Source organism: Martinezella rhizogenes, assembly GCF_000799715.1.
Classification (GTDB): domain Bacteria; phylum Pseudomonadota; class Alphaproteobacteria; order Rhizobiales; family Rhizobiaceae; genus Rhizobium; species Rhizobium rhizogenes_C.
This window is the reverse complement of sequence record NZ_JUHG01000002.1, coordinates 173,015-224,867: the sequence shown is the minus strand read 5'-3', so window position 1 is coordinate 224,867 and position 51,853 is coordinate 173,015. Positions and strand designations below refer to the sequence as shown.

Annotated in this window: 47 protein-coding genes and 2 tRNA genes (1 of these 49 only partly in view); 34 read left to right on the top strand and 15 right to left on the bottom strand. The window is 57.7% G+C overall.

What is annotated here, in order from left to right; genetic code table 11:
• Window positions 1–9 precede the first annotated feature (9 nt).
• From EX00_RS02255 to EX00_RS30910, 9 genes are all read left to right on the top strand, one after another.
• Window positions 10–99 (top strand) — tRNA-Ser (locus tag EX00_RS02255).
• A 969-nt stretch (window positions 100–1,068) separates the two neighbouring features.
• Window positions 1,069–3,630, top strand: a complete 2,562-nt coding sequence (locus tag EX00_RS30700) for an FkbM family methyltransferase (protein ID WP_052210633.1) — start codon at window positions 1,069–1,071, stop codon at window positions 3,628–3,630.
• 38 nt (window positions 3,631–3,668) lie between these two features.
• Complete coding sequence (locus tag EX00_RS02245; protein ID WP_047453687.1) at window positions 3,669–3,968, top strand: hypothetical protein; 300 nt, start codon at window positions 3,669–3,671, stop codon at window positions 3,966–3,968.
• Between the two features lie 2 nt (window positions 3,969–3,970).
• Window positions 3,971–4,966, top strand: a complete 996-nt coding sequence (locus EX00_RS02240; protein ID WP_047453685.1) for a glycosyltransferase family 9 protein — start codon at window positions 3,971–3,973, stop codon at window positions 4,964–4,966.
• Window positions 4,967–5,220: 254 nt separating this feature from the next.
• A complete protein-coding gene (locus EX00_RS02235) occupies window positions 5,221–6,042 on the top strand; it encodes an ABC transporter permease (RefSeq protein ID WP_234708951.1) in 822 nt (273 codons plus the stop codon).
• A 37-nt stretch (window positions 6,043–6,079) separates the two neighbouring features.
• Window positions 6,080–6,832, top strand: coding sequence for an ABC transporter ATP-binding protein (locus EX00_RS02230; protein ID WP_047453683.1), 753 nt, complete (start codon window positions 6,080–6,082; stop codon window positions 6,830–6,832).
• 227 nt (window positions 6,833–7,059) lie between these two features.
• Window positions 7,060–8,034 carry an ADP-glyceromanno-heptose 6-epimerase gene (gene rfaD / locus EX00_RS02225; RefSeq protein WP_047453682.1) on the top strand — a complete coding sequence of 325 codons (975 nt, stop codon included), beginning with the start codon at window positions 7,060–7,062 and terminating at the stop codon, window positions 8,032–8,034.
• A 1-nt stretch (window position 8,035) separates the two neighbouring features.
• Window positions 8,036–9,487 (top strand): D-glycero-beta-D-manno-heptose 1-phosphate adenylyltransferase, encoded by a 1,452-nt coding sequence (gene rfaE2, locus EX00_RS02220; RefSeq protein WP_047453680.1) that lies wholly within the window; start codon window positions 8,036–8,038, stop codon window positions 9,485–9,487.
• Window positions 9,462–11,150, top strand: coding sequence for an HAD-IIIA family hydrolase (locus EX00_RS30910; protein WP_162184539.1), 1,689 nt, complete (start codon window positions 9,462–9,464; stop codon window positions 11,148–11,150). The genes rfaE2 and EX00_RS30910 overlap by 26 nt, the downstream gene beginning before the upstream one ends.
• A 118-nt stretch (window positions 11,151–11,268) precedes the next feature.
• Here EX00_RS30910 and EX00_RS02205 read toward each other — a convergent pair whose 3' ends face one another.
• Entirely contained in the window at window positions 11,269–11,667 is a 399-nt protein-coding gene (locus EX00_RS02205; RefSeq protein ID WP_047453678.1) for a cupin domain-containing protein, read from the bottom strand.
• 108 nt (window positions 11,668–11,775) lie between these two features.
• On the bottom strand, window positions 11,776–12,696 hold the full coding sequence (locus tag EX00_RS02200; protein WP_047453676.1) for a DUF1003 domain-containing protein: 921 nt from the start codon (window positions 12,694–12,696) through the stop codon (window positions 11,776–11,778).
• 500 nt (window positions 12,697–13,196) lie between these two features.
• Between EX00_RS02200 and EX00_RS02195 the strand changes: the two genes are divergently transcribed.
• Entirely contained in the window at window positions 13,197–14,153 is a 957-nt protein-coding gene (locus EX00_RS02195) for a phytanoyl-CoA dioxygenase family protein (protein ID WP_047453675.1), read from the top strand.
• A 101-nt stretch (window positions 14,154–14,254) separates the two neighbouring features.
• Here the strand turns inward: EX00_RS02195 and EX00_RS02190 are convergent, their stop codons facing one another.
• The 5 genes from EX00_RS02190 to EX00_RS02170 form a co-directional block, all read right to left on the bottom strand.
• A complete protein-coding gene (locus EX00_RS02190; protein WP_047453673.1) occupies window positions 14,255–14,749 on the bottom strand; it encodes a DoxX family protein in 495 nt (164 codons plus the stop codon).
• Between the two features lie 21 nt (window positions 14,750–14,770).
• Entirely contained in the window at window positions 14,771–15,526 is a 756-nt protein-coding gene (locus EX00_RS02185; protein WP_047453671.1) for an HvfC/BufC N-terminal domain-containing protein, read from the bottom strand.
• Between the two features lie 9 nt (window positions 15,527–15,535).
• Window positions 15,536–16,390 carry an MNIO family bufferin maturase gene (gene bufB, locus EX00_RS02180; RefSeq protein WP_047453669.1) on the bottom strand — a complete coding sequence of 285 codons (855 nt, stop codon included), beginning with the start codon at window positions 16,388–16,390 and terminating at the stop codon, window positions 15,536–15,538.
• A 75-nt stretch (window positions 16,391–16,465) separates the two neighbouring features.
• Window positions 16,466–16,750 carry a BufA1 family periplasmic bufferin-type metallophore gene (locus EX00_RS02175; protein WP_047453666.1) on the bottom strand — a complete coding sequence of 95 codons (285 nt, stop codon included), beginning with the start codon at window positions 16,748–16,750 and terminating at the stop codon, window positions 16,466–16,468.
• A 43-nt stretch (window positions 16,751–16,793) separates the two neighbouring features.
• Complete coding sequence (locus EX00_RS02170; RefSeq protein ID WP_047453664.1) at window positions 16,794–17,069, bottom strand: BufA1 family periplasmic bufferin-type metallophore; 276 nt, start codon at window positions 17,067–17,069, stop codon at window positions 16,794–16,796.
• 390 nt (window positions 17,070–17,459) lie between these two features.
• Here EX00_RS02170 and EX00_RS02165 point away from each other — a divergent pair, with 390 nt between their 5' ends.
• The 3 genes from EX00_RS02165 to EX00_RS02155 all read left to right on the top strand — a co-directional run bounded on the left by EX00_RS02165 (window position 17,460) and on the right by EX00_RS02155 (window position 18,882).
• Window positions 17,460–18,026: a sigma-70 family RNA polymerase sigma factor gene (locus EX00_RS02165; protein ID WP_047453662.1), complete on the top strand. Its 567-nt coding sequence runs from the start codon at window positions 17,460–17,462 to the stop codon at window positions 18,024–18,026.
• Complete coding sequence (locus EX00_RS02160) at window positions 18,013–18,648, top strand: NrsF family protein (RefSeq protein ID WP_047453660.1); 636 nt, start codon at window positions 18,013–18,015, stop codon at window positions 18,646–18,648. Before EX00_RS02165 ends, EX00_RS02160 begins: the two co-directional genes overlap by 14 nt.
• Before the next feature lie 160 nt (window positions 18,649–18,808).
• Window positions 18,809–18,882, top strand: a tRNA-Gln gene (locus EX00_RS02155).
• Window positions 18,883–19,247: 365 nt separating this feature from the next.
• Here the strand turns inward: EX00_RS02155 and EX00_RS30695 are convergent.
• Window positions 19,248–21,524 carry a class I SAM-dependent methyltransferase gene (locus tag EX00_RS30695; protein ID WP_080761188.1) on the bottom strand — a complete coding sequence of 759 codons (2,277 nt, stop codon included), beginning with the start codon at window positions 21,522–21,524 and terminating at the stop codon, window positions 19,248–19,250.
• Between the two features lie 706 nt (window positions 21,525–22,230).
• Between EX00_RS30695 and EX00_RS02145 the strand changes: the two genes are divergently transcribed.
• The gene (locus EX00_RS02145) at window positions 22,231–23,364 is read left to right on the top strand and encodes a class I SAM-dependent methyltransferase (RefSeq protein ID WP_080761187.1); all 1,134 of its coding nucleotides are present in this window, start codon (window positions 22,231–22,233) and stop codon (window positions 23,362–23,364) included.
• A 241-nt stretch (window positions 23,365–23,605) separates the two neighbouring features.
• Here EX00_RS02145 and EX00_RS02140 read toward each other — a convergent pair whose 3' ends face one another.
• On the bottom strand, window positions 23,606–24,592 hold the full coding sequence (locus EX00_RS02140) for a class I SAM-dependent methyltransferase (RefSeq protein ID WP_047453656.1): 987 nt from the start codon (window positions 24,590–24,592) through the stop codon (window positions 23,606–23,608).
• A 470-nt stretch (window positions 24,593–25,062) separates the two neighbouring features.
• Here EX00_RS02140 and rfbB point away from each other — a divergent pair, with 470 nt between their 5' ends.
• From rfbB to rfbC, 4 genes are all read left to right on the top strand, one after another.
• Window positions 25,063–26,130: a dTDP-glucose 4,6-dehydratase gene (gene rfbB, locus EX00_RS02135; protein ID WP_047453654.1), complete on the top strand. Its 1,068-nt coding sequence runs from the start codon at window positions 25,063–25,065 to the stop codon at window positions 26,128–26,130.
• A complete protein-coding gene (gene rfbD, locus EX00_RS02130) occupies window positions 26,127–27,026 on the top strand; it encodes a dTDP-4-dehydrorhamnose reductase (RefSeq protein WP_047453652.1) in 900 nt (299 codons plus the stop codon). Before rfbB ends, rfbD begins: the two co-directional genes overlap by 4 nt.
• A gap of 84 nt (window positions 27,027–27,110) precedes the next feature.
• Complete coding sequence (rfbA, locus tag EX00_RS02125) at window positions 27,111–27,998, top strand: glucose-1-phosphate thymidylyltransferase RfbA (protein ID WP_047453650.1); 888 nt, start codon at window positions 27,111–27,113, stop codon at window positions 27,996–27,998.
• A 68-nt stretch (window positions 27,999–28,066) separates the two neighbouring features.
• Window positions 28,067–28,615 carry a dTDP-4-dehydrorhamnose 3,5-epimerase gene (gene rfbC, locus EX00_RS02120; RefSeq protein WP_047453649.1) on the top strand — a complete coding sequence of 183 codons (549 nt, stop codon included), beginning with the start codon at window positions 28,067–28,069 and terminating at the stop codon, window positions 28,613–28,615.
• A 14-nt stretch (window positions 28,616–28,629) separates the two neighbouring features.
• Here rfbC and EX00_RS02115 read toward each other — a convergent pair whose 3' ends face one another.
• The gene (locus EX00_RS02115) at window positions 28,630–29,031 is read right to left on the bottom strand and encodes a phosphomannose isomerase type II C-terminal cupin domain (protein WP_234708950.1); all 402 of its coding nucleotides are present in this window, start codon (window positions 29,029–29,031) and stop codon (window positions 28,630–28,632) included.
• Between the two features lie 265 nt (window positions 29,032–29,296).
• On the opposite strand from EX00_RS02115, the gene EX00_RS02110 reads away from it, so the two are divergent.
• The 6 genes from EX00_RS02110 to EX00_RS02080 all read left to right on the top strand — a co-directional run bounded on the left by EX00_RS02110 (window position 29,297) and on the right by EX00_RS02080 (window position 37,276).
• The gene (locus EX00_RS02110; protein WP_047453645.1) at window positions 29,297–30,415 is read left to right on the top strand and encodes a glycosyltransferase family 4 protein; all 1,119 of its coding nucleotides are present in this window, start codon (window positions 29,297–29,299) and stop codon (window positions 30,413–30,415) included.
• Between the two features lie 400 nt (window positions 30,416–30,815).
• The gene (gene gmd / locus EX00_RS02105; protein ID WP_047453644.1) at window positions 30,816–31,790 is read left to right on the top strand and encodes a GDP-mannose 4,6-dehydratase; all 975 of its coding nucleotides are present in this window, start codon (window positions 30,816–30,818) and stop codon (window positions 31,788–31,790) included.
• 27 nt (window positions 31,791–31,817) lie between these two features.
• Window positions 31,818–32,783, top strand: coding sequence for a GDP-mannose 4,6-dehydratase (locus tag EX00_RS02100; protein ID WP_047453643.1), 966 nt, complete (start codon window positions 31,818–31,820; stop codon window positions 32,781–32,783).
• Window positions 32,784–32,874: 91 nt separating this feature from the next.
• Entirely contained in the window at window positions 32,875–33,162 is a 288-nt protein-coding gene (locus tag EX00_RS02095; RefSeq protein WP_155294003.1) for a hypothetical protein, read from the top strand.
• Between the two features lie 79 nt (window positions 33,163–33,241).
• Window positions 33,242–36,112 carry a glycosyltransferase family 4 protein gene (locus EX00_RS02085; RefSeq protein ID WP_210165812.1) on the top strand — a complete coding sequence of 957 codons (2,871 nt, stop codon included), beginning with the start codon at window positions 33,242–33,244 and terminating at the stop codon, window positions 36,110–36,112.
• A 42-nt stretch (window positions 36,113–36,154) separates the two neighbouring features.
• Complete coding sequence (locus EX00_RS02080; RefSeq protein ID WP_047453639.1) at window positions 36,155–37,276, top strand: glycosyltransferase family 4 protein; 1,122 nt, start codon at window positions 36,155–36,157, stop codon at window positions 37,274–37,276.
• A gap of 20 nt (window positions 37,277–37,296) precedes the next feature.
• Here EX00_RS02080 and EX00_RS02075 read toward each other — a convergent pair whose 3' ends face one another.
• Both EX00_RS02075 and EX00_RS02070 read right to left on the bottom strand, forming a co-directional pair.
• Complete coding sequence (locus tag EX00_RS02075; protein ID WP_234708949.1) at window positions 37,297–38,694, bottom strand: O-antigen ligase family protein; 1,398 nt, start codon at window positions 38,692–38,694, stop codon at window positions 37,297–37,299.
• 138 nt (window positions 38,695–38,832) lie between these two features.
• Complete coding sequence (locus EX00_RS02070) at window positions 38,833–39,408, bottom strand: sugar transferase (RefSeq protein WP_047453717.1); 576 nt, start codon at window positions 39,406–39,408, stop codon at window positions 38,833–38,835.
• A 206-nt stretch (window positions 39,409–39,614) separates the two neighbouring features.
• Here EX00_RS02070 and EX00_RS02065 point away from each other — a divergent pair, with 206 nt between their 5' ends.
• Complete coding sequence (locus EX00_RS02065; RefSeq protein WP_047453637.1) at window positions 39,615–40,547, top strand: NAD-dependent epimerase/dehydratase family protein; 933 nt, start codon at window positions 39,615–39,617, stop codon at window positions 40,545–40,547.
• Between the two features lie 7 nt (window positions 40,548–40,554).
• On the opposite strand, the gene EX00_RS02060 is transcribed toward EX00_RS02065, so the two are convergent.
• Window positions 40,555–41,841 carry a nucleotide sugar dehydrogenase gene (locus EX00_RS02060; RefSeq protein WP_047453636.1) on the bottom strand — a complete coding sequence of 429 codons (1,287 nt, stop codon included), beginning with the start codon at window positions 41,839–41,841 and terminating at the stop codon, window positions 40,555–40,557.
• Between the two features lie 237 nt (window positions 41,842–42,078).
• Between EX00_RS02060 and EX00_RS02055 the strand changes: the two genes are divergently transcribed.
• From EX00_RS02055 to EX00_RS02035, 5 genes are all read left to right on the top strand, one after another.
• Window positions 42,079–42,645, top strand: a complete 567-nt coding sequence (locus tag EX00_RS02055; RefSeq protein WP_047453635.1) for a cytochrome b — start codon at window positions 42,079–42,081, stop codon at window positions 42,643–42,645.
• A gap of 88 nt (window positions 42,646–42,733) precedes the next feature.
• Window positions 42,734–42,922 (top strand): hypothetical protein, encoded by a 189-nt coding sequence (locus EX00_RS02050; RefSeq protein WP_047453634.1) that lies wholly within the window; start codon window positions 42,734–42,736, stop codon window positions 42,920–42,922.
• A gap of 70 nt (window positions 42,923–42,992) precedes the next feature.
• Window positions 42,993–43,682 carry a YoaK family protein gene (locus EX00_RS02045; RefSeq protein WP_047453632.1) on the top strand — a complete coding sequence of 230 codons (690 nt, stop codon included), beginning with the start codon at window positions 42,993–42,995 and terminating at the stop codon, window positions 43,680–43,682.
• Between the two features lie 147 nt (window positions 43,683–43,829).
• Window positions 43,830–44,813, top strand: a complete 984-nt coding sequence (galE, locus tag EX00_RS02040) for a UDP-glucose 4-epimerase GalE (RefSeq protein WP_047453630.1) — start codon at window positions 43,830–43,832, stop codon at window positions 44,811–44,813.
• On the top strand, window positions 44,791–46,347 hold the full coding sequence (locus tag EX00_RS02035) for an alkaline phosphatase family protein (protein ID WP_047453629.1): 1,557 nt from the start codon (window positions 44,791–44,793) through the stop codon (window positions 46,345–46,347). Before galE ends, EX00_RS02035 begins: the two co-directional genes overlap by 23 nt.
• Window positions 46,348–46,368: 21 nt before the next feature.
• Here the strand turns inward: EX00_RS02035 and EX00_RS02030 are convergent, their stop codons facing one another.
• Entirely contained in the window at window positions 46,369–46,875 is a 507-nt protein-coding gene (locus tag EX00_RS02030; protein WP_047453627.1) for a DUF1993 domain-containing protein, read from the bottom strand.
• A 389-nt stretch (window positions 46,876–47,264) separates the two neighbouring features.
• Between EX00_RS02030 and EX00_RS02025 the strand changes: the two genes are divergently transcribed.
• From EX00_RS02025 to EX00_RS02015, 3 genes are all read left to right on the top strand, one after another.
• Entirely contained in the window at window positions 47,265–48,194 is a 930-nt protein-coding gene (locus tag EX00_RS02025; RefSeq protein ID WP_047453625.1) for a sugar ABC transporter substrate-binding protein, read from the top strand.
• A 76-nt stretch (window positions 48,195–48,270) separates the two neighbouring features.
• A complete protein-coding gene (locus EX00_RS02020) occupies window positions 48,271–49,812 on the top strand; it encodes a sugar ABC transporter ATP-binding protein (RefSeq protein ID WP_047453624.1) in 1,542 nt (513 codons plus the stop codon).
• A gap of 32 nt (window positions 49,813–49,844) precedes the next feature.
• Window positions 49,845–50,870 carry an ABC transporter permease gene (locus tag EX00_RS02015; RefSeq protein WP_047453622.1) on the top strand — a complete coding sequence of 342 codons (1,026 nt, stop codon included), beginning with the start codon at window positions 49,845–49,847 and terminating at the stop codon, window positions 50,868–50,870.
• Window positions 50,871–50,929: 59 nt separating this feature from the next.
• Here EX00_RS02015 and EX00_RS02010 read toward each other — a convergent pair whose 3' ends face one another.
• Window positions 50,930–51,568, bottom strand: coding sequence for a LysE family translocator (locus tag EX00_RS02010; protein ID WP_047453620.1), 639 nt, complete (start codon window positions 51,566–51,568; stop codon window positions 50,930–50,932).
• Window positions 51,569–51,806: 238 nt separating this feature from the next.
• On the opposite strand from EX00_RS02010, the gene EX00_RS02005 reads away from it, so the two are divergent.
• Window positions 51,807–51,853, top strand: partial view of a dipeptidase gene (locus EX00_RS02005; protein ID WP_047453618.1) — the 5' end (the start) only. Its footprint extends 1,021 nt past the window's final position; the window shows 47 of its 1,068 coding nt (coding positions 1–47); the start codon lies at window positions 51,807–51,809; the stop codon falls past the right edge of the window.

Sequence of the window (51,853 nt, the reverse complement as noted above, 5' to 3'; positions counted from 1 at the left end):
AGCATAACCGGAGAGGTGGCAGAGTGGTCGAATGCACCGCACTCGAAATGCGGCATGCCTGCAAGGGCATCGTGGGTTCAAATCCCACCCTCTCCGCCATAAACATGTGTATTATCATATATTTACGATGTTTATGCTTGCGATAGGTGTCGCGGGTTTTGGCTGGCTGCGATCACAATCGATCACAGGGCCACGCTGAAGGCGCTGCCCGACGCATCTGCTTACTGGAATTCAACTCAGATCGTGGACTACCCCGCAGTTGCAACCATGTAGGCAGATTTAACATGTCGGGACGGCTGTGTTAATCCGTCCTACCAGCTTCCCGATCTGACATCGCCTCGTGGCTTGGAAACCATCGAGATATTCAGGGCTGCGGCAACCAACAGGCCGACTTGTTTCCAGAGGGGCCGGAGTCTCCGGCGGCAAAAGAAGTCGCGCCACCAGGGAAAGACGCTAAACTTGATCGAAAATTTGAATGGCGCTCCGGAGCCGATTCTGCGCGACACATGCGAAATCAACATTTAGCTGTGGTGTCCGATAATTGTCTGAATGTTGATTCGGCAGCTATAAAGCTCGGACTCAGTTGATAGGAAAATATCATGCAGCGTTCTGACTTTGTTGCCCCAGAAACCGGCACCTTGATACCGACAATTCAGAATCAGTATGCATTCGTGCCTGCTGCTTTGCCCCCTAATTGTTGACGAAATCGACGTCAGCAGCCCAGCCAGCATCGCCGCCGAACTGTTCTTCGCCTCGCAGAACGGGAGGACGCCGGCCATGATGCATGGGAGATCGATCGATCTTTCTGCCGCCGCCAATCTCGGTCATTCGTCGGCTGGGCAGTGTGACCCGCGCTGAACAGCGCAGGTCAGATACCGAACTCTTGTGGCTTCGTCGGCCTATCCTGGCCTGAAGACTCCAACGAAAAGGGAGGATAGTGGCTATCCGCGCCGGTTATTTTTCCAGAGTTGACAGTGAGCAACTGTCGTGAACATACAGGGAGCAACTGTCATGAGTATTGATATACCATAGGCAGCCTATGGGTTTTTCTAGGTTAGCATTCGATCAATGGCTTTTGTTTCCTACGCACAGAACTTTGAAGACGTGATCCTTTGGCGCTGCTTTGGGGCGCTCGACAATGGCTTCTACGTCGATGTGGGCGCTTATGATCCGCAGGAACATTCGGTCACGAAGGCGTTCTACGATCGCGGATGGCATGGGGTGAACATCGAGCCGATCGGCACGTTATTTCGCCGACTGGAGCAGGCAAGGCCCAGGGATGTCAATCTCCAGATCGCAGCCGGAAATACAAATAGCACCATAAAAATGTACGAGATAGCCAACACGGGTCTTTCTACGACGGAAGAGGATATTGCAGCGACACACCAACAAGTCGGACATCAGGTCTCGGAAGTGCGGGTCGAGTTGCGAACACTCGCCGATATTTTCAAGTCTCACGCGCCGCAGGAAGTACATTTCCTCAAGATAGACGTAGAGGGCGGGGCCAGGGCCGTCATCGAAGGGCTTGATTTCTCGGTTAATCGTCCCTGGGTCATCGTAGTTGAAGCCACGTTGCCGATGTCGCAGGAGCCGGACTTCAATGCCTGGGACGGACTTATATTGGATGGTAACTACGACTTTGTCTATTTCGATGGGCTGAACAGGTTCTACCTGGCCAAGGAGCATCCAGAACTCGCCCCTTGTTTCAAGACGCCTCCCAATGTGTTTGACGAGTTTGAATCCAGCGACAGCCATACTGCGAAACTGATGCTGTCCCAGGTTGAACGGGAGATCGACCCCGAAAGCAGCTCCTTTAAGAAGGCCTTGGCCAAGCAGCGACAGCTCTCCCCCGCAGAGCGCGAACAAGCTGCTCGGATTGCGGTTTATGGTGACAGGCTGCAACGCCATGTCGCCGAGCGAGCCGCGCAGCATCAAGAGGATCAAGAAAAAATTGCGGACCTATCCGAACAGCTTGATTTTCACATGACGCGAACGCGGGATCTGGAAGTGCGGCTGAGCCGGGAGACGGCATTTGGCGAGACGGTCTTATCCCGCCTCGGCCAGCGAGAAGGCATACTTGAGGCAGTCTATGCCAGCACCTCTTGGCGCATTACCGCACCGGTGCGATCTGTCCGGCGCTGGCTCACACGCAAGACGGACAAGCCGGAGCCGATAGCTGCTGTGACACCAGCGCCGGCACCGGCACTGGAGCCGGCACCAGAAAGGCCGACGATCTTTGTGGAATGTACTCATACCTATCACAGCGATCTGAATACAGGCATCCAGCGCGTCGTTCGCAATGTTCTGAGAAATGCACCTTCGATCGCCGCGCAACATGACTACGACATCGTGCCGGTCATCCTTGAAGGGAATGAATTCCGCTGCGTTGAAGCGGAGCGAGTTCTGGCGGACAAGATGCACGAAGTGCGCGAGGATTCTGCCGCAACTGCTCCCGCACCTCCTCTGCCACGCAGCTGGAAAGGGCATACTCGCGCATTCTTGGGTCCCGTGTGGCGGATATTCATTCGAACCGCCACCGTCGCGATTCCCTCCGAGTCCGTCAGGCGGTTTTTGTACGCGCCACCGACACAGCCAGGGCTCGCGCGGCACATAGTTGCATTGGCGCACTTTCTACAGGGCCGCCATAAGCCCCAACCTGCTTCGGCGCGCCGACCGGATAGCCTCGATGGGTTTGCCAGATACGACGGCAGCATCCTGTTATTGCTTGACTCGTCCTGGGCTTCACCAATCTGGCCCGCTACGCAGCGTTTCAAACAGCGTGGTGGCACGGTTGTTGGGGTGATCTATGACCTCATCCCGATCACGCACGTGCATACATGTGTGCCCGAATTAACCCTCGCCTTTGGCGATTGGCTTGCAGGACATTTCCGGGTCACGGATGCGTTTGTGTGTATTTCGAAGTCGGTTGCGGACAGCTTGAGCAGCTATATCCGGAAAGAAAGTCGTGGCCGTACATTGCTGTCGAAGGCTCGCATCGGCTATTTCCATCTGGGCTCGGAGCTTGATTTCATTGACCCAGCAAAGCCTGTGCGCCAATCCATCAAAGATATCTTTGATGAAGAGCGCCATAGCTTTCTCATGGTCGGCTCCATCGAACCGCGCAAGATGCATAGCTATGTGCTCGATGCTTTCGATCGCTTCTGGGCGCGGGGCGGTACGGGTGCCTTGATTATCGTGGGACGCCACGGCTGGAAGACCGAGGACTTTCTTGAGAGGGTTGCCATGCATCCTCAATTGGGGAAGCAACTTTTCATTTTCCGTGACACGTCCGATTCCGAGCTGGATTACGGCTACAGGAACGCATCATCGCTGGTGATTGCATCGGAGATCGAAGGATTTGGTCTGCCGGTTGTCGAAGCATTTCAGCGTGGGCTACCCGTCCTGTGCAGTGATATCCCGGTCTTCCGCGAGATCGCGGACAGCAAGGCGACGTTCTTCGATTTGTCGTCACCCGCAAACCTGACCGATGCCTTGGAAGATTTCTGCGCAAAAGTGGATCTGAAGGTGCGCAGGCAGCGTGAACCACAAAGCTGGATATCGTGGCGGCAGAGCACCGAGCAGCTTTTGGCTGAAGTGGTCGATGTCCACGACAAAAACGTGGCTGCCTGATCACATAGGCCTTATTAGATATGGGTTGAACTGAAAGTATGGGGGCAAAAGCATTGTTGCGTGGCCTGATCTTGCGGACTCGCATTCACCGGATTCCAGAGGGATATGCGGCGGATCCTCATTCGCTGGCCTATCTATATATTGTTCAACAACGCAAGAGACTGTCGCTTGCCACGACCGTTGGACGCCTGCGGCTGCGCAACATTCTGCTCTTTCCAATCATAGGCCTGATTATCCTGATAAAGATCGTAGACCTCTGGATCGCGAACCAGATCATTCGCTCAATGATCAACGAGTACGATCTGTTAAAGCGGATCGATGCGCCTTCGGGGAGATAGAAATGGGCCGCGTTGCGATCCTTAAGCCTGATCATCTCGGCGATCTGGTTTTGTCAGTCCCTGCCATCCGGGCGATCTGTTCGCGACATCCGGACCCCGCGCTTTTCGTCGCGCCAGGGTCACTGGGGTTAGCGAAATACCTGTTTCCCGAGATTGATGATATTCGCCCGGTTAGCTTCCAGCATCTGTCCCGGAAGACTGTCGAGGGAGTTTCGCCGGAAGAGTGTGCGCAGGATCTGCGCGGCTTCGATTTCCTGTTCTGTCTGCGGGATGACGATGTCATGCGGGAAATCGCCCGGCAATCGGCAATTGACCACGCGATTGCATCTGGCGGACATTTGACTCATGAAACTGCTATTCAAAAGCGTGCGGTGACGGCCGTTATCGGCGACTATTCCCGCACGCGGCTTTTCAGCGATCTTCCCATCTTCTGGCCGGAGCAACCCAGGCATGTCGGACTGTGCATTGCAGCCGGCTTTCCGACCAATCGATGGCCGAATGCCTATTGGTTCGACTTGGCGCAACAACTCGCGCGTCGCGGCATTTTCTTGACCTTACTTGGGGGGCCTGGCGAGCGCGACGATCTCAACCTGCTTTCGCAACTTTTAGGAAATGCGCCGCACCGCGTGCTTCAGGGCGGAAGTGATTTTCGTGCGTTCTTCGACGAGCTGGCACCCGTTGATCTCGTGGTGGCTTCGGACGGCGGTACGGCGCACCTGTGCTCCTTGTACAAGCCGATCTGTTCGATCTTCGGGTCGAGCCCCTGGCGACGCTATGCTCCGTTCGGCCGTGACAATGTACTGATCACGCGCGACGAGGTCTGTTCGCCGTGCGTCCAGTTCAGCACCAACGAAATCAATGGCTGTATGACCCGTGAATGTACGGCGCTTCTGCAGCCGGAGCAGGTTGGACGAGTATTGTTCACGAATGGTCTGGATTTTCCAAAGATTCCGGGTACTCGCGTGGAACGCGGTGTCAGCCATCACTACGACAGTTGATTGCTTGCCGGACCGGTTTCAACCAGATTGCGTTTGGGGAGGCAGCTCGTGATGCGAGCGGCTCAAGCGCTGCGGAAAGGGTGCAGATTTCCAGCTTAGGCTCTTTTTGGCAGTCGAACGAGCGATGACCGTTTTTGGGCATATTTGCTCGCGGGGGCTATCCTCAGTTTCCCTGCTTTGCTAGGGGTTCGCCTTAAAAAGGGCTGCATGTCTCTATTGTTGGGCCAAAAGACGAACCTGAAAATGGATTGCCGGTGAAGAATTTCAAAATCGCCAAAAATGAAGTGCGTTACCATGGCGCAGTGTGGGATATCGCGGAGGCCTTGTCGAATTTTCGCTTAGCGGCACTGCTCGGGTGGCAAGACGTCGCCCAGCGCTACAGGCGATCGCGGATCGGGGCGTTTTGGCTCACCATTAATATGGGCGTACTGATTGGAGCTCTCGGCCTCGTTTTTGGCACGATCTTCAATTCCCCCATGAAGGAATTTCTCCCGTTCATATGCGTAGGCCTGATATTCTGGGGTTATTACACGCAGATCGTCAGCGAGGGATGCACCGGATTTATATCCAATAGCGACATTATATTGCAGCTGGATATACCGTTCTTTACCTACATACTGCGGGTTTGGTATAGAAATACCGTCATACTCGCGCATAACCTGGTTATATTCCCGATCGTTCTTCTGATATTCTGGAAGTCGATTGGACCTTCGGCACTGCTCGCCATTCCAGGATTTGCCCTTGTCACGCTGAACATGACCTGGATCGCATTGATGCTTTCGATACTGTGCACGCGGTATCGCGACCTAATCCAGATCGTGCAGAATATCATGCAGGTCATGCTTTATGTCACGCCGATCATGTGGATGCCCAGTCATTTGCCGCAGAGCGCTTCGCACGTGATGCTCAACTACAATCCTTTCTTCCACTTGATCTCAGTTGTCAGGAATCCGCTTCTTGGGCAGGACGTGACCGCCGCAAATTGGGCCGTGACAGCAGGAACCGCCGTTGTCGGCTGGTCTTTCGCACTTCTGCTGTTGAGAAAATACCGCGCTCGCATTGCCTACTGGCTGTGAACCAAAGCAACCGAGATTTCAGAGAGTACTGGCAAGCATGACATCGATTTCCTTGCAGAATGTCACCGTCGACTTTCCCATTTATAACGCGCGTGGCCGCTCGCTTAAAAATCGCGTTATGAACATAGCCACCGGTGGTTCGATCAATTCGGAAGGCCACGGTGCGGTGGTTGTTCGCGGATTGGATACGATTAATCTCGAATTGAAGCGGCATGATCGTATTGGCCTCATAGGCCACAATGGTTCCGGGAAGACGACCCTTCTTCGTGTGCTGACGGGCGTCTACATGCCGACATCCGGCAAGATCGATATCCAGGGTAAATGCACGTCGCTCATCAATATCTCGCTGGGAATCGATCCCGAGGCGACCGGTCGCCAGAATATTTTCCTTCGAGGCGCACTGTTGGGCTTTCGGAAGGACGAAATGAAGAGCAGGCTTGAGGAAATTGAGGAGTTCAGCGAGTTGGGCGGCTTCCTTGAGATGCCCGTTCGTACTTACTCGAGTGGCATGCAGCTGCGATTGGCGTTCTCAATTTCCACGATCCTGCAGCCCGAAATCCTGATCATGGACGAATGGCTGGCGACAGGCGACGAGGGTTTCAAGGTAAAAGCCAATCAACGCTTGAATGAGCTTGTAGAAAAAACGCAGATCCTGGTGATAGCGAGCCACGCCAAGGAGCTTTTGGAAAAAAACTGCAATCGAATCATTTGGCTTGAGCATGGCAAGATCCGCATGGATGGTACGCCCTCTGACGTGTTAAACGCTTATTTCGGCACCGGTGCCTCCTGATGACATTATCGGAGTTACCGATGAAATGCCGCATTTGGTGGCCATGTCAGTTGGGGGGTATGGTGTGTGACGCATAATGCAGCCTTTCCGGTATGAATAGGGATGGTTGCATCACACAAAAATCACTGCTTATGTTAGCGTCTATCGATATCCAGTCGCAAATCATGTGATCTTAAAGATGATCGTGGACATAGCGAACGCCTACTCAGTTATCTTGAAGGATGCACATGATTATCGTTACTGGGGCCGCGGGGTTTATCGGATCAAATTTGGTTGCCAGCCTGAATGCGGCTGGTCGAAAAGACATCGTTCTTGTCGACTGGCTTGGCTCTGACCAAAGATGGAAAAATCTGGCAAAGCACAGTTTCGAGGATTTCATTTTCCCGGAGGATTTCGGTGATTTTCTGCAGAATGCGGCAGGAAAGGTCGAGGCCGTTTTCCATCTCGGAGCGATTTCGGCGACCACCGCCACCGACGGCGATGAGATCGTCAGAAAAAATCTAAAGCCTTCGATGGACGCTTGGCGGTGGTGCACGCGGGAAAGGGTGCCGCTGTTTTACGCATCGTCAGCCGCAACCTATGGCGATGGCGCTCTGGGGTTTGATGATACCAATCCCATCGATGCGTTGCAGCCGTTGAACCTTTATGGCTGGTCGAAACATAGCTTCGACACTTGGGCCCTGACGCAGGCTGCACAGGGCAAGGCACCGCCGCGTTGGGCAGGGTTCAAATTCTTCAACGTCTATGGTCCGAACGAGTACCATAAGGACGATATGATGAGCATCGTCGCGAAAAACTTCGCACGTATCTCAAACGAGGAAAAAATCTCGCTGTTCAAATCGCACCGTCCAGACTATCGCGACGGCGAGCAACTGCGCGACTTCATCTACGTGAAAGATTGCTGCAGCGTGATGCTCTGGTTCCTCAACAAGGCAACCGAGAGCGGAATTTTCAACGTCGGATCGGGTGCAGCCAGATCATTCCAGGATCTGATGCAAGCAACCGGCGCTGCTGCACAGAAACAGGTGCAGATAGAGTTCGTCCCCATGCCTGAAAAAATAAGAGACAAGTATCAATACTTCACTCAGGCAAGCATGGATAAGATTAGAGCCGCCGGCTACGACGGGCAATTCCATTCACTGGAAAGCGGCGTTGCCGACTACGTTGTAAATTATCTCGCAAAATCGGACCCTTATATCTGAGATGTCGACCCATACCATAGCCCATCAACCGCGGATCCTTGTGGTTGGCGATATCATGCTCGACCGATATGTCATCGGCAACGTTTCCCGGATTTCGCCGGAGGCGCCGGTTCCGGTACTGGCAGCGGTGCGTGATGACAATCGGCCCGGCGGCGCGGCAAACGTCGCCGCCAATATCGTTGCGATGGAAGGCGATGCCACGATATTGGCTGTCGTCGGTGAAGACGATGCGTCGATCGAGCTCACACGGCTGCTGCATTCGCTGGGCGTTTCGACATCCTTTATTTCTGATCCCAAGGGTCAGACAACCGAGAAAACACGCCTTGTCGTTGGGTCCCAGCAGATCGCACGCGTCGATCGTGACGTACAATTGCGCCATGACATGCAGGAACGGCTGCTCGCGGCTTTTCGCCAGCAGGCGCCCGACTACGATCTCATCGTTTTCTCGGATTATGCGAAGGGCTCGCTGGATCGCCTGCCCGAGTTTGTGGCGGCAGCCAATGAGCTCAAGATTCCGACGCTGATAGATCCGAAGAGGACGACGCCGGAATTCTATAGCGGCACCCACCTGCTGAAGCCCAACAACAGCGAATTTATCAGCCTGTTTGGCCCCTATTCTTCCGATGAGGAGCTCGTCGAACTCGCACGCAAAGCGGTTGCCGATCTCGGCTTGCAGCATCTTGTCGTCACGCGCGGTGCCCTTGGCATGGTGGTGATCAGTGCTGGAGGAGCGGCCCGTTTCATTCCGACTTATGCCCGGGATGTTTTCGATGTGTCCGGTGCGGGCGACACCGTTCTTGCTGCTCTTGCCGTCGACCTTGCCCTTGGTCATGACGTTGCCGTGGCTGCCTTGAAGGCGAATGTCGCGGCGGGAATTGCCGTATCGCACCCAGGCACATACGTCGTCAGCCGCAAAGAGATCGAGATTGAACAGCTCAGCGAAAGTTTGACCGAAGGAAAGATCGTCGACGAGACAGAGCTTGCCGCGGCGTTACGCTACAATCGTCATCACGGCCGCAGGATTGTCTTCACGAACGGCTGCTTCGACATTTTACATCCGGGTCACGTCAGACTGTTGCGGGCTGCCCGGCAACTGGGCGACATTCTGGTTCTGGGTCTGAACTCCGACGCGTCAATCCGCCAACTCAAAGGTGCCGGGCGCCCAATCAACTCGTTTTCGCATCGGGCCGAAGTCCTGGAGGGACTGTCGAGCGTTGACTACATTATTGAATTCGATGCGCCGACACCGATCGACCTGATCCGCTCGGTCATACCGGATGTTCTTGTCAAGGGCGGCGATTACGAGCCTTCGACAATTGTCGGCTACGATGTTGTCACCGAAGCTGGCGGTCAGGTCGTTGCACTGGACTTCCACCAGGGCTACTCGACAACGAAGACCATCAACGAAATCAATGCGCGTAAGGCTGATGATGAGCGTCAAAGGAATTTGTGAAGAGCGCGCTCTTGCGAAGAATTGGCTGAGCGGAACCGCGCTTCCTCTGTGGACGTCTGTTGGATACGACGCAAAACTCGGTCTCTTCCACGAGCGACTTACTCTTACGGGCGAACCGATAGAGACCCTGCCCCGTCGACTGATGGTGCAGTGTCGGCAGATATATGTAGTTGCGCAAGCAACCTTAATCGGGGTGATGGACGGGCGCGCGCTGCTCGAGACAACCTTCACTCAGGTTTTACGCCACTTCCACAAGCCGGAAACGGACCTCAAATGGATCTTTTCGATCAATCCCGATGGAAGCGTCCGCGACGCACGATGCGACTGTTATAGTCTGGCTTTTGTGCTCTTCGCTTTGGCTTGGCTTTATCGCATAAAGCCGGACGAGCTCTACCTCGAGCTGGCGGATGAAATTGTCGCCGTCCTGGACCGCCATATGGCGGCGGAATTGGGTGGTATCACCGACGGTGCTCCGCGCCCCGACGAATATCTGCGCCAAAACCCGAACATGCACCTCATCGAGGCTTACCTCGCCTTGTACGAAGCAACGGGCGCGCAGCAGTATTTGGCGCGCGCGCGGAGCATGTATGATCTCTTTTGCGGTCATATTTTCCTGCACGATCACGCTGCAATTCCGGAGTTGCACGACAGCCTTTGGAGGGTCGCCGATCTGGAACAGGCCTGGTATGAACCCGGGCATCATTTTGAATGGGTATGGCTGTCCCGGCGCTTGGCCAGGGCTAGTGGTGACGATGTTACCGGCCAGGTTCAATCGTTGCTGTTGCGTGCGTTGGACGAAGGCATCGATGATGCCAATCTCTCCATCGAGCGTGTGTCGGTTTTAAGCCGCGAGCGAACCGTAAGCAGGCGTTCCTGGGGGAGTTGCGAGTACATAAAGGCCTGCGCCGCCGAGGCGGAAGCAAATCCATCCGAAAGCGGTATATGGGCCGACCGTGCCGCATGCAGCCTCAGGGCGCTTCGCGAAACGTTCCTGTCGACGCCCGTCAAGGGACTTTGGATTGATCGAGTGGACCGGCATGGCGGTGCTTTGTCCACTGATGTGCCCGCCAGCAGCCTCTATCATCTCACGTTGGCAATTGTAGAATGCGACCGTGTGTTCGGTACCGTCACGCCGAAATCCTACGCTTCAAAACCGTCGCCTGCGTTGTTCCTGGACCGGGACGGCGTCATCAATCTGGATACAGGCTATCCGAACAAGCCGAGCGACATCAACTTTGTTCCCGGAATTGCCGAGGCGATCAAAATGGCGACCGCCGCGGGCTATCAGGTCGTTGTCGTTTCCAATCAATCCGGAGTGGCGAGAGGTATGATGACGGAAGCCGATGTGTTGCGGCTGCATGGCTGGATGGCTTCCGAACTGTCGCAGCAGGGAGCGGATATCAGCGCGTGGTATCACTGCCCGTTCCACGAGCAGGCAAGCGTGGATGTCTACAAATACGAAAAACATCCCGATCGGAAGCCGAATCCAGGCATGATTCTGCGTGCGGCACATGACCTGAATATCGATCTGTCGCGATCGAAATTGATTGGGGACCAAGAGACCGACATGGAGGCCGCCCGGCGTGGCGGTGTTACTCCTTACCTCTTCCGTGACGGCGATATGTTGACTTTCATGGCGAAAGTGATGACGGCAAGTCTCTAGTTTACATGGAATTTTGCGGCTCAGTCTTGGTCATCGAATTTGCGCTGCAGCAGACAGAATCCTCAGGGCGCTGGGAAATCCCGCGACAACAGACTAGACCTACGCCATCCCGCGCCTATCAATCTTCCCCGAACCGATAGACCACGTCTTCGAAGGAACCGGTGGGAAACACGTAGAATAGTTTCACATTTGCGTCGGAAGCGTTGCGGATGCCGTGTTCCGCGTTGCCGGGAATGAAGGCGGCTGTGCCGGCGGTGACTTCCGTTTCGCGCCCGTCGACCGTCAGGATGCCGGTTCCCTCCAGTATGAAGTAGATCTCGGACTGTTCGTGCCGGTGGAGCTGAAGTCCGCCGCTCCCCGGCACGATCTCGGCGACACCCGCCGTCATGCTGTCGGTCGGGGTCCGGTCGCTGCTGAAAAGCGTGTGCCAGGATATTCTGCCACGGGATGGATCGTTCCACTCTTCAAGTGGTCGCTCTTGGGCGGTGGTGATAACGGCCTGTGAATGCTCGCTCATCTTGCCTCGACACGTTGTTCAGGATGACGTGTTGAACGGTGTCACAATGATCGCGGATGTCAATAAGTCGAGCTTCTTCAGTCTCGTTAGAAGCTACCGGCCTCTCTCCTACTCCTCCGAATCGTCGGCTTCCGCCGTCTTGGCCTTGCTCCCAAACAGGCTCTTCAGCGCGCTCGTCTTCACTTTCGATGCCTTGCTGACCTTCATTGCCCGCGTGGCGGCCTTAGCCTGTTCCAGCATCATCTCGATCTGGATCTGCTGGATTTCGGTGAGGCGTTCCCATTGGCGATTGAGGAGATGGTCGACTTTTTCGTGCAGGTGGCGGATTTCCAGTTCGGCTTTCAGGTTGACCTTGTAGTCGTTGAGCGCGCGCAGCCGGTCTTTTGCTTCCTGCCGGCGTTGGCTCATCATGATGATCGGCGCCTGCAGGGCGGCGATCGTCGAGAGGATGAGGTTCAGCAGAATGAACGGATAGACATCGAAGGCCTTGTTTTCGCCCAGGAGGACATTGATGCCCATCCATACGGCCAGGAACAGACAGAAGGAAATGATGAAGGTCCAGCTGCCGCCGAAGGAGGCGACGATGTCGGCCATGCGGTCGCCGATGGAGCGGTGATCCTCGTAATCCTCTTCAATGTTCTCGGCAAGCGTGTCGTGCGTCTTCAGGCTCTCGACGACTTCGTCCTCGAGGTTTGAAAGCTCACCGCGTTCGTCCGTCAACAGTTCGGCGATATACTGAGCGCGATAATCGTCCATCGCCTTGCGGCTGATATAGTCGTCGGCGCGAAGTGCTGGGTGTTTCAACCGCATGAAATCCGCCAATGAGGGGCGGAGGTCATCGATGTGCACGGCATCCTTCTTCTTGAGCGTTTGGCCGGTGATGGCATCGACGAGCTTGACCGACTTGGCCTTCGCCTGGGCAAGGCTCTTGGTATAGTCGTCCATCTCCACCACGGTTGCCGCTTCGCCCTCGCCGGCGTCGAAGTCGACGATGCCTTCGGTCGGATCAACGGTCTTTGTCTCTGTCATGTGCGGCCCTCGTTCACAGTTTTTCGTTCATCTAACCAATGATCGGAACAGGATTGTGACTGTAGGCGGGCTGTTGACACGGATGTCGACAAAGCCATTCCCCTTCACCTCAATCTCCATCGGTTATCCGTTCGCTGCAAATGATCGTAACGACCTTGTTCTAAGCAATGGCAAATAAATTATGCCGCAGCTGCGTTCACGGCACGATATGTCCGTGGCCTCCGGCTGCTTGGTGATTGGTCTGTCGGATATCGTTTAACAACTGATCCGTGAGCCGTTGAAAATATTTGTAAAATCGGAGCGTGTCAGCGCTGTCGAATTTGCGAAATGAATCACGATTGTGTCGTTTCAACCCCTTGACCGTGGTCCGTTGTCTTCTATTTGCCGCAGTGCAACATGCGTCTTGCTGCACGGAATGAATTGAGTATGCTTCAACGGACTATTCAACAGGGGTGTTGGGCCTGTTGTCATGGGTTCGCACATGTGCGGAAAGGATACCTATGCACAATCCTCCGGCAAATGACCTGGAGTCAATCGCCCGGCGGGGCGGCCGTTTCAAGCGAATGGCTGTCCGGATACCAACCTACCTGACGGATTTGAGGGAAAATCCGGCTTGGCTGCCCATGTTCCTGCTGGCCCGGACGTTGCCGTTCCGGCGCATGCACTGGGCGGCGACCAGGCGGCCGGTGGCGCGCCCCGCTTCCGGTACGTCCATGTTCACCGGGGTCGAATGCGATGCGGTCGTCAACGCGTTGCGAACGGACGGGCTTTTCTCCGGCCTCACCCTGCCAGATAATATTCATCAGGAAATCGCCGAGTTCGCCCGCACCACGGGTTGCTTCGGCAATTTCAACCGGAAGCTTGAATTCGTCGCGCCCGAGCATGCGCAAGCGGAAGCACAATTCGGACGGTCCCTTCTCAGCGGGCATTTCTTCGAGCGTTCGCTTGATTGCGACGCGGTTCTTGCGGTGCAACGCGATCCGTTGCTCACCGATGTCGCCAAACATTATCTCGGCGGGCAGGCCAAGGTGATTACCACCCGCGTCTGGTGGAGCTTTCCGACGCAGGCTTCCGAGTCGGATCGAAGCATGGCCTCGCTCGACAAGTTTCATTTCGACCTCGACGATTGGAGAATGCTGAAATTCTTCTTCAATCTGGTTGATGTGGATGAAGGCACCGGGCCGCACGTCTTCGTCAAGGGCAGCCACAGGCGGCGCGCCATGAAGCATCAGTTGACGCTTATGGTTGGCCACCCGGCGGATGAGGTTCTCGGCTATTACGGCAAGGACAGCACCGTTACGCTGACCGGCAAGGCCGGTTTCGGCTTTGGCGAAGATCCTTTCGGTTTCCACATGGGCACCGTGCCGACAACCAAGCCGCGCCTGATGATGGAAGTGGGCTTTGGCGTCTCGAAGCCGTCGCAGCGCCGGTTCCACGGAGAGCCGGTTCTCAGGTAGACCTTTACCGATCACTGGCATTGCCTGGAGTGTGTTGTCCGGCAATGCCAACGGTTGTCCTGCCTCCATCATCGCCGCGCCTGCTGCGGCCAGTTACACGATCATCCTTTGTTACATCCGGGGCGAAAGCGCCGGGCGATGAAATGGTCGATGGCGATGCGGCCCGGTCCGCCGGCGATGATCACCAGGAAGCAGGTGGCCCAGGTGCCGTGCGTTGGCCAAGCATCGGGATAAACGAAGATCTCGATCACCAGCGTCATGCCGAGCAGCGCCAGCGCCGACAGCCGGCTGGCAAAGCCAATCACCAGCAGAACTGGAAAGAAATGCTCGCTGAAGGCGGCGATATGGGCGGCGATCCAGGGATCGACGAGCGGCACTTTGTATTCTGTCTGGAAAAGATAGACAGCGTTGTCGGTGACATGCCAGCCGTCGACCTTGGTCTGGCCCGATTGCCAGAAGACGGCGGCGATCGACAGGCGGGCAATCAGCGCGATCAGGTCGTGCGGAATGCGGTCGAGCAATCTCAGAATGCCATAAAACCGTTGCGGCACGGTTTCGCGTTCGGCCGTGGCGGCCGTCATCATCTGGTCTGGCATGGCGGCTCTCCTGAACGGCGTCTAGTGGATGGTTGTGAATGCGCCGGCGGCAAGCGCCCCGGCGAGATTGGCTGAAAGATCGAAGTCCGGCGCCGCGGCAACAGCTGTCTCTACGGCGGTGGCAAGATCGGCGCCGGCGGCAAGTGCTTCGAGAAAAGTCGCGCCACCTGACGGCAATCGGTGGATTTCGACCGTCATGTTCGGCTGCACAACGAGGGCATCCTCGCCGCCCCAGTCGTCGATCGGGCGAAGCTCCGTCTCGCCGGCGTTCATCGCCCAGATGGTGACCACCGGAAAAGGCGAGCGCAGGATCGAGGCGGACGGATGCAGCTCGAAGGTCAGGCTCCCCAGCCGTTCCGGCTCGATCGCCGCCAGCAAGGCGGCTTCGAGCGGCGCTGCGTCGGCGGCATGATAGGCTTTGCCGCGCGCCGCCTCCAGGCGGATGACGTCGGGCAGATAGGCGATCTCGCGCGCCGGCTCGAAGGTTTTGACAAAATCGGCGAAATCATCGCCATAGGCCAGCAGCAGCGGCGATCGCGGTGGATGAAGCCCGACGAATTCATGCGCCGTGGCGGCGAAGAAATCCTGGCCGACGATCTTCTCCGTCGCCGGAAAGCGCGAGGCGAGGGCGCTGATCAGTCCGATGGCGACATTGTTGCGGTAGACGCCGAAGCGCCGTTCCGGCGGGAGGCCATTCCAGGCCGTCAGCCCTTCGGGAATGGCACGATCCGTATCGAGGAGTGCGGCGGCGAATTCGGCCTGGGTGGTGACGGACATGGTCGTTCCTCACGCCGCCCGGCGTTTGGCGGCCCGCCGCAAGATAGCATCGGCGGCTTCCGCTTCGGCTCTAAGAATAGGCCATTCCGGGACGTCATTGTCCCATTCGACCAGGCTGGCGATCGGTCCGGTGCGGGCGATCAGCTCTTCATAGAGCGCCCAGACCGGGTCCTTGACCGGCGTGTCGTGGCTGTCGATCAACAGCGGCGCGCCGGCGTCGTCGGCGGTTTCGGAATGGCCGCTCAGATGGATTTCGCGCACCCATTGCACGGGAAAGTGGGCGAGATAATCGCGCGGGTCCATGCGGTGATTGGTCGAGGCGACGAAGACGTTGTTGACGTCGAGCAGCAGGCCGCAGCCGGTGCGCCGGACGGTCTCGGCAAGGAAATCGGTCTCCTCGATCGTGCTTTCCTCAAACAGCAGATAGGTCGCCGGGTTCTCGAGCAGCATCTGCCGGCCAAGCACCGTTTGCACCTGATCGATATGGGCGCAGACCTGGGCAAGCGTCGTTTCCGTGTAGGGCAGGGGCAGCAGGTCGTTGAGAAAGGTGGTGTCGTGCGTTGACCAAGCGAGATGTTCGGAAAAGCTCTCCGGCTCGTAGCGGTCGCAGACGATCTTGAGCCGGGCAAGGTGCTCCGCGTCGAGCGGCTGCATCGAGCCGATCGACAGGCCGACGCCATGGATCGACAGCGCGTAATCCTGGCGCAGCTTGCCGAGTTGCGCATGCGGCGGCCCGCCGGCACCCATATAGTTTTCGGCATGCACCTCGAAAAAGCCGATCGGCTGCGCGGCGGCATCGATGGCGGAAAAATGCTCCGGCTTGAAGCCGACGCCGGCGCGGCGGGGAAGCTCTGAGGGTTTCATGACGGACCTCTTCGGTTTCGGGAGACGGCGGCGCGATCGAGATTGCGCCGCCCGTCCTTGCATATGCCGGTCGGCTCAGACGGGTGCCGGGCCTTGAGCCAGCATGCCATGGCCGTTCGGCGTCTTCATCGTTTCACAGGTGCCGGCCGGAACCAGCTTCCAGGAATTTTGCTGGTAGTCGACCTTCGACGTGCCGGCGCAGGTGGTGCCCGGGCCGGCGGCGCAATCGTTCTGGCCCTTGAGAGCTACGCCGTAGCATTTCTCCTTGGCATCGGCAGCAGAGGCGGCGGGAACGCTGGCGATCAGCGTCAGCGCCGTGGCGACCGAGGCTGCGAAGGCGAGAGCGGGAACTTTGTTCATGACAAACTCCGGATATCGTGTGGTTCGGATGATAAGTCGACGATCAGGCCGGGGTCAGCGAGCCGTGACCTTTTGGCGTCTTCATGGTGGTGCAGGTGCCGGCCGGGACGAGCTTGAAGGACATCTTGTCGTAGCTCATGGCCGACTTGCCGGCGCAGTCATGCTTGCCGGCGGCGCAATCATTCTGGCCCTTCAAGGCAACGCCGTAGCATTTTTCCTTCGACATGGTGTCGGTGGCGGAAGCGGGGGCAGCGGCGACCGATGCGAGCACTGAGGCCAGCGAACCGGCAATAGCCAGGGTGAGGATGCTGTTTTTCATAGGTCTGTCTCCGTGATCGGTGCGAGCCGTGATTGGCTTGCACTGACGTCTACGGAGCCGCCACGGCGAATATTACAGATGCTGCGAAATTTTTCTTGGATGCCGCCCGAGCCCCAGATCGGACAGTCTAATATTCAATTCAATCCATGTATATCAGGGACGAGAAGAGCGGTGCGGCTTCGGAAGAACGGCATCCCCACTCAGGGAGGATAAGGTGTGCTTGATCGCGCAGTCGCGTTCTTTTCACGCGGGGCTCTGGCAAATCGTTGAATAATGTCCAATCCTCAGTGCAGGTGCTTCGGTTGAAATCCGATCCGGGGAGGATCTTGAAAAAAGCATGACCATCGCCGGTAACAAAATAGTGCGGCCGCGCGTAGTAGAGGATGTCGGATGAAATATTCGGCGCGCGAAGAGGAGTGGGCAGCCTGGATGCGAGCCGCCGTCGCTGGCGATGCGCAGGCCTATCACCGCTTCCTGTCCACCGTCACGCCGCATCTGCGCGCCATGGCGCGCCGGCGCTGCGATCAGTTTGGCGCGGCGGCGAGCGAGGCCGAGGACGTGGTCCAGGACGTGTTGCTCGCCATTCACCTGAAGCGCGGAACATGGGATGCGTCGCGTCCCATCGGCCCGTGGATATCGACGATCGTCCGCAACAAGATGATCGACAGCCTGCGGCGGCGCGGGCGGCATGTGAGCGTGCCGATCGACGATGTCATCGATATCCTGGAGGCCGAGGAGCAGACGGATAGCTTGGATCGGCTTGATGTCGACCGTATGCTGGCACAATTGCGGGACCCGCAGCGGACCATCGTGCGCTCGATTTCCGTCGAGGGAACCAGCGTGCGCGAAACCGCTGACCGGCTGAGAATGACTGAAGGTGCGGTGCGCGTCGCGCTGCATCGCGCATTGAAGGCGCTTGCCGCCTTGTATCGGAGTGACAGCAGTGAAAACCGATGACCTTATCCATCTTCTGGCGCAGGACGCGCCGGTCCGCACGCGGATCGGGCCGACGCTGACGCTTGCGGCCATCGGGGGCATCCTGATCAGCGGCGCGATGTTCTTCGCGGCGATCGGTTTTCGAGCCGATATCGGCATTGCGATGGAAACGGTTCGCTTCCTGTTCAAATTCGTGGTGACGATCGCGCTTGCCCTCACCGCAAGTGCGGTCGTTTTCCGCATCGGTCGTCCTGGCGTTTCGCTGCGCCCCTGGGGCTGGGCGCTTCTCGCCGCGCCGCTGCTGCTGGCAGTCGCCGCGCTTATTGAAATGATGGTCATGCCGGCCGATAGCTGGGGTCCGCGCATGATGGGGCATAATGCGCGCTTCTGCCTGACGATCATTCCACTGCTGTCGATCGGCCCGCTCGCCTGCTTCCTCTTCGCGTTGCGCCAGGGCGCGCCGGAAAGGCCGGGCGTCGCTGGCGCGGTCGCCGGGCTCGCGGCCAGCGGCATCGCCGCCACCTTCTATGCGTCCAACTGCACGGACGACAGTCCGCTCTTCGTCCTGCTCTGGTATCCACTCGCCATCGCCATCGTGACAGCGGTCGGATATGTCGCGGGCCGGCGCCTGTTGCGCTGGTAAATGATCGGGTACCGAGGCCCCGCGGGAGGCCCTGATCCAGGGCTTTCGTCGAGCCTTGCCAAAAAAAAGCATTTGCCTGCGTTAAACTATTTGCATCCGCGACGAATTCTATTATAGAGGCGCAACCTTCGCCGCGAAGGGTTTATCGCCTAGCGGTCGTTGGGGAATAGTTCAATGGTAGAACGACGGACTCTGACTCCGTTAATCTTGGTTCGAGTCCAGGTTCCCCAGCCAATTGTTTTTGCTAACGTTTTCCCTCGTTAAATCCAGAACATTACAAGTCGGGTGGACGCTCATTTGGGAGATTTTGTTCTCGAATTGCGCTTTCGGCTAGGGCAACGTCTCAGTTTAGGTAGCTCGCATCGAGAATCGATGCGGACTTCGCGAGGCGTATGGCCGGTGATTGTTGCAATCTCCGGCTCCGTGTACTCTGTAATCGCCAGGCGCGTGAAGACATTTTCTTTAAGATCATTGGATGCGGCTCTGAAATTCCCTGCCTTGCGGGCGGCAAGCGCGTCCCCAGACCGTGCGGAAGCCGTTAGCCGTCCAATTGCGGGTAACAAGGCGCTATAAACCGCGAGACGGTACACGGTCTCTTTCTACCGCCCCAAAATACGGTCGGCGAGCCGTCGAAGGGAAGCCGTCATGCGCCAGGTCGTCGACTGTTCTATCGCCTGCAGACGCAAGACTTCGGCCTCGAGTTGTCCGATACGTTCATTCGTCTGGTCGAGCGAGGTGTCCGTATCACTGGGAAGAAGAGGGTCGACCGTGATTCCGCGCTCCACGAAGGGAAAATTACTGATAATACAGATCAGCCGCCCTGGATCACCCAGGCGGAATTCCGAACGGACTAGCCGATAGGCCGGCGAAACCGCGCAAAATTGCGCCAGCCACCAAGCCGGATCGCGAATAGTCAAATGGCTATGCGCATCGTCATAGCAGGCAATCTTGTGGAATTGCCAGTGCGCAGCCTGCGTCAGGCGTGAGAGCGTGTGCCCGACGTCCTGGGTAGCGATATGTTCGAGCACATCGGCGGATACCAGAATATCCGCATCGAGTTGCGGCACCTGCTTGGTAATGTCACAGGCGATGAATTCGATATTGCCCATTCGTTTCTGCAGTTCGCGGACGCCGGGGGACAGCGCCCAGTCACATCCGATAATCCGACGCCGCGTCTGTGCGGCAAGCTCAAGATAGCGACCGTTCCCGCAGCCCACTTCCTGCAAGGTCTCGCCCGGAATATGCGAGAGCAGATCGGCCTCCTCCACCAGCCAGTTGTTCTGCTGGTACCCGATATTTGTCTCGTGCAACGAAGTGTAATAAGCCGATCCTAGGGCTCGCCCGTCACGTTCAGTTGCGGAAGCTGATCGTCCCGGCGCATCCGGCAACAGCATGACCGATTTCATACCCACCCCCAGTTTTCGTTTGTCATCCGGATTTCCAGCATCCGCTGGCGATAGAAAATTTGACGATCGAATGCGCAACTGAATATACTCAGCCGCCAGCATATCACCGGAAACCGGAAAATCGATGCATCCTTGCCAGCCGGTCGCAGCGGTCATGCGTGTCGTAACCGGTGCCGCTGTATTGCCGGCGGTGACCTCAACCACCTGAACGCCGCTTGGAGTTTGTGCCGCCGCCGAAAAGACAAGGCGCAGCGTTCCACCGACACTCCCAGCAGGCAACCGCAACAGCAACATCGCCTCCCGTTCCGCGGCCCAGACCCCCCAACTCTCCTGCGGGTGCCAGCCGTGCGTCAATGCACCTGCGAAAGACGGCGCCCCGGCATGCAGCTCATATGCCGGTTGAAGCTCAGGAGCCTCGGGTACCGACGCCGAGGCAAGGCCCCAGCTCACCTGAAGCGAATCATGCAATGGCATGACAGCGAGATCAGGACGCGAGCCAACGGTCTGCTCTGGCGTTTGCAGACGCCGCATGAGCACGTTCAACAAGGTTTTCCAGGAGACGCGCGCCTGCCGGAGCCGTAACTCTCCTATCAAGGGGCGATCGCGATCAGGCACCATAAGCTGATGAGTGCTTTTTCCAGCAAGCCGAGCCTCCGCAAGAAAACCAGAGGACAATGCGATGATATCCTCCACGGATGGATCTGCCAGCAGCGCATAGCTTCGGCGCTGCGTCAGGATCGCATGCGGAACCGCATCGAGGATCGGCAACAGGTGTTCTATGGAATTCCAGTGTGGATGCGGCCGTATCAGGAGCAGGTCCAGCTCGGCTGCGATCTCCTTGATCCTGTCAATGAATTGTATTGGTGCCACAATCCTTCCATCGGCGATGACTGCGGCATCGTGGGGAACCTGTCCCACGAAAACGCCCACGCGAGCGCCATGAAAGAAGCCAGGGGTCGGCGCGATGCGCCGTTCTCGTGCCAGCAGAGCAGCCAGCGCGGGGGCGAGCGCCTTTTCCGCAATCACTGATTGGCTGAAATCCGCAGCCAGAGCCTCATCGTTCGTGGAGACTGCGAGGAATAAATCCGGTCCAAAACGAAGCGTATCGATTTCGATGTCGAGGAAGGGGATTTTCCTGTCCAGCAGCATGTTTATCAGCAGCGGTGGTAAGCCGAAACCCAGCACGAAGTCTGCTGCGATAAAGGAATCCAACCCAGCTGCGTAGCCTGCCTCGCAAGGAGCGCATCGCGCGGCCGCCCAGCCTTCCATAGTCGATGGATAGCCAAGAGCTTGTATCAAGCGAGCGGCATCACAACTCTGATCTTCTCGCGCGCCGAGAACACTGATATCCCAGTCCGGCCCAGCCAATGTTCGGCAGAAGCCCTGCAGCCACCGCAGATTATCATCGAGATGTGGAATTCCAACGTGCTTTCCGCGAAAGACGTCGTCTAGAACATGAAGACGTGGCATTGGCTTTATTTCTTATCCCAACTGCAGGCCGCAGCCTGGGCCTAATACTTCGGACAGATTGTTTCGAGCCGTTCACCGTCGGGCACAATCATATCCAGATTTCCGTCGATGCATCGGTGCATTGGAAGTATTGAGAGTATGTTGCCAACCGGCTCTCGACAAGCAGCTAAGTTGACGTGAATCGCCAGCCTTGACTGTGTGTCTTGAGCAAATTGTCGGAGTGGAAGCGATCGGCGCGTGACCTGTCGTCAGAAAGCTCATCCGTTACTGGATTGGGCGCTGCGGATCATAGTGCATCGATGCGTCACGGAGTGTCGGCTATGAATTGGCATGGTAGTCTGGAGCCTGGCCACGTCCTCTCTTCGCATCCGATGTCTGTTGCCTATAACCATAGCAAGAACCCTCACCATCGACATTCGCGCGACTCCTGCTATTCCTTGCGCTCCATGATAACAGACAACTGCGGGGGCTCGATGTCTGGGAAAGAAATCTGGAAAATCTGCGAAAGCTCCGAAAGCGCCCGTGAAACGGAGACGCGTAGTTGATGAGGTTTTGTCGCATATAACCTAGATAAACAGATTCATGAAACGTATGAGCAGCAAGACTCTGTGGGATATGTTGCATAGAAAAATTGTGCCAATCCTACTGAAAAACTTGATGTTCTTTAATATTCCGCGCGAATTATACAATTGGGGGCAATCAACGCATGACTTCTATTTCACCAAATGAATGGCACGTTTCAGATTTAGATCGTTTCGTCGCCGAGTGCGATCGTTTGGGCGGCCCGGAGCATCCAGATACGATTCGGGCCATGGCGAATTTTTCGCTCACTTTTGATACGCAAGTGGACAGGAGCCTCGACCCATTTTCGGACGAGTATTTTGCGCAACAAATGGCCCTTTATATTGAAATAGCCAGTCGCTCATTCGAGCCAACGACAGGGGAATTGACACGTATTGATCCGATAAAGCATTCCCAAGGCGCAAATCCATATCTCTCAAACAACACGACCGTGATATCGAGTCATGTGCGAACGATATCAACGGTGATGACGGTTGCGAATTTGCCCCCCGCTGCGCGCGTTCTGGATTTAGGCTGCGGATGGGGATTATCCAGCGAAATCATGGCTTTCTGTGGCGCTACGATCGACGCGGTCGATATCAATCCGCCGTTTGTCGAACTGGTCAATTTACGCGCAGCCCCACGCAATTATGATATCAGAGCGCGTCACGGGGAGTTCGATAGCCTTGAAGCCGATGGGTTTTATGATCTCATTCTGTTTTATGAATGCCTTCACCATGCATCCAAACCATGGGAGCTGATTGAACGCGTAAAATCTTTCTTGTCGCCAACTGGGAAGATCGCTTTTGCCGGAGAGCCAGTCAATGAAATCTGGTGGCCGAACTGGGGCATGAGGCTAGACTATCTATCTGTCTATTGCATTCACAAGTTTGGCTGGTTTGAAAGCGGCTGGTCGGAGGCTTTTATACAAACCTGCTTCCGTCGTGCTGGACTCGATGTGGCAGTTTATCCCCAGATTGGACTGCGGAACGGGTCTATCGGTTACGCTATGCTTCCCGACATTCCGATCGAAGCAAAGCCAACTCCGGAGACCGCTGGCGTTCACGTCGCTGCCGCTGCCGCTCTTCCTCCCATAGGGCCGGAAACCATCATTCATGGATTGTATCAAACCTTGCTTGGTCGCAATGCGGACCCCACCGGAATAGCATCGTTCGGCCCCATAGCGGTATCTGGACCAGATGGGATTGCGGAAGTTATAAGGCATATTGTCGGATCAGAAGAATATGCGAGCTTTCAGAATCGCAAGATCGCTGTGTGATAAGCGCCCAAACTGAGTGACCCGTTTCGGCGGGTTTCTTTTTGCCGGCTCTCCTCGGACGGAGGGTGGACCGTCTCGCCAACGTTTACCGAGATGAACGATACCTCCGTCACCAATGTCACCGGTCTTTTCCCAACAGCCTGTGCCGTCTGAGCAAATGCGATCGAGGGGCATCCCTTGATGATTGCAGTCTCGCAAGTCGCCTTTGCTTGGCGAGCATGGTTAGGATTAGGTGGTCATCTCAAAGGGTGGGATTTCTCCACCCTTGCACACCGTCGACAGTGATCTGCGGTGAGCCGCCATCAATCCTTATGATCGCGGCCCGTTCCATTTCCAGACGCCAGCCGGCGGCAAGCATGATTTCCATCAGCTTTCCTTCGATGGCGCGAGAATGGGTGCCGATCACGATGTAGCGGACATATCGGTTGATCTCGCCAAGGCAGGATTCAACGAAATCGGTCTCCCCGCCTTGTATGTCGATATGCAGAAGATCCACGATCTTTCCGTCAGACAACTCCGAAATGGGATACGTGTCCAGAATATCATGGCTTCCGGTCTCGGCGGCATCCTCAACCTGCTTGGTGGAGGCATTGAAGATCGGTTCCGATCCCCATTTGGCACCCGCATTGTCCACCACCGGGAATAGGGCCTTTCCTTTTTGCCCAGCAGCGATGCCGTGAATAATCCTGTAATCGTTTTCTTTAAATCCGTTGTCAGCCATTGATTGATGAGCGAGCTTCACATGCTCCCCGTCGCCCTCAATGCCGATCAGGTCAACCTTGAGACCAGCATGACGTGCCGCCGCGCCAGTATTCAACAACCAGCATCCCCATCCGCAGCCGAGCTCTATCACTCGGAAAGTGCCTTTCGCCAGGTCGACAGCGCGGAGCGCGGCGGCCCATTCTGCGATATCCGCATGCCAGTTGGCGGGGATCGGCACTGGCTCGACAGAACCTTCCGTTCCGTCCAATATTCCCGGGAAGGATTTCGGCGATATCTTGACGCCTAAGAAATTCGTCCGGTGATTGGGCGCTGGCAGCAGCGCTTTGCGAGCATGCCGCTTCATCACCTCGATCGCATCGAATGAACTCACATAGTGATAGAAAGGGCTGTTTTCGGAATTGGCAGCAACTAATTTGGCAGTGAGGGAATCTCGTTCTGAGATCAGGCTCAGCCGATCATCCCATAGACGCTTAATCTGCGGAATCTTCAATGCCAGTGTTTTCATAGAACTCCCCCAATCAGCAACACTAATTTACACTTAGCGATATTAGGAAACATTTCGCAAATAAAATCATCTCAAAAGTTGTATCATGTAAATCTGATGTAATCGCACAACGGCTATCGCTCCCGAATATCTTGCCGTGAGACCTTCAAGCGGGAATCACGCCACGCCCCAGAGATTTGAACAACTGCGAGGCGCCGGACTTTTGACAGGTCCGCAAAGGCGGTCAAACCCGGCATAGATCTCAGTGACACGTGTTATGATTGTAGTCCGTCCGCAGGTTGCATTTTTGCAAAATGGACCGGAGGCGAAACTTTGATGCGGGGGCGATTTTAGTAAACTGGCAGAGAAAGCTTTTCAAAGCGTTTGTGGACGTTGTAGAAGTCTGGCCTTCATCGCCAAACGTTTCTTGGCAATATCGGTTGGATAGCTGTGATTGTATTAAGATAATTCTGGGTGGGAATAGAAGCGAAATGACGATATTGGTTTCGGGGGGCGCTGGCTTCATTGGCGGGAATTTCGTTCTCGATTGGTTGAAACACTTCGATGAAGCGGTGATCAATCTCGATAAGCTGACCTATGCCGGCAACCTGGACACGCTCAAAGGGCTGCAAGGAAACAATCGTCATGTGTTCGTTCATGGCGATATCGGCGACCGCGATCTGATCGGCAATCTGCTTGCCACGCATAAGCCGCGCGCCGTCATCAATTTCGCCGCCGAAAGCCATGTCGACCGGTCCATTCACGGGCCTGGTGATTTCATTCAAACGAATGTCGTCGGCACGTTCAACCTGCTGGAATCGGTCCGTAGTTACTGGGACGGTTTGCCGAGCGACGAGAAGCAGGCGTTCCGTTTCCTGCATGTCTCGACAGATGAGGTCTATGGCACGCTTTCCAAGGAAGAAGCGCCGTTTGACGAGCTCCATCGATATGAGCCGAACAGCCCCTATTCCGCGAGCAAGGCGGCGTCCGATCATCTGGTGCGCGCCTGGCATCACACCTACGGCCTGCCGGTCCTGACCACCAATTGCAGCAACAATTACGGCCCTTACCATTTCCCAGAAAAGCTGATCCCCCTGGTGATCCTGAACGCGCTGTCGGGCAAGAGCCTTCCGATCTATGGCGACGGTCAGCAGATCCGCGACTGGCTCTATGTCAAGGATCACTGCAGCGCCATTCGCCGCGTGCTTCAAGCGGGCAAGGTCGGCGAGACCTACAATGTCGGTGGCTGGAACGAGAAGCCCAATCTGGATGTGGTGCATACGATCTGCGCCATCCTCGACGAGTTGCGGCCGAAGGCTGGCAGCGGCCGCTACAAGGACCAGATCGCCTTCGTGAAAGACAGGCCCGGCCACGATCGCCGTTATGCGATCGATGCGCGCAAGCTCGAGCGCGAATTGGGCTGGAAGCCGGAGGAAACCTTCGAGACCGGCATTCGCAAGACGATCGAATGGTACCTCGCCAATGAGGATTGGGTGAAGAATGTCACCAGCGGTACCTATCGCGAATGGGTAGGCAAGCAATATGAGGTTCAGCCGTGAGTTCAATCCTGGTCACCGGCGCCAACGGGCAGGTCGGCTTCGAATTGCAGCGCGCTCTCGCGCCATTGGGTACGGTAACGGCAGTCACGCGTGCCGAGATGGATCTGGCGAATGAGGCGAGCATTCTCTCAGTCCTTGAAGAGCATAAGCCAAGTATCATTGTGAATCCCGCAGCCTATACCGCCGTCGATCGCGCCGAGAGCGAAAGAGAGCAGGCGATGGCGGTGAATGCGGTGACGCCAGGCGTGCTGGCGCGCTGGGCTGCGGATCATGGCGCCTATCTCGTACATTATTCGACGGACTATGTCTTCGACGGCACGAAGGCCGATGCCTACGTTGAGACCGATCCGGTCAACCCGCAGTCGGTCTATGGCGAAAGCAAGTGGCTGGGCGAAGAGGCGGTGCGTTCCTCTGGCGCTCGTCACGTCATCCTGCGGACAAGCTGGGTCTATGGCCATCACGGCAACAATTTCCTCAAGACCATCCTGCGCCTAGCGCAGGAGCGCAGCTCGCTGAACATCGTTGCCGACCAGATCGGCGCGCCAACATCGGCGGCGCTGATCGCCGACGTCACGCGCAGGGTCGTCGAGTTTGCCGGCGCTCCGGAAGCACCGGATGTGTCGGGTACCTATCATCTGAGCGCGCAAGGCGCGACGTCCTGGCATGATTATGCGGCACATATCGTCCGCGAGGCATTGGCGAGGAACGTCAAGCTTGCGCTTACGCTCGATGCCTTGAAGCCGATCCCGACCGCCGACTACCCGACACCGGCGAAGCGGCCGCAGAATTCGAGACTGAACTGCGCCAGGTTGATGGATCGCTTCGACTTAAGTCTTCCCGTATGGCAGGAGGGCGTGACGGGCGTCCTCGAGAGACTTATTCCCGCCGCCCATTGAAATGCGCGGGGCCTGTCGAAATTATCGATTGCAATTGATGGGCTGACCGATTGTAAAAGCGAAATCAAGACGAGACGGTGGATCATGAACAAAGCACGTAAGGGCATCATACTCGCAGGCGGATCCGGCACGCGCCTCTATCCCGCGACCCTTGCCGTCAGCAAGCAGCTTCTGCCGATCTACGACAAGCCGATGATTTACTATCCGCTGACGACTTTGATGCTGGCAGGCATCCGTGAGATCCTCATTATTTCGACGCCGCAGGATACGCCGCGCTTCGAGCAGTTGCTGAAGGACGGAAGCCAGTGGGGCATCAAGCTTGAGTATGCGGTTCAACCGAGCCCGGATGGTCTTGCCCAGGCGTTTCTCATCGGCGAGGAATTTCTCGATGGCGCGCCGTCCGCCCTGGTGCTCGGCGACAATATCTTCTACGGGCATGACTTCGCCAAGCTTCTCCATCAGGCGAGCGACAAGGAGAACGGAGCTACGGTTTTTGCCTATCATGTGCATGATCCGCACCGTTATGGTGTGGTCGAATTCGATCGGCAGGGCCGTGCGATCAGCCTTGAGGAAAAGCCGAAGCTGCCCAAGAGCAATTATGCCGTGACCGGGCTTTATTTCTACGATGCCGATGTCGTCGACGTCGCAAAATCGATCCGCCCTTCGCCGCGCGGCGAATTGGAAATAACCGATCTCAATGCGCACTATCTCAATGCTGGGCAATTGGACGTGCAGATGATGGGGCGCGGCTATGCCTGGCTCGATACCGGCACGCATGAATCGATGCTGGAGGCGAGCCATTACATCGCCACCATCGAAAGCCGGCAGGGGCTGAAAGTGGCCTGCCCCGAGGAAATTGCCTACCGGAGCCATTGGATCGACGCTTCCCAGGTCGAGGCGCTCGCCGATCCATTGAAAAAGAACGGCTATGGGCAGTATCTTCTGGGAATTCTGCGTGAACAAATATTTTAGCGGCGCGCTCAGCCGGCCGGCGCCCTTGCCGGCCTCTTGAATGCGGTCAGAGTGAAGCGGGAAGACACATGAAAGCCATCGATACTGCCATACCGGACGTCAAGATCATCGAGTCCACGGTGTTTGCCGATGATCGCGGGTTTTTTCTTGAGAGCTTCAACCAGGCCAAGTTCGAAACGGCGATCGGGCGAAGTGTCGCCTTTGTGCAGGACAATCATAGCCGGTCGGGCAAGGGTGTCCTGCGCGGCCTGCATTATCAACTGCCGCCGCACGCACAGGCCAAGCTCGTCCGGGTCGTGGCCGGCGAAGTCTATGACGTCGCCGTCGACATCAGGCGATCATCTCCAACATTCGGCCAGTGGGTCGGTGTTTTCCTGTCGGAGGAAAACAAGCGTCAGCTTTGGATCCCGGAAGGCTTTGCCCACGGTTTCCTGACGTTGAGCGATCGCGTCGAATTCCTCTACAAGACCACCAATTATTATGCCCCGGAGAGCGACCGCGGCATCCGCTGGGACGATCCGAAGATCGCTATCGACTGGAAAACCGTGGGTGCGCTCACGCTCTCCACCAAGGATCAGCGGCAGCCGCTGCTAATGGATGCCGAGCTATTCGATTGATATCGGCTTCGATATCAGACCCGGTTGTAATCGTCGCTAAGCCGGATGATGTCGTTCTCATCAAGCAGCTCGCCATATTGGATCTCGATGAAAACCAGCGGTGTATCGCCGGTACATGATGCCCGGTGCGTTGCCTTGAGCGGAATATCAACCGTATGCCCGAGTTGCAGAGAGTGTTCGGTCCCGTCGATCTCGGCAATGCCATGTCCCGAAACAGCGGTCCAACGCTCCGAGCGATGGTTGTGATACTGCAGCGACAGCCGCTCGCCGGGGTTCACGACAATGCGTTTGACGACGTGGCGATCCCCGATATCGAGCACATGCCATGTGCCCCAGGGGCGCTGGTCGTTGTCACCTACCTTATAAAGACTTCCAGATTCCAATGAAATTTCCTTCGCAAGAAGTCGATCGGTCATCGCACGACCGAAAATTATGCGCGGGATTAATTCAGCAGCGGCGGTAGAGCAAGGCTTTTTGGCCGGCGACGCGCAGTGGATGTCGGTGCCGCGACCATGAAAGATCCAGATCGTTGCTCTAGAGGTTGTAAGGCTCGGGTGTTTTCCCAGGCCCAAGGATGCTCTAGCTTACTGTTTCTACGCAATTCCGGACGGAAAACCGCTACGCACTTTTCCGGGAATTGCTCCAGGTGACGCAGCGACTGGTTTTCGATACAGGAGTAAAATGCGCGTCCTACATTTTTTCAAAACATATTGGCCTGATACATTCGGCGGAGTCGAGCGGACCATTCATGCGATTGCCAAGGGCACCGCCAGGTATGGCGTTGAGTCCGATGTCCTCTCGCTCAGCAAAACGCCGTTGGAAAACAGCGTCGAATTCGATGGTCATATGGCGCACAAGGCCAAGCTCGATTTCGAATTCGCATCCACCGGCTTTTCGCGCGAGGCGTTTGGACGTTTTCGAGAATTGAGCAGCAGGGCAGATATCGTCCATTATCATTTTCCGTGGCCGGTGATGGACATCGTCCACCTTGCCGTCCCCCCCGGAAAGCCGACGATCGTCACCTATCATTCGGACATCGTGAAGCAGAAGGTTCTGCTGCAATTCTATAAGCCGTTGATGTTTCGCTTTTTGAAAAGCGTCGACCGCATTGTTGCGACGTCTCCCAATTACCTTATGTCGAGCGATGTCCTGGAAAGGTTCAAGTCCAAGACAACCGTTATCCCGTTGGGCTTGGATGAAGCTGACTATCCAAGGGCGGATGAAGCCACGCTAGCCGGTTGGCGCGACAAGCTTCCCAATCGCTTCCTCTTATTCGTCGGCGTCCTGCGATATTATAAGGGAGTCCACATTTTGCTGGAGGCCGCGAGGCGCAATGGTCTTGATGTCGTGATCGTCGGCAATGGGCCGATGGAGGCGGAACTGAAGCGGGCCGCAGGGCAAAATTCCAATAATATCCATTTTCTTGGATCGTTGTCAGATGGCGACAAGATTGCCCTGCTCGAGCTTTGTACGGGGTTCGTGTTTCCGTCGCATCTTCGCTCAGAGGCCTTCGGGCTTTCTCTCGTCGAAGCGGCAATGTTCGGCAAGCCGATGATTTCGTGTGAGATCGGTACGGGGACAAGTTATGTCAATCTGGATAGAGAGACCGGGTTTGTGGTGCCGCCGAACGATGTGGATGCTTTGTCGAATGCAATGAAGTCCATCTGGGAAAACGAGAAAGAGGTTGCCGTGCTAGGTGCCGCGGCGCGCAATCGCTATCTTGAATGCTTCACGGCGGAGAAGATGTGTTCAGAATATTATCGCCTCTATTGCGAATTGACGGGCTCCACCGTGAGCTGACAACGCACGCTCATATTCTGGCCAGATGCGTGGATCCGTAGTCGGCTCCGCACGATCGAAGGCGGTGCTTTTTATCTGTATCAGCGGATTTCATACTTGTGTGGGCAAGGACCTCGCGGACCGCAAGTTTGGATTGAGCAGCTTAAGAAGCTTCAATTTCCCCGATGTCTTGTAAAGCATTGATGCATAGAACAAGAGATTGGTGTACCGATTTCCCGTGAGTGCTTTTGCGCTGCTGAAGGATCGCATTCAGAGCGAAATTGCTCTTGGTCGTTGTCATTAGGTCTTATACGGGCTAAATGGCGCTAGAAAATCAATAGCCAAGTCTGGCGCGCTCGGTAGCGTTCCGCGAACTTGGTGCCACCGCGTAATGTGGATGCGGCAAGAATGGAGATGAAACTTGGCGAAGAAAGCGTTGGTAACGGGCATTACGGGTCAGGATGGCGCCTATCTTGCCGAGCTGTTGCTGAAGAATGGCTATGAGGTTCACGGCCTTGCGCGTCGTTCCAGCACCGCGGATGTCAACCTTACCCGACTGCAGTGGTTGGGCATCGAACGCGACGTTCGAATTGTCGATGGCGATCTTCTGGATCTTTCCGGCCTTATCAGAACGATTAAGGATGTGAAGCCGGACGAAGTCTACAATCTCGGGGCTCAATCCTTCGTCAAGTCATCCTGGCAGCAACCTCTCCTGACCGGTCAGGTGACGGGCCTCGGTGTGGCGAATGTCCTGGAGGCTGTCCGCATAGAGCGGCCGGAGGCTCGTTTTTATCAGGCTTCCTCCTCCGAAATGTACGGGCTCATTCAGGAGCCGATGCAGTCGGAGGAGACACCTTTTTATCCGCGCTCGCCTTATGCTGTCGCCAAACTTTACGGCCATTGGATCACCATCAACTATCGCGAAAGCTTCGGCCTGCATGCGTCCAGCGGCATTCTCTTCAACCATGAATCTCCGCTTCGCGGCATCGAATTTGTCACTCGCAAGGTGACGGACGCGGTCGCACGCATCAAGCTCGGCCTGGCAAAGGAGCTTCGGCTCGGAAATATCGATGCCAAGCGCGATTGGGGCCATTCGAAAGACTATGTCCGCGCCATGTGGCTGATGCTGCAGCAGGACGTCGCCGACGATTATGTGATCGCGACCGGTCGCACGACCACTGTCCGCGACATGTGCGCCATTGCTTTCAAGCATGCCGGTTTGACGATGGACGATCATCTCGTGATCGATCCCGAACTTTTCCGTCCGGCGGAAGTGGATGTGCTGCTTGGCAACCCGGAGAAGGCTCGGAAAAAATTCGGCTGGGAGCCCAAGATTGGCCTCGAAGAAATGATCGTCGAAATGGTCGAGGCTGATCTTAAGCGATTGAGCAAGTAAGCTATCCGGCCGAATGACGAGGCACCCATGCCGAGAGAACATCGTATTCTCATTACTGGCGCCAGCGGCTTTGTCGGGTCGTGGTTGCAACGCGAACTGGACGAGCGGCGGCCGGTATACGGCTCTGACCTGGTGGTTTTGACCGCCGGTCAGGGAGATGCGTCGGACTGGAAGACAGATATCACGGATCGAGGTCAGGTGATGACCCTGATCCGTGATAGCCGCCCGACGGCGATCATTCATCTCGCGGCAATTGCAGCCCCTGCGGATGCCCGCAAGCTGCCGCAGCGGGCTTGGGATGTGAATTTTCAAGGCACCATGAATCTTGCCTATGCCACGATGGAGCTCACACCTGAAGCGCGCTTCATCTTCGTGGGCAGTTCCGAAGCCTACGGCGCTTCGTTCATCGACACGGCAAACGCGCCGGTAAAAGAGAGTGCGGCGCTCAAGCCGATGAACGTCTACGGGGCAACAAAAGCGGCGGCCGACGTACTTGTCGGGCAGCTTGCCTATGATGGACTGAAATCCATCCGGTTCCGTCCCTTCAACCATACGGGACCCGGCCAGATGGATGCTTATGTCGTCTCGGCGTTTGCCAAGCAACTTGCTGAGATTTCGGTGGGTGCCAAGCCTCCTCGCATCAGCGTCGGAAACCTCTCGGCCTTCCGTGATTTTCTCAATGTGCGGGATGTCGTGCGTGCCTATGCCGACGCTGCTCTGATGGAGGACGTGTCGAATAATATTGGCGGCGTCTTCAATCTGTCCTCGGGTCGGTCTGTGCAGATCCAGTCGATACTCGACATGCTGATCGAACTTTCCGGATTGAAGGTGAAAGTCGAGATCGACCCGCAGCGCTTGCGTGGCCCCGAAATCGCGGTGGCCACGGGGGATAACGAGGCGGCTTTGAAAGCCTTCGGCTGGAAGCCGGAGATCGAGTTGAGCCGTACGCTTGGCGATGTGCTCGACGATTGGAAGATCCGGGTTGTACGCTGACCATCCATGAAAATGGCTGGCGCGGCAGTTATAAGACCACAATAGTCTTTCGTGGCGCGTTACCCACCAGCTTCGGACGGAGAATCTATCGTTGAGCATGGTAAAAGCACTGCCGCGGCGCGTTGCGCTGGTCCTGTTTGATAAGGTTATTCGCGAGCTTTCCAAAAGACCGGAGTTGAAGGACAAGTGTCTTCGCCTAGTGCGGCGTTTCCCCGGAGTAGGGGGAAGGGTCATGGCGGCAGCAAGAGCCCATGGATATGGTGGCGCGGCGGGCGGCCCGCTGGACAATGACGAAGTAGGCCAGTGGCATATCGATGCGCCCAAGGGCGCTACGGTGAAATGGATTGCATTGCTTCAGAATATTTCGGATACGAAATGAAAGACCATCGCTGATGCGCTTATGGATTGATGGGCAGTGCTTCCAGACGGCAAGCAAGCGGCGAGGGATCGGGCGGTATGTGCAAGAATTGCTCCTTGGGATCATCGATAATCATCCAGAGGTTGACGTTCTCGTGTCGTTCAACGCGGGTATGCCGCTCGACGCGCTCGCGGCCCGTGACCATCTTCAGCAATGGATAAAGCCTGATAATATCTTCATGTGGCATGGCGTTGCCGAAGATGGAGAAGGGATCGATGGTTATTCCGAGAAGCGGCGGCTCAGTGAGATCGCGCTGGCATATCATGTGGCGTCGCTCAATCCGGATATAGCCCTTTCCGCAAGCCCTTTCGAAGGGATGAGAGACAGGGCCGTTCCACTTCTTCCCAATGACATTTCGCGAGTTCCGATCGCATCCATCTTCTACGACGCGATACCTCACCGCTATCCCCAGCAGTATCTTCTGACGTCGGCGACGCGTGCGTGCTATGAACGGCGGCTCGCGCTTTATTCCCAATTCGATCTCAATCTTTGTATTTCCGAATACTCTCGCAGCGAATGCGTCGAAATCTCTGGAAACCCTCACGCCATCAACATGCTTGCGGGGATATCGAAAGATTTCCAGGATGCGGTCGACCATGCCGAAGCAAAGCTTCCCAGGCCAACCGAGAAGCGTTTCGTCCTCTATGTCGGCGGCCTGGATTGGCGAAAGAACGTAAAATCCGCAATCGCCGCCTTCGCGCAGTTGCCGGCAGATCTGCGCGCCGAATACAGTTTCGTGATGGCGGGCGACCACCCGAAATCTCTCCTGAAGGAAGAAGAGGAGAGATGGCGCAAGCTGGGGCTTCCCGAGCAGGACTTCGTGGCTGTCGGTCATGTGACGGATAGCGAACTCGTGGCACTCTACAAGGAAACGGATCTGGCAATTCAACCCTCGTTGCTCGAGGGGTTCGGCCTGACCGCACTGGAAGCCATGACGTGCGGTACGCCCGTTATCGCGTCGAATACAGGCGCCCTGCCTGAGGTTATCGGAGATCGTGAGTTCCTGTTTGACCCTGCGGATGTAGCTGACATGGCGCGGGTCATGAAACAGGCACTTTCCAATCGGCAAGCCACAAAGGTCAAGGCCGAGAGGCAGCGTTGCCGCGCTGCGGAATTCAGCTGGGCGAAATCCGCCGCCATTGCGATTGCCGCTATGCAAGACGTTTCGGCACAAAAATCAACAGAGAGCCACGGAACGGAAGAGATGTTACCGGCCCGGCGCGCGGCTCTGGAAGCCCTTGAAAACAGGAACCTTCCGGCGGATTTTGTTGCGGAGACACTTGCCCGGTCGGAGATTGCGAGCTCCAGCGGACCGCGCCTGATCGTCGACGCGACATCCACCTATCGCACGGATCAAAAGACCGGCATCCAACGCGTTGTCACGAATATCTGCGCCAATCTTCCAACACGGAAGAGCGAAAGCGACGATGGCGTCGAACGGCTCGTCGCCTTTAGCGATTCGCTCGATGGCTGGTTTGCCATTCCCAAAACACTGGAGAGAACCGAGCGCGCGGTAGCGTTCACGGAAGACACTCGGCTGGAGTTTACGGCGGACGACCGCATTTTGATGCTGGATAGCTCCTGGGAGTTTTACAGACATCACTATGCAACGCTGCGCGCTGGCCGCCTAAGGGGCGCTACGGTCATCTCCTGCCTCTATGACACCGTTCCGTTGCGGTTTCCGGGGTTCTGTGATCCCGGCATGCCGCCGATGTTCTCCAATTGGTTTCAGGCGGCCCTGTCCTATTCGAATGCGTTTATCTGCATTTCAAAAGCGGTTGCCGATGAGCTGATCGCGATCCTTGAGGCGATCCAGTTTCCACGGGAGATGAAGATTGGCTATTGGCACCTCGGCGCCGATTTCGCCAAGACGACCGTTACAGCTGACGCCGCACCCGTTCGCCGCAATGAGCGCCCGGAGTTCCTGATGGTTGGCACACTCGAGCCGCGCAAGGGGCATGCCGTTGCTTTGGAGGCCTTCGAAAGGCTGTGGGATGATGGCATGGATATCGGGCTGACGATCGTCGGAAAGCCGGGATGGGGCGTTGAGCATCTCGTTCGGCGTATCGAAAAGCACCGCGAATACGGAAAGCGGCTGGTCTGGCTGAGCGGTATTTCGGATGAAGAACTGCAGAGAGCCTATACCGGTAGCGATGCACTCATCGCAGCCTCCTATGCCGAGGGGTTCGGCCTTCCTATCGTTGAAGCAGGGCATTTCGGCAAGCCCGTGATTGCCAGCGATATTCCGGTCTTTCGCGAAGTCACCGCAAGCAGGCAAGAGTGCCATTTCTTTACCACCGGTTCGCCGGAGGCGCTTGCGAAGACGATCCGCTCATTTCTGGATACAGGCCCGAATGCGGATAAGTCCGTCATCGTGGACGTGTCTTCGGTGACAGTGACTGGTGGCGGGATAAGCTGGAAGGAAAGCGCCGAGGAATTGCAGAGGGTCGTGCTTGCCGACGATTGGTACCGGATATACCGGCCACAGTCGGACAGGTTGTATGTTCCGATCAGCGATATAGGCAGCACCAAAATGGGCGAGGCGCTAGGCCCCAGTGACACCGGGCATAGCATAGAGCTGGTGGAAGGGCCGACGACCAGTGACAGCGGTGCGCTGAAATATGTGGTGCGCATTACCAATCTGTCTCCCGGATTGTGGTCGAGCATCGGCACTCCGGATGCCGGGCTTGCCGTGACGGCGGGGTATCGTATCCTGTCGAAAGATGGAGACGCGACGTTTGGAGACGATCACGGATCTCCTATTCCATTCGTCTTGCCACCGGGCGACAGCCTCTATATGGCAGTCGAAATTCCTTCAAAATTCAAGCGGAAGGGCAGCGTTTTCGCCGATATAGGTCTTGCGCAGGGCAAGGCAGGTTGGTGGAGAAATTCGCTGCGGGTCCCGTTGTGATGGCAAGACCGCGCCATGCGGCGGTACATGGGTAGCTCGCGAATGAAAATCGGCATCGATGCGCGTAATTTTGTAACGAGCATGACCGGGATCGGGCGGTACTTGCTGGAAATGAGCCGGCATCTCGCGCTGCTCGGCCATGAACTGCATTTCTATTTGCCCGAAGCTCCCTATGGGGACCCGAAAGAGCTGCCTGCGGCAAAACTTCACGTCGCGCGCTTTCCTGGCGGAGTAAGGCGGATGATCTGGGCGCAGACGGAGCTGCCGCGCCGTGCAACGCAGGACGGGATCGACGTTTTTTGGGGCCCTGCTCACCGTCTGCCGTTTTTTCTCGACCGCCGCATTCCCCGCGTCATCACGATTCATGACCTCGTCTGGCGAGACATGGCCGCGACCATGCGCTGGCAGACCTGGATGGCCGATCGCTGGCTGATGAAGCCGGGGGTGGCCGTTGCCGACGAGATCGTTGCTGTTTCCTCCGCAACAGCCGAAGTGCTGAAGACCGAGTTTCCCGGATGCGGCGAGAAGCTCAACGTTATCTACCCCGGCCTGACGGCTATTGGCGGCACAGCCGCCCCGAAGGAGCTGTCGTCATTCGGGATCGACCGCTCCTATATTCTTTTCGTGGGAACGCTCGAGCCCCGCAAAAATCTGCTGAGGCTGCTGCAAGCCTATGCGGCCTTGCCTCAATCCACGCGACAGCAATTTCTTCTCGTTCTTGCCGGCGGCCAAGGCTGGAGGCTGGGCGATCTGAAAGGGCATATCGCGGAGTTGCAGATTGAATCATCTGTTCGACTGACCGGCTATGTGCCCGATACCGATCTTGCACAACTGTACAGCCATGCGCGATTTCTTGCGATGCCATCGCTTTATGAGGGTTTCGGCTTTCCCATCATAGAAGCAAATGCGATGGGAATCCCGGTGCTAACGTCCAATACGTCCTCCATGCCCGAGGTTGTCGGCAAAGCCGGCATTCTTGTCGATCCCAACGATGTGCAATCGATTCGCAACGGCCTGGAAAGCCTTGCTACCGACAACGTTCTTCATGCGCGTCTTGTTGACAATGCAAGGCCGAATGCCGCTCGATTCGACTGGACGGACAGCGCGCGCCAGCTGGAGCTCATCTTTGAGAAGGCGATAACCAAGCGTCGTGCCGGTATCTAGCTGTCTCAGCTGCGGCGGAATCAACCCGCGGCCGCACCTTTCGTTTCTACCTTCGCCGCCGCCAGATACTCCCCCTTCAGCCGCATGTGACACCAGCAGGCAAAGGCGGAGCTGACGAAAGCCAGGCTTTCGCCGATGGCCAGGCGGTTGTTGGAGTTGCTGAGCAGCGTCAGCGCGAAGAAGAACAGGCAGACGGCATAGGCGTGCCAGGCGGCGCGGGGGATGATGGCGGCCTTGTGGGCGCGCCTGACCGTGCGGATGAAGGTGGCGAGCATGAAGGCCATGATGGCGGCGCCGAACAGGCCGTAGCGCACCAGGATTTCCAGATAGCCGTTGTGCAGCAGCGTGTACTGGATATGCGAATAGCGCGTCTCGTGCCAGCGCTCCAGCCAACGGTTGCCCCAGCCGAAGACCGGCGCGGAGGAGAAGACTTCCCAGCTGTTCGACCAGAGCTGCAACCGCTCGTCCATCGATACCGGCGTCGCGGTAGAGCCGATGGTGTTCGACACCGCGCCGCCAAGGTCGTGGCCACCGGTGACGCTCTGCAACATGGCGATGGTTGCCGACACAGTCGGGCCGGCGGTCTTGTCGAGATTGTGCCGCACGGTGTAGACGCCGGCGATGAGCAGGATCGCGGCGACGGCGACCACGATGGCGCCGAGCTTCAGGCGCAGATAGCTCAGCGCCACCAGCGCCAGCAACGGCAGGGTGATGCCGAGCGCCAGCCATACGCCTTTCGATTTGGCTCCGTAGATCGCAATGAAACAAAGCCCGACGATGAAGGGCGAGACAATATAGGCAGAACGCGCGATCCTGCGGTCGCTCGACTTGTCCGTCAGGTAATGCAGCAGCCAGAACAGCGTGAAGATCACGATCAGGCCGCAGGCGACGGCGCCGTGGATCTGGTTGTTCATGATCAGCGGCTTGACGGTCTCGCCGGCAAAAACCTCGCTGAAATGCTGTGTGGCGATCAGCATCGTCAGCGCTGCGGCAAAATAGGCGGCAACGATCTTTTCCATCAGCGGTTCGTAAATCAGGAAGGCGACGCCGAGGATCGGGAAAAAGAAAGGGAAGGCGTAGAGCCAGTCGGAGGCGCCGATATCGTGCTCGGGCGTTAGCCAATAGGTGATGCCGAAGCGGGTCATGACATAGGCACCCCAGCCCATGCACAGCCAGCCGATCCAGTCGGTCTTGGGGCGCACCGGCGCTTTCAGATAGTAATAGAGCGCGATCAAGGAGAGGAGGGCGACCGCGTAGCGGTAGGCGTCGCTCTCCACGAGGGTGGCGGAGGCGGCGAGAATCCACAGCAGGCTTCCGAAGATCGCCACGGTCCGCGGCATGACGCTAACAGACACCTTGCCGACAATAGCCCCAGCTGTGGCATCAGCATGCGGTTCGTTTGCGCGCAAATTGTCCAATGATGTCTCCGCCTTCATCCATGTTCGATTCATCTGGCATGCCGGAGCATTCACGATGGCCAGTAGGGCTGTAAAGGGGCAGGAATACGGCATTTCAGCGCTCGTGCGCCCGCCATGCCGATTTCCGCCCCATGCTGGCTAATGGGTCACACCATCGCGGCGAACGACCTTCAATGCCGTGAGGATAATGATCTTGAGATCGAAGAAAAACGAACGCCGGCGCAGATAGTCCTCGTCCAGTGCCACCTTCTGCGGGATCGGCAGCTCGTCGCGGCCGTTGACCTGCGCCCAGCCGGTGAGGCCCGGCAGCAGGGCGTCGACGCCGCGCTCGGTGCGCAGCGCGATCAGGTCGTGCTGGTTGAAGAGGGCCGGGCGCGGGCCGACGATGCTCATATCGCCCTTCAGAATGCACCAGAGCTGCGGCAGTTCGTCCAGGCTGGATTTGCGCAGGAAGGAGCCGATCGGCGTCAGGTAAGCGCCGGCATCCTTCAGCAAATGCGTCGCGACCGCGGGTGTGTCGGTCCGCATGCTGCGAAATTTCGGCATGCGGAAGATTCGGTTTCGGCGGCCAACCCGGTCCGACCAGTAAAGAATGGGGCCGGGGGAGGTCAGCCGGACGGCGACCGCGACGATCAGGATCGGGATGGAAAAGACGACGACAGCCGCAAAGGCGGCGAGGAAGTCGAAAAGGCGCTTGGCGATCGTATAGGGCATCGTCTCTGATGGTTTTACCGGCGCTGGTTTCGCGGCTCCGATGATGGTTTCTGCGCAGTCCATCTCATATCAGGCATTTCTGCACAATCGCTTCGGTCGCGAATTTTGCTGGACCTGGCCCGTAAGGGCGCCTTGTTTCTCACAGCGGTAATGTGCGAAGCATGCCCCAAATGGACGCGTGGGCGTCATTGAGGGGCGATGGGCGCATGATCCTGGTCACGGGTGCAACGGGTTTTGTCGGGCAGGCGCTTTGTGCCGAGCTTTCCCGACGGCAGATGGTTTATCGTCCGGTCAGCCGTGCACCAAAACCGGGTTTCATTGCTATGGGCACGTTCGATGGTGCGACCGATTGGGCGAGAGCGCTTGCGGGCGTCGAAACCGTCGTGCATCTGGCGGCGCGCGTTCACGTCATGAACGATACATCGTCAGATCCGCTCGCCGCCTTTCGTGCCGCCAATGTCGACACCACGGTCAATCTGGCGCGGCAGGCGGCTCGGGCCGGCGTCAAGCGCTTCATTTTCCTGAGCTCGATCAAGGTCAATGGCGAGGCGACCGTGCCAGGTCAGCCGTTCAGGGCATCCGATACGTCGCATCCGGAGGATCCCTACGGCCAGTCGAAGCGCGAGGCGGAGGAGGCGCTCCTTGCCATCGGTGCTGAGACGGGCATGGAGATCGTCATCATCCGCCCGCCGCTCGTCTACGGGCCGGGCGTGAAGGCGAATTTCGCCAGCCTGATGAAATGGGCCGGATGGCCGTTTCCCTGGCCTTTCGGGCTCGTCACCAACCGCAGATCGCTGGTCTTCGTCGGCAATCTCGTCGATTTCATCCTGCTCTCGGCGCATCATTCGGCTGTCGGAAATCGGGTGTTCCTGATCAGCGACGGCGAGGATCTTTCCATCGGTGAATTGATCGGCAAGCTTTCCTCGGCAATGGGGCGGAGGGCCCTGCTGCTGCCGCTCCCACCGCGCCTGCTGGAAGGGCTGGCGGCGTTGCTCGGGCGCCGTGCGGCGGCTGAGCGGCTTCTCGGTTCGTTGCAGGTCGATATCGGCGAGACGGTGGCGATCACCGGCTGGTCGCCGCCCTATTCGGTCGATGAGGGGCTGCGGTTGACGGTCGCTGCCTCGTCAGGAGACCGCTAGGCGGCGCTTACAGGCTCCAGACGGCGTGCCCGTCGAGCCGGGGATTGTCGCGCTCCAGCGCCGCTTTCACGTCGACCACCACGCCGTTTTCGCCCAGAAGGTTGAGAATTTCCGCCGCGCCACCGGCCAGATAGGATTTGTGCGGCACGGCCAGTACGATGGCATCTAGCTTGCCGAAATCGCCGAGCGCCGCCAGCCGCACGCCATATTCTTCTTCCGCCTCGTCATGGCTGGCCATGGGGTCGTGCACCAGCGGCTCGATGCCGAACTGGTGCAGCTCGCGGATGATGTCGTGCACGCGGCTGTTGCGCAGATCCGGCACGTTTTCCTTGAATGTCAGGCCGAAAATACCGATCCGGGCGCCGTTGATCGGCTTTTGCGCCGTGACCAGCATCTTGATCAGCTTCTGGGCGATGAAGGCGCCCATGCCGTCATTGATGCGGCGGCCGGAGAGGATGACTTCGGGGTGGTAGCCGAGTTCCTCGGCCTTGGCGGTGAGGTAATAAGGATCGACGCCGATACAGTGGCCGCCGACCAGACCGGGCGTAAACGGCAGGAAATTCCATTTCGTCCGCGCCGCCTTCAGGACGTCGGCGGTGCGGATATCCATCTTTTCGAAGATGATCGACAGCTCGTTCATCAAAGCGATATTGAGGTCGCGCTGGGTGTTTTCGATCACCTTGGCGGCTTCCGCCACCTTGATGCTGGGCGCTTTGTGGATGCCGGCCTCGACCACCGCGCCATAGACGGCGGCGATCCTCTCCAGCGTTTCCTCGCTGTCGCCGGCGACCACCTTCACGATGCGCTCGAACGTATGCTCCTTGTCGCCGGGATTGATCCGCTCCGGCGAATAGCCGAGGTGAAAATCCTCGCCCTGGCGCAGGCCGGAGACCTCGGCGAGCACGGGGCCGCAGACATCCTCGGTGACGCCGGGATAGACGGTCGATTCATAGACGACGATGCCGCCCTTTTTCAGAGCCTTGCCGACGGTGCGCGAGGCTGAGATCATCGGGCGCAGATCCGGCTGCCGGTTGCGGTCGATCGGTGTGGGAACGGCGACGATGAAGATATCGCGATCGCGCAAATCCTCTATGTCGTTGCTGATGCGCAGCCCGCTTTCCCTCAGACGTTCCGGCGAAATCTCGCGCGTATCGTCTTCCCCCGCCTTCAGGGCGGTAACACGGGAGGCCTTGATATCGAAACCGACGACATCGGGAAATTTACCGGCCAGGGCAATCGCCACGGGCAGTCCGACATAACCCAGGCCGATCACGGCAATTTTTTCGCTCAACACATTCTACCTCGAACAATCGACCTGAATTAGCGCATATCCGAGCCGCATGTCAGCGCAAATCTTTGCCGTGCCGTGCCAATTCAGGTGCATGTCAGATCAATGTGAATATCAGGCGGAGGCTTTGCAATAGCCGGATCGACGAGGCGGTGCCGTATGCCACTCATCGCCTTGAGACGACCGAATAAAAGGAAAGCCCCAGGTGTTTGCTGCTCGTTCCTCCCAAGGAGATCTTAAATCATGAGCAATTTCAATATCGTCGCTGCGGATAAGCGGGCCGCCCGCTATGACCATTTCACCATCATGCTTCACTGGCTGACCGCCATTCTGGTCCTGGCTCTGTTCGCGATCGCGCAGGTCTGGGACTTTGCCGATCGCGGCACGCCGCTGCGGCTAGGGCTGATTTCGCTTCATATCTCGCTCGGCATCCTGCTTGCCGTCGTCCTCGCCCTGCGCATCGTTTGGCGCCTCCTGACGCATCGGCGCACCGCGCCGGCCGTCTCCGGGCTTCAGCATGTGGCCTCAACCCTCGTGCACTTCTTGCTTTACGCGCTGATGATCTCGCAGGTGTCCTACGGCTTCCTGATGCGCTGGGCTTCCGCGAAGGATCCGGAATTCTTCGGTCTCTTCTCCATCCCGCCCTTTGTCGTCGTCGATCCGGCTATGCGGCGGCTGATCAGCGAGCTGCACAGTGCCACCGCCTGGGCGATCATCGCCATTGCCGGCATTCATGCCGCGGCCGCCCTCGTGCATCATTATGTGCTGCGCGACCGTGTCCTCACCCGGATGATGCCGGCGCGTGGATAGGTGCCGGCGGTGGCACCTATCGAAACTTTTTGCTCGCATGCTTATTTAGTATCCTGAGACATGTTTTCTCGGGATGCGTGGGTTCGTTATGCGTAACAAATATCTCAAACAATTATATGCCCGTCGCGCGGAGCTGGAAGCCAAGCTCGAGCTGCATATAGCGCGCTATTGTTTCGGCGACGGCGAGATCGAGGATGGCACCGAAGCGGATTTGAAGGAAAGGATCCGCGAGGTATCCGATGAGATCGCCGCGCTGGAACAGGGGCATAATATCTAGACATCATCTTCGTTTCCGCGTGATAAGGATTCATATTCCCTGATGGATCGCAGCGGAGACGAGGTTGTCGATGAAGCCGAGCCTGCCCACTCTCCTGAGCATCAATGGCGGTTATGTCGATACCGCCGGCTTCCTTGCCCTGCATGGCCTGTTTACCGCCCATGTCACCGGCAACTTCGTCACCTTCGCCGCTGCCATGGTGCTGGGAACCTCGGGTGCGGCAGCCAAGCTGCTGGCGTTGCCGGTCTTTTGCGCGGTCGTGATCTTTGCCCGTCTGCTCGGTGGTGAGCTGTCTCGGCGCAATTTGCCGGTGCTGCCGGTGATCCTGACGTTGAACTTCCTGCTATTGGCGCTTGCCGCCGTCTTTACCCTTGGCTTCGGCCCGTTTGTCAGCGGTGACGGTTGGCAGGCGATCCTGACCGGGATGACACTGGTGTCAGCGATGGCCGTCCAGAATGCCTTGCACCGCGTTCATCTCGGCACGGCGCCACCGACGACGATGATGACAGGGACGACGACGCAGATCATGATCGATATCGCCGATCTCCTGCGCGGGGTAGCACCCGAGGCGAAAGCCGCCGCAAGGGCGAGGCTTGGCCGGATGGGGGCGACGCTCGGCGGTTTTGTCTGCGGCTGCGCCGCGGCGGCCCTGCTGTTCATGCTGATCGGGGTGGCATGCTTCCTCGTCCCGCCGGTCTTGGCGCTCGCCGGCATTCTGTTGCATAGGGGCAGGGCGGCGGCGCGGCCCGTTGAGAGATAGCGCTCGAAACCCGCGTCTTTGCTGCACTTGCGAAGCCATCGTCTTTTTCGGTCTTGCAACTCTCCCAGAGGTCTCTAACTCTACGCCTCGGACCGAGCACGATCCTGTGTGCTTGGGCAGTACATCGTTGAGAAGGGATGGCTATCTATGGCAGGGGAAACGGTTCTTGTGGTCGGGGGCGCCGGTTATATCGGCTCGCACACATGTCTGGATCTGGCGAACAAGGGTTTTCAGCCCGTCGTCTATGACAATTTTTCCAACGGTCATCGCGAATTCGTCAAATGGGGTCCGGCGGAAGAGGGCGATATCCGCGACCGGGCGCGGCTTGATGAAGTCCTGGCGAAATACAAGCCGGCCGCCATCCTGCATTTCGCGGCGTTGATCGAAGTGGGCGAGTCGGTCAAGGATCCCGTCTCCTTCTATGAAAACAACGTCATCGGCACGCTGACGCTGCTGGCGGCGGCGCAGGCGGCGGGCATCGAAGCCTTCGTCTTCTCTTCCACTTGCGCCACCTATGGCCTGCCGCAGAGCGTGCCGCTGGACGAGAGCCACCGGCAGGTGCCGATCAATCCCTACGGCCGCACCAAATATATCGTCGAGCAGGCGCTTGCCGATTACGATCAATACAAGGGTCTGCGCTCCGTGGTGCTGCGCTATTTCAATGCCGCTGGCGCCGATTTCGAGGGCCGCATCGGCGAGTGGCATACGCCGGAAACCCACGCCATTCCGCTGGCGATCGACGCGGCGCTCGGTCGTCGCCAGGGCTTCAAGGTCTTCGGCAGCGACTACGACACGCGCGACGGCACCTGCGTGCGCGACTATATCCACGTCCTCGATCTCGCGGACGCGCATGTGCGGGCGGTGGAATATCTGTTGCGCGGTGGCGAGTCCGTCGCGCTGAACCTCGGCACCGGCACCGGCACGACCGTCAAGGAGCTGCTGGGCGCGATCGAAACTGTGTCGGAGCGGCCGTTCCCGGTCGAATATGTCGGGCGCCGCGAGGGCGATTCGACCACGCTGGTCGCCAACAACGACAAGGCCCGCGACATTCTCGGCTGGTCGCCGCAATACGATCTGTCGCGGATCATCGAATCCGCCTGGAACTGGCATGCCAAGTCCAACCAGCATTGAGCGGCGCGCTTCGGGCAAGCGCCCGAATGTGCTGCTGATATCGGCCGATCAGTGGCGGGGCGATTGCCTCTCCGCTGTCGGCCATGCCAGCGTGAAGACGCCAAATGTCGATGCGCTGGCGCAGGACGGTGTGCTGTTTTACCGGCATTTTGCTGGAACGGCGCCCTGTTCGCCGGCGCGGGCAACGCTTTATACCGGTCTCTATCAGATGAACCATCGCGTCTGCCGCAATGGGTCGCCGCTGGATGCCCGGTTCGACAATCTGGCGCTTGCCGCCCGGCGCGGCGGCTATGATCCGACGCTGTTCGGCTATACCGATACAGCCCCCGATCCGCGCGGCATGGACCCGAGCGATCCGCACCTGACCACCTATGAGGGCGTGCTTCCGGGCTTCAGCGCCCGCCAGCTCCTGCCCGAGCATGAGAAGCAATGGCTCTCCTGGCTGCGTTCACGCGGTCATGCGGAAGCGACGAGCCGCGATATCCATATTCCCGTCGGCGCCAAGCCCGGCGAAATTTCCGATGCGGCGCCGGGCTATTCCAAGGATGAGACGCAGACGGCTTTTCTGGCTGGTGAATTCATCCGCTGGCTCGGCGAACAGGACGCGCCGTGGTTCGCGCATGTCTCATTTCTGAGACCGCATCCGCCGTTTTCAGTGCCCGAACCCTATAACCGCATGTTTGCGCCAAACGACGGACCCGCCTTTGCGCGTGCCGTCGATCGCGAGGTGGAGCAGGCGGCGCATCCGCTTCTTGCCTTCGCTTTGCCGCTGATCGGCAAGGGTAGCTTCATTCATGGCGGCGAGGGGTCCGCGAGCGACTGGACATCAGAGGATCTATCGGCGATCCGCGCCATTTATTACGGCATGATCGCCGAGGTGGATGCGCAGCTCGGGCGGATCTGGCAGGCGCTCAAGGATGCGGGTGCCTGGGATGATACGCTGATTATCTTTACCTCCGACCATGCCGAAATGATGGGCGACCACTGGATGCTCGGCAAGGGCGGCTTTTTCGACGGCAGCTATCATGTGCCGTTGGTCATTCGTGATCCCCGTCATCCGGCAGGCGTGGGCCGGCAGGTTGAGCGTTTCACCAGCGGCGCCGATATTTTTCCGACGCTCTGCGACCGGCTCGGCCTCGTGCCCGACAATCACCTTGACGGCGAGACGCTGGTGCCCTTCCTGGAGGGCAAGGAGCCGAAGGGATGGCGCGATGCGGCATTCTGGGAATTCGATTTTCGCGATATCGCCGGCGGTGAATCAGAGCAGCATTTCGGGTTGAAATCGAATGCGTGCAATCTCGCTGTCATCAGGGACGAGCGCTTCAAATACGTGCATTTTGCCGGTCTGCCGCCGCTGCTCTACGATCTGGTGAAAGATCCGATGGAGTTGACCAATGTCGCTGGTGACGCCGACTATGCGGCGGTGCGGCTGGACTATGCCGAAAAGCTGCTGTCGCTCAGGGCACAGCATCTCGACCAGACGCTTGCCTATACCGAGTTGACGGAAAAAGGGCCAGTTTCGCACCGGCCCTGATCGAGATTCAATAGCGGGCTATCAAATGAATGCGCCGAGATAGGTCATCTTGCCGACCGGCAGGCCGCGGCTGCGCAGAATGTCGTGCACAGTCGTTATGTGGAAGAAGAAATTCGGCAGGGCGAAGGTTGTCAGCAGACCTTCGCCGGTGAAGACCATCGTCTTGCCGCCGGGCGAAATCGTCACTTCACGGATTTCGCTGCCAGCCATCGTCTCCGGCGTGATCGTCGCCAGGAAATCCTGTGTCTTCTTCAGGCGTTCACGCAACTCGGCGACGGTCGTCTCGTTGTCCTCGAAGCGCGGCGCCTCGATGCCGGTCAGCCGAGCGATCGTGAGCTTGGCGCCATCGGAGGCGCGCTGAAACTGGCCGGAGAGCGGCAGCATGTCATCGATGAGCCGCGCGCCGATAAGCTCTTTGGGGTCGATGCCTTTCTCCGCGGCATAGGTCTCGATTGCATCGAGATAGGTCGCAAGGATTGTAAGGCCGCGCTGAAAGACGGGAACTGAGAAACTGTACATTGTGGGCATGCTGGTTCTCCATTGTCGGCCGGTGGGGGTATTCGGCCTGATGTCATCGGCGTTTTACGCCACTTCGATGTCGATGGAATGTCCGTTCCATCGGATCGAGTGGCCCAGATGTGGGTTCGAGACCCGTCTTTTACAGCCTTTCCCCATTGAAAATTCGGCTACCGCCCTGAGAACTCCGTCTCCGCCGCGGCGGTTACAAAATAGTGTTGACGTTTTCCCTGGGAAATGGAATAAATATTCCGCATAGAGAATTTTACGGTTTTTTTGTTCCGTTTTTAGGTTGCCGTTATGGGAGTGATGGCAGCTTGGATTGTTGGCCCTGCGGTCGAAACCGAGGGTTCCGGTATCAATGAGGGGTGTGGCCGGACACCGCGATTGGGAGGAAAATCATGAGAAAACTTATTCTTGGCTCCGCTATGGCGCTTATGCTCTCGACGGCGGCGCATGCCGAAACCATCGGCGTGTCGATGGCACTGTTCGACGACAACTTCCTGACCGTTCTGCGCAACGGCATGCAGGATTATGCCAAGACGACGCCAGGCGTGAAGCTGCAGGTCGAAGATGCGCAGAACGATATCGCCAAGCAGCAGAGCCAGATCCAGAACTTCATCGCCAGTAAGGTCGACGCCATCATCGTCAACCCGGTCGATACGGATGCGACCGCCGCCATCTCGAAGCTGGCGGCCGAAGCGAAGATCCCGCTGATCTACGTCAACCGCGAGCCGGCGAACGTCGACAGCCTGCCGGAAGGGCAGGCCTTCGTTGCCTCCAACGAGGTGGAATCCGGCACGCTGGAAACCAAGGAAGTGTGCAGGCTTCTCGGTGGCAAGGGCAAGGCTGTCGTCATGATGGGCGAATTGTCCAACCAGGCGGCCCGCATGCGCACCAAGGACGTGCATGACGTTCTCGCTACCGACGAATGCAAGGGCATCACCATCGTCCAGGAACAGACCGCCAATTGGCAGCGTACCCAGGGCGCCGACCTCGTGACCAACTGGCTGTCCAGCGGTCTCGAATTCGATGCAGTCATCGCCAACAACGATGAAATGGCAATCGGCGCGATCCAAGCGCTGAAGGCGTCCGGCAAGTCGCTGGACAAGATCGTCGTCGCCGGTGTCGATGCGACGCAGGATGCCTTGGCTTCGATGCAGGCCGGCGATCTGAAGGTCACGGTGTTCCAGGACGCCGCCGGCCAGGGCAAGGGTGCCGTGGATGCCGCGCTGAAGCTTGCCAAGGGCGAGAAGATCGAGAAGAAGGTCTACATTCCCTTCCAGCTCGTGACGCCGGCAAACGTCAAGGACTTCGTCAAGAAGAACTGACGCCGCCGCTATCGACGGATGCGGGCGCGTGAGCCCGCATCCTTAAGTATTCCGAACAGCCCCCGGGAGAAAAAAGATGGTTGTCAGTCCATCCACCATGGCTGCGGTGCGCGCCAGCGGCGTGGTCCCCAATGCCGCTTATCTGTTGAGCGCCGAAGGCATCCGCAAGGAATTTCCGGGTGTGGTGGCCCTCGACGACGTTTCCTTCCGCCTGAAGCGCGGCACGGTGCATGCGCTGATGGGTGAAAACGGCGCCGGCAAGTCGACACTGATGAAGATTCTGGCCGGCATTTATGTGCCGGATCAGGGCGAAGTACTCCTCAAAGGCGTCGCGATCCGCCTGAAATCGCCGCTCGATGCGTTGGAGAACGGCATTGCAATGATCCATCAGGAGCTCAACCTGATGCCGTTCATGACGGTTGCGGAAAATATCTGGATCCGCCGCGAGCCGAAGAATCGCTTTGGCTTCGTCGATCATGGCGAGATGAGCCGGAAGACGGAAGACCTCTTCCGTCGTTTGAACATCAACATCGATCCGGAAATCCAGGTGGGTGAGCTCTCTGTTGCCAGCCGCCAGATGGTCGAGATCGCCAAGGCGGTCTCCTACGATTCCGACGTGCTGATCATGGACGAGCCGACCTCGGCGCTGACCGAGCGTGAGGTTGCGCATCTCTTCGAGATTATCCGGGGTCTGCGCGAGCAGGGCATCGGCATCGTCTACATCACCCACAAGATGAACGAGCTGTTCGAGATCGCCGATGAATTCTCGGTGTTCCGCGACGGCAAATATATCGGCACGCACGCGTCGACCGACGTCACCCGCGACGACATCATCCGCATGATGGTCGGCCGCGAGATCACCCAGATGTTCCCGAAGGAAGAGGTGCCGATCGGTGAGACGCTTCTTTCCGTCAAAAATCTCAATCTGGATGGCGTCTTCTCCGATATCTCCTTCGATGTCAGGGCCGGTGAAATTCTCGGTGTCGCCGGGCTGGTCGGTTCCGGCCGCTCGAATGTCGCCGAGACGCTGTTCGGCGTGACGCCAGCCTCGTCCGGAACGATCGAGCTGTTCGGCAAGAAGGTCGACGTTTCTTCGCCGGCGGTGGCGATCAGCCATCGCATGGCCTTCCTGACGGAAGACCGAAAGGATACCGGCTGTCTGCTGATCCTCAGCGTGCTCGAAAACATGCAGATCGCCGTGCTGCAGGACAAGTTCGTTCGTGGCGGCTTCGTGCAGGAGGGTGCGATCGAAAAAGTTTGCGAGGAGATGGCGCGTAAGCTGCGCGTCAAGACGCCAAATCTCGACGAGCGCATCGAGAATCTCTCCGGCGGCAATCAGCAGAAAGCGCTGATCGGCCGCTGGATGCTCACCAATCCGCGCATCCTGATCCTGGATGAACCAACCCGCGGTATCGATGTCGGCGCCAAGGCGGAGATCCATCGTCTGGTCACGGAAATGGCGCGCAACGGCGTCGCTGTCATCATGATCTCCTCGGAGATGCCGGAAGTGCTCGGCATGAGCGACCGCATCATGGTGATGCATGAGGGCCGGGTGACCGGCTTCCTCGATCGTGCGGATGCAACTCAAGTGAAGGTGATGGAGCTGGCGGCGCAATGATCGTGCCGGCCATCGCAAGGGAGGATTGAATTATGGTTAGCAAAGTCGCAGAGACCGTCGTACCGCAGATGACGCGCTCGAAGCGCCGTCGCGTGCCGCCGGAACTCGGCATCTTTCTGGTGCTGATCGGCATTGCGCTCGTCTGCGAAATCCTCGGCTGGATTTTCGTCGGCCAGAGCTTTCTGCTCAATATTCAGCGCCTGAAGATCATGATCCTGCAGGTCTCGGTTATCGGCATCATCTCGGTCGGGGTGACGCAGGTCATCATTACCGGGGGTATCGACCTGTCATCGGGTTCCGTCGTCGGTTTGACGGCCATGATCGCGGCAAGCTTCGCCCAGTCCTCCACCTGGACCCGGGCGCTCTATCCCGCGCTCACCGATCTCCCATTCTTCGTTCCGATCGGCGTCGGCCTACTGATCGGTCTTGCCGCCGGTTATGTGAACGGCCTGCTCATCACGAAAACGAAAATTCCACCCTTCATCGCCACGCTTGGCATGATGGTCTCGGCGCGGGGCCTGTCGAAGCTCTATACCAAGGGGCAGCCGATCTCGGGCCTCACCGACCAGTTCAATTTCATCGGCACCGGCATTTGGCCCGTCATCGTCTTCCTGATTGTCGCGGTGATTTTCCATGTCGTGCTGCGCTACACGCGCTACGGCAAGTTCACCTATGCGATCGGCGCCAACATTCAGGCGGCGCGCGTCTCTGGCATCAATGTCGAGGGGCATCTGGTCAAGGTCTATGCGATCGCCGGTCTGCTGGCGGGTCTCGCGGGCATCATCACGGCGGCTCGCGTCCAGACGGCGCAGGCCGGCATGGGCGTGACCTATGAATTGGACGCCATTGCGGCCGCCGTTATCGGCGGCACCTCGCTTACCGGCGGCGTCGGGCGCATTGCCGGCACGGTGATCGGCACGGTCATCCTCGGCGTGATGATCTCAGGCTTCACCTTCCTGAACGTCGACGCCTATTATCAGGAAATCGCCAAGGGCGTCATCATCATCGCCGCAGTGGCTATCGACGTCTATCGCCAGAAGAAGCGGGCGAAACGTTAGAACAGCCAAGGCTTAATCGGATTTCTCGAGGCGGGGGCTATGTCCCCGCCTTTTTGCTATCAGGCCGCAGCTTTCTTCCATCCCGCCGCCAGCAGACCCGCGCCAATCATCAGCGCTCCGCCAGTCCGATTGACCAGGCGTTGCACGCTTGGCTTACGGATCGTCTTCCGGGCCATCGAGGCCATGAGGCCATAGGTGGTGGCGTTCAAGGTCGCCAGAGTGAGGAATGTCACCTCAAAGACGATCATCTGAAAAGCGATGGGCTGCGAGGTGTCGAGGAATTGCGGAAGAAAGGCGACGAAGAAAATGATGCTCTTCGGATTGAGCGCGGTCACCGCATAGGTATGCAGGAAAATTCGCAATGGCCGCTCTTTACCCGTCTCCGTACCTTCCGTCTCGGCGGATCTGTCAGAGACCGGAACGCGCCAGAGCTTGATGCCGAGATAGATGAGATAGGCCGCGCCAATCCACTTGAGTCCGGTGAAGATCGCAGCCGATGTGGCAAGCAGCGCGCCAAGGCCCAACATCGAGGCGGTCATTGCCGTGAAGTCGCCAAGCGCGACCCCTGCGACGGTGGCGGTCGTCGCCTTGCGGCCATGCCCAAGCGCATAGGATATGACGAGCAGGATTGTCGGTCCGGGGATCGCCAGCAGCACGGCGGATGCGGCGACAAAGGCAAGCCAGTGTTCGATAGACATATGATGCTCCCAACTATTCTAGCGGAGCAATCCACAAGACCAAACGCTTGGCAAGCGTTGTTGCAAATTTTCTGATTGCAGCGACGCTGTTGCCTCTGACCTTTGCTCCCGTTTTCCGTCCGCCCGCCCCCTTCATGCCCATGAAGATTTTTTTCATTTAGGGATGGCGAATTCTGTCATCTTTTCTATTCTGACCGCTTTCCCTCCGCTCGTTCGAGCGCTTTATCCAGGATAGACGATGCAATCCGTATTCGATGGCCATAACGACGTTCTGCTGAGGCTCTG

Bases quoted from the DNA above. Each gene is read 5' to 3' on its own strand.
- EX00_RS02055 (WP_047453635.1), top strand. From the start codon at position 42,079: ATGAGCAATTTCAATATCGTCGCTGCGGATAAGCGGGCCGCCCGCTAT.
- EX00_RS02015 (WP_047453622.1), top strand. From the start codon at position 49,845: ATGGTTAGCAAAGTCGCAGAGACCGTCGTACCGCAGATGACGCGCTCG.
- EX00_RS02240 (WP_047453685.1), top strand. From the start codon at position 3,971: ATGGGCCGCGTTGCGATCCTTAAGCCTGATCATCTCGGCGATCTGGTT.
- EX00_RS02080 (WP_047453639.1), top strand. From the start codon at position 36,155: ATGAAAATCGGCATCGATGCGCGTAATTTTGTAACGAGCATGACCGGG.
- EX00_RS02010 (WP_047453620.1), bottom strand. From the start codon at position 51,568: ATGTCTATCGAACACTGGCTTGCCTTTGTCGCCGCATCCGCCGTGCTG.
- EX00_RS30695 (WP_080761188.1), bottom strand. From the start codon at position 21,524: ATGCCACGTCTTCATGTTCTAGACGACGTCTTTCGCGGAAAGCACGTT.
- EX00_RS02145 (WP_080761187.1), top strand. From the start codon at position 22,231: ATGACTTCTATTTCACCAAATGAATGGCACGTTTCAGATTTAGATCGT.
- EX00_RS02205 (WP_047453678.1), bottom strand. From the start codon at position 11,667: ATGAGCGAGCATTCACAGGCCGTTATCACCACCGCCCAAGAGCGACCA.
- EX00_RS02030 (WP_047453627.1), bottom strand. From the start codon at position 46,875: ATGCCCACAATGTACAGTTTCTCAGTTCCCGTCTTTCAGCGCGGCCTT.
- EX00_RS02025 (WP_047453625.1), top strand. From the start codon at position 47,265: ATGAGAAAACTTATTCTTGGCTCCGCTATGGCGCTTATGCTCTCGACG.
- EX00_RS02190 (WP_047453673.1), bottom strand. From the start codon at position 14,749: ATGCCAGACCAGATGATGACGGCCGCCACGGCCGAACGCGAAACCGTG.
- EX00_RS02065 (WP_047453637.1), top strand. From the start codon at position 39,615: ATGATCCTGGTCACGGGTGCAACGGGTTTTGTCGGGCAGGCGCTTTGT.
- galE (WP_047453630.1), top strand. From the start codon at position 43,830: ATGGCAGGGGAAACGGTTCTTGTGGTCGGGGGCGCCGGTTATATCGGC.
- EX00_RS30700 (WP_052210633.1), top strand. From the start codon at position 1,069: ATGGCTTTTGTTTCCTACGCACAGAACTTTGAAGACGTGATCCTTTGG.
- rfbC (WP_047453649.1), top strand. From the start codon at position 28,067: ATGAAAGCCATCGATACTGCCATACCGGACGTCAAGATCATCGAGTCC.
- rfbA (WP_047453650.1), top strand. From the start codon at position 27,111: ATGAACAAAGCACGTAAGGGCATCATACTCGCAGGCGGATCCGGCACG.
- EX00_RS02200 (WP_047453676.1), bottom strand. From the start codon at position 12,696: ATGACAGAGACAAAGACCGTTGATCCGACCGAAGGCATCGTCGACTTC.
- rfaE2 (WP_047453680.1), top strand. From the start codon at position 8,036: ATGTCGACCCATACCATAGCCCATCAACCGCGGATCCTTGTGGTTGGC.
- EX00_RS02185 (WP_047453671.1), bottom strand. From the start codon at position 15,526: ATGTCCGTCACCACCCAGGCCGAATTCGCCGCCGCACTCCTCGATACG.
- EX00_RS02115 (WP_234708950.1), bottom strand. From the start codon at position 29,031: ATGACCGATCGACTTCTTGCGAAGGAAATTTCATTGGAATCTGGAAGT.
- EX00_RS02175 (WP_047453666.1), bottom strand. From the start codon at position 16,750: ATGAACAAAGTTCCCGCTCTCGCCTTCGCAGCCTCGGTCGCCACGGCG.
- EX00_RS02195 (WP_047453675.1), top strand. From the start codon at position 13,197: ATGCACAATCCTCCGGCAAATGACCTGGAGTCAATCGCCCGGCGGGGC.
- bufB (WP_047453669.1), bottom strand. From the start codon at position 16,390: ATGAAACCCTCAGAGCTTCCCCGCCGCGCCGGCGTCGGCTTCAAGCCG.
- rfbB (WP_047453654.1), top strand. From the start codon at position 25,063: ATGACGATATTGGTTTCGGGGGGCGCTGGCTTCATTGGCGGGAATTTC.
- EX00_RS02165 (WP_047453662.1), top strand. From the start codon at position 17,460: ATGAAATATTCGGCGCGCGAAGAGGAGTGGGCAGCCTGGATGCGAGCC.
- EX00_RS02230 (WP_047453683.1), top strand. From the start codon at position 6,080: ATGACATCGATTTCCTTGCAGAATGTCACCGTCGACTTTCCCATTTAT.
- EX00_RS30910 (WP_162184539.1), top strand. From the start codon at position 9,462: ATGATGAGCGTCAAAGGAATTTGTGAAGAGCGCGCTCTTGCGAAGAAT.
- EX00_RS02050 (WP_047453634.1), top strand. From the start codon at position 42,734: ATGCGTAACAAATATCTCAAACAATTATATGCCCGTCGCGCGGAGCTG.
- EX00_RS02070 (WP_047453717.1), bottom strand. From the start codon at position 39,408: ATGCCCTATACGATCGCCAAGCGCCTTTTCGACTTCCTCGCCGCCTTT.
- EX00_RS02020 (WP_047453624.1), top strand. From the start codon at position 48,271: ATGGTTGTCAGTCCATCCACCATGGCTGCGGTGCGCGCCAGCGGCGTG.
- rfaD (WP_047453682.1), top strand. From the start codon at position 7,060: ATGATTATCGTTACTGGGGCCGCGGGGTTTATCGGATCAAATTTGGTT.
- EX00_RS02245 (WP_047453687.1), top strand. From the start codon at position 3,669: ATGGGGGCAAAAGCATTGTTGCGTGGCCTGATCTTGCGGACTCGCATT.
- EX00_RS02100 (WP_047453643.1), top strand. From the start codon at position 31,818: ATGCCGAGAGAACATCGTATTCTCATTACTGGCGCCAGCGGCTTTGTC.
- EX00_RS02170 (WP_047453664.1), bottom strand. From the start codon at position 17,069: ATGAAAAACAGCATCCTCACCCTGGCTATTGCCGGTTCGCTGGCCTCA.
- EX00_RS02140 (WP_047453656.1), bottom strand. From the start codon at position 24,592: ATGAAAACACTGGCATTGAAGATTCCGCAGATTAAGCGTCTATGGGAT.
- EX00_RS02035 (WP_047453629.1), top strand. From the start codon at position 44,791: ATGCCAAGTCCAACCAGCATTGAGCGGCGCGCTTCGGGCAAGCGCCCG.
- EX00_RS02045 (WP_047453632.1), top strand. From the start codon at position 42,993: ATGAAGCCGAGCCTGCCCACTCTCCTGAGCATCAATGGCGGTTATGTC.
- EX00_RS02110 (WP_047453645.1), top strand. From the start codon at position 29,297: ATGCGCGTCCTACATTTTTTCAAAACATATTGGCCTGATACATTCGGC.